Source organism: Lederbergia panacisoli (genome assembly GCF_024626525.1).
GTDB classification, from domain to species: domain Bacteria; phylum Bacillota; class Bacilli; order Bacillales; family Bacillaceae_C; genus Lederbergia; species Lederbergia panacisoli.
Map to the genome: position 1 here is coordinate 57672 of NZ_JANJGU010000006.1, position 57671 is coordinate 115342.

Annotated in this window: 47 protein-coding genes and 1 riboswitch (2 of these 48 cut by a window edge); of the genes, 8 read left to right on the top strand and 39 right to left on the bottom strand. The window is 36.3% G+C overall.

Annotated elements, in window-relative coordinates; all coding sequences use genetic code 11:
* From NQ185_RS10350 to NQ185_RS10390, 9 genes are all read right to left on the bottom strand, one after another.
* On the bottom strand, positions 1-1117 hold the 5' portion of the coding sequence (locus NQ185_RS10350) for a glycosyltransferase family 1 protein (protein WP_257581643.1). 2 nt of this gene lie to the left of the window's left edge; 1117 of the gene's 1119 nt are visible here — the first part of the coding sequence; the start codon lies at positions 1115-1117; only part of the stop codon is in view: it crosses the left edge, with 1 base visible at position 1.
* 9 nt (positions 1118-1126) lie between these two features.
* Entirely contained in the window at positions 1127-2200 is a 1074-nt protein-coding gene (locus tag NQ185_RS10355) for an EpsG family protein (protein WP_257581835.1), read from the bottom strand.
* A 27-nt stretch (positions 2201-2227) separates the two neighbouring features.
* On the bottom strand, positions 2228-3121 hold the full coding sequence (locus NQ185_RS10360) for a glycosyltransferase family 2 protein (RefSeq protein ID WP_257581645.1): 894 nt from the start codon (positions 3119-3121) through the stop codon (positions 2228-2230).
* Between the two features lie 11 nt (positions 3122-3132).
* Positions 3133-4236 (bottom strand): glycosyltransferase family 1 protein, encoded by a 1104-nt coding sequence (locus NQ185_RS10365; RefSeq protein ID WP_257581647.1) that lies wholly within the window; start codon positions 4234-4236, stop codon positions 3133-3135.
* The gene (locus NQ185_RS10370) at positions 4221-5369 is read right to left on the bottom strand and encodes a glycosyltransferase family 4 protein (protein WP_257581649.1); all 1149 of its coding nucleotides are present in this window, start codon (positions 5367-5369) and stop codon (positions 4221-4223) included. Before NQ185_RS10370 ends, NQ185_RS10365 begins: the two co-directional genes overlap by 16 nt.
* A gap of 5 nt (positions 5370-5374) precedes the next feature.
* On the bottom strand, positions 5375-6253 hold the full coding sequence (gene galU, locus NQ185_RS10375; RefSeq protein ID WP_257581650.1) for a UTP--glucose-1-phosphate uridylyltransferase GalU: 879 nt from the start codon (positions 6251-6253) through the stop codon (positions 5375-5377).
* A 14-nt stretch (positions 6254-6267) separates the two neighbouring features.
* On the bottom strand, positions 6268-8100 hold the full coding sequence (locus NQ185_RS10380; RefSeq protein WP_257581651.1) for a polysaccharide biosynthesis protein: 1833 nt from the start codon (positions 8098-8100) through the stop codon (positions 6268-6270).
* Positions 8101-8339: 239 nt separating this feature from the next.
* A complete protein-coding gene (locus tag NQ185_RS10385) occupies positions 8340-9002 on the bottom strand; it encodes a CpsD/CapB family tyrosine-protein kinase (protein ID WP_257581652.1) in 663 nt (220 codons plus the stop codon).
* Positions 8989-9729: a YveK family protein gene (locus tag NQ185_RS10390; protein ID WP_257581653.1), complete on the bottom strand. Its 741-nt coding sequence runs from the start codon at positions 9727-9729 to the stop codon at positions 8989-8991. The genes NQ185_RS10385 and NQ185_RS10390 overlap by 14 nt, the downstream gene beginning before the upstream one ends.
* Before the next feature lie 278 nt (positions 9730-10007).
* On the opposite strand from NQ185_RS10390, the gene NQ185_RS10395 reads away from it, so the two are divergent.
* Both NQ185_RS10395 and NQ185_RS10400 read left to right on the top strand, forming a co-directional pair.
* Positions 10008-10172, top strand: a complete 165-nt coding sequence (locus NQ185_RS10395) for a hypothetical protein (RefSeq protein WP_257581654.1) — start codon at positions 10008-10010, stop codon at positions 10170-10172.
* 196 nt (positions 10173-10368) lie between these two features.
* Positions 10369-13416, top strand: a complete 3048-nt coding sequence (locus NQ185_RS10400) for an efflux RND transporter permease subunit (protein ID WP_257581656.1) — start codon at positions 10369-10371, stop codon at positions 13414-13416.
* 188 nt (positions 13417-13604) lie between these two features.
* Here NQ185_RS10400 and NQ185_RS10405 read toward each other — a convergent pair whose 3' ends face one another.
* The 5 genes from NQ185_RS10405 to NQ185_RS10420 form a co-directional block, all read right to left on the bottom strand.
* Positions 13605-14828 (bottom strand): LysM peptidoglycan-binding domain-containing protein, encoded by a 1224-nt coding sequence (locus NQ185_RS10405; protein WP_257581658.1) that lies wholly within the window; start codon positions 14826-14828, stop codon positions 13605-13607.
* 119 nt (positions 14829-14947) lie between these two features.
* On the bottom strand, positions 14948-15322 hold the full coding sequence (locus tag NQ185_RS10410; protein WP_257581659.1) for a DUF3147 family protein: 375 nt from the start codon (positions 15320-15322) through the stop codon (positions 14948-14950).
* A gap of 19 nt (positions 15323-15341) precedes the next feature.
* Positions 15342-15476, bottom strand: a complete 135-nt coding sequence (locus tag NQ185_RS20155) for a hypothetical protein (RefSeq protein ID WP_307000697.1) — start codon at positions 15474-15476, stop codon at positions 15342-15344.
* Complete coding sequence (locus NQ185_RS20160; protein WP_307000700.1) at positions 15467-15679, bottom strand: DUF3147 family protein; 213 nt, start codon at positions 15677-15679, stop codon at positions 15467-15469. The genes NQ185_RS20155 and NQ185_RS20160 overlap by 10 nt, the downstream gene beginning before the upstream one ends.
* A gap of 189 nt (positions 15680-15868) precedes the next feature.
* Positions 15869-16972, bottom strand: coding sequence for a VanW family protein (locus tag NQ185_RS10420; protein WP_257581661.1), 1104 nt, complete (start codon positions 16970-16972; stop codon positions 15869-15871).
* Between the two features lie 347 nt (positions 16973-17319).
* On the opposite strand from NQ185_RS10420, the gene NQ185_RS10425 reads away from it, so the two are divergent.
* Positions 17320-18177 (top strand): MBL fold metallo-hydrolase, encoded by an 858-nt coding sequence (locus NQ185_RS10425; RefSeq protein ID WP_257581662.1) that lies wholly within the window; start codon positions 17320-17322, stop codon positions 18175-18177.
* A 140-nt stretch (positions 18178-18317) separates the two neighbouring features.
* Positions 18318-19598, top strand: coding sequence for a M20 family metallo-hydrolase (locus tag NQ185_RS10430; RefSeq protein ID WP_257581663.1), 1281 nt, complete (start codon positions 18318-18320; stop codon positions 19596-19598).
* Between the two features lie 107 nt (positions 19599-19705).
* Here NQ185_RS10430 and NQ185_RS10435 read toward each other — a convergent pair whose 3' ends face one another.
* From NQ185_RS10435 to NQ185_RS10510, 16 genes are all read right to left on the bottom strand, one after another.
* Positions 19706-19906, bottom strand: coding sequence for a hypothetical protein (locus tag NQ185_RS10435; RefSeq protein ID WP_257581664.1), 201 nt, complete (start codon positions 19904-19906; stop codon positions 19706-19708).
* A 256-nt stretch (positions 19907-20162) separates the two neighbouring features.
* Positions 20163-24572 carry a coiled-coil domain-containing protein gene (locus NQ185_RS10440; protein ID WP_257581665.1) on the bottom strand — a complete coding sequence of 1470 codons (4410 nt, stop codon included), beginning with the start codon at positions 24570-24572 and terminating at the stop codon, positions 20163-20165.
* Positions 24559-25299 (bottom strand): DUF6063 family protein, encoded by a 741-nt coding sequence (locus NQ185_RS10445; RefSeq protein WP_257581667.1) that lies wholly within the window; start codon positions 25297-25299, stop codon positions 24559-24561. Before NQ185_RS10445 ends, NQ185_RS10440 begins: the two co-directional genes overlap by 14 nt.
* Positions 25289-26800 (bottom strand): replicative DNA helicase, encoded by a 1512-nt coding sequence (locus NQ185_RS10450; protein WP_257581669.1) that lies wholly within the window; start codon positions 26798-26800, stop codon positions 25289-25291. The genes NQ185_RS10445 and NQ185_RS10450 overlap by 11 nt, the downstream gene beginning before the upstream one ends.
* Positions 26791-27804, bottom strand: coding sequence for a Wadjet anti-phage system protein JetD domain-containing protein (locus tag NQ185_RS10455; protein WP_257581670.1), 1014 nt, complete (start codon positions 27802-27804; stop codon positions 26791-26793). The genes NQ185_RS10450 and NQ185_RS10455 overlap by 10 nt, the downstream gene beginning before the upstream one ends.
* Before the next feature lie 193 nt (positions 27805-27997).
* Positions 27998-29545: an FAD-dependent oxidoreductase gene (locus tag NQ185_RS10460; protein ID WP_257581672.1), complete on the bottom strand. Its 1548-nt coding sequence runs from the start codon at positions 29543-29545 to the stop codon at positions 27998-28000.
* Between the two features lie 339 nt (positions 29546-29884).
* Entirely contained in the window at positions 29885-30880 is a 996-nt protein-coding gene (locus tag NQ185_RS10465) for a zinc-dependent alcohol dehydrogenase (protein ID WP_257581678.1), read from the bottom strand.
* 22 nt (positions 30881-30902) lie between these two features.
* Entirely contained in the window at positions 30903-31955 is a 1053-nt protein-coding gene (locus NQ185_RS10470; RefSeq protein WP_257581679.1) for a dihydrodipicolinate synthase family protein, read from the bottom strand.
* Entirely contained in the window at positions 31956-32972 is a 1017-nt protein-coding gene (locus tag NQ185_RS10475) for an NAD-dependent epimerase/dehydratase family protein (protein ID WP_257581680.1), read from the bottom strand.
* On the bottom strand, positions 32969-35239 hold the full coding sequence (locus tag NQ185_RS10480) for a helix-turn-helix domain-containing protein (RefSeq protein WP_257581681.1): 2271 nt from the start codon (positions 35237-35239) through the stop codon (positions 32969-32971). The genes NQ185_RS10475 and NQ185_RS10480 overlap by 4 nt, the downstream gene beginning before the upstream one ends.
* A gap of 66 nt (positions 35240-35305) precedes the next feature.
* Positions 35306-36169, bottom strand: a complete 864-nt coding sequence (locus tag NQ185_RS10485; protein ID WP_257581682.1) for a carbohydrate ABC transporter permease — start codon at positions 36167-36169, stop codon at positions 35306-35308.
* Positions 36163-37128, bottom strand: a complete 966-nt coding sequence (locus tag NQ185_RS10490; RefSeq protein WP_257581684.1) for an ABC transporter permease — start codon at positions 37126-37128, stop codon at positions 36163-36165. The genes NQ185_RS10485 and NQ185_RS10490 overlap by 7 nt, the downstream gene beginning before the upstream one ends.
* Positions 37129-37278: 150 nt before the next feature.
* A complete protein-coding gene (locus NQ185_RS10495; RefSeq protein WP_257581685.1) occupies positions 37279-38901 on the bottom strand; it encodes an extracellular solute-binding protein in 1623 nt (540 codons plus the stop codon).
* A gap of 345 nt (positions 38902-39246) precedes the next feature.
* Positions 39247-39879: a YesL family protein gene (locus NQ185_RS10500; RefSeq protein ID WP_257581686.1), complete on the bottom strand. Its 633-nt coding sequence runs from the start codon at positions 39877-39879 to the stop codon at positions 39247-39249.
* 42 nt (positions 39880-39921) lie between these two features.
* Positions 39922-41529, bottom strand: a complete 1608-nt coding sequence (locus NQ185_RS10505; protein WP_257581687.1) for an FAD-dependent oxidoreductase — start codon at positions 41527-41529, stop codon at positions 39922-39924.
* A gap of 175 nt (positions 41530-41704) precedes the next feature.
* Entirely contained in the window at positions 41705-43000 is a 1296-nt protein-coding gene (locus tag NQ185_RS10510; RefSeq protein WP_257581688.1) for an NCS2 family permease, read from the bottom strand.
* A gap of 77 nt (positions 43001-43077) precedes the next feature.
* Positions 43078-43179, bottom strand: a riboswitch (purine riboswitch).
* Between the two features lie 237 nt (positions 43180-43416).
* On the opposite strand from NQ185_RS10510, the gene NQ185_RS10515 reads away from it, so the two are divergent.
* Positions 43417-44064, top strand: a complete 648-nt coding sequence (locus tag NQ185_RS10515) for a class I SAM-dependent methyltransferase (protein ID WP_257581690.1) — start codon at positions 43417-43419, stop codon at positions 44062-44064.
* A gap of 50 nt (positions 44065-44114) precedes the next feature.
* On the opposite strand, the gene NQ185_RS10520 is transcribed toward NQ185_RS10515, so the two are convergent.
* Positions 44115-44402 (bottom strand): LSm family protein, encoded by a 288-nt coding sequence (locus NQ185_RS10520; RefSeq protein ID WP_257581692.1) that lies wholly within the window; start codon positions 44400-44402, stop codon positions 44115-44117.
* Between the two features lie 253 nt (positions 44403-44655).
* Between NQ185_RS10520 and NQ185_RS10525 the strand changes: the two genes are divergently transcribed.
* The 3 genes from NQ185_RS10525 to NQ185_RS10535 all read left to right on the top strand — a co-directional run bounded on the left by NQ185_RS10525 (position 44656) and on the right by NQ185_RS10535 (position 47510).
* Positions 44656-46086, top strand: a complete 1431-nt coding sequence (locus tag NQ185_RS10525) for a hypothetical protein (protein ID WP_257581694.1) — start codon at positions 44656-44658, stop codon at positions 46084-46086.
* Between the two features lie 141 nt (positions 46087-46227).
* Entirely contained in the window at positions 46228-46704 is a 477-nt protein-coding gene (locus NQ185_RS10530; protein ID WP_257581698.1) for a cupin domain-containing protein, read from the top strand.
* A gap of 260 nt (positions 46705-46964) precedes the next feature.
* Positions 46965-47510 carry an HXXEE domain-containing protein gene (locus tag NQ185_RS10535; protein WP_257581699.1) on the top strand — a complete coding sequence of 182 codons (546 nt, stop codon included), beginning with the start codon at positions 46965-46967 and terminating at the stop codon, positions 47508-47510.
* 155 nt (positions 47511-47665) lie between these two features.
* Here the strand turns inward: NQ185_RS10535 and NQ185_RS10540 are convergent, their stop codons facing one another.
* The 8 genes from NQ185_RS10540 to NQ185_RS10575 form a co-directional block, all read right to left on the bottom strand.
* Entirely contained in the window at positions 47666-49429 is a 1764-nt protein-coding gene (locus NQ185_RS10540) for a Rieske (2Fe-2S) protein (protein WP_257581701.1), read from the bottom strand.
* 168 nt (positions 49430-49597) lie between these two features.
* Positions 49598-50449, bottom strand: coding sequence for a DegV family protein (locus NQ185_RS10545; protein ID WP_257581702.1), 852 nt, complete (start codon positions 50447-50449; stop codon positions 49598-49600).
* 543 nt (positions 50450-50992) lie between these two features.
* A complete protein-coding gene (rlmD, locus tag NQ185_RS10550) occupies positions 50993-52369 on the bottom strand; it encodes a 23S rRNA (uracil(1939)-C(5))-methyltransferase RlmD (RefSeq protein ID WP_257581703.1) in 1377 nt (458 codons plus the stop codon).
* Between the two features lie 9 nt (positions 52370-52378).
* Positions 52379-53269 (bottom strand): DNA-3-methyladenine glycosylase family protein, encoded by an 891-nt coding sequence (locus NQ185_RS10555; RefSeq protein ID WP_257581704.1) that lies wholly within the window; start codon positions 53267-53269, stop codon positions 52379-52381.
* 697 nt (positions 53270-53966) lie between these two features.
* Positions 53967-54764, bottom strand: coding sequence for a delta-lactam-biosynthetic de-N-acetylase (gene pdaA / locus NQ185_RS10560; protein ID WP_257581705.1), 798 nt, complete (start codon positions 54762-54764; stop codon positions 53967-53969).
* A gap of 145 nt (positions 54765-54909) precedes the next feature.
* Positions 54910-55707, bottom strand: coding sequence for a YfkD famly protein (locus NQ185_RS10565; protein WP_257581706.1), 798 nt, complete (start codon positions 55705-55707; stop codon positions 54910-54912).
* A 63-nt stretch (positions 55708-55770) separates the two neighbouring features.
* Positions 55771-56826 carry a calcium/proton exchanger gene (cax, locus tag NQ185_RS10570; RefSeq protein ID WP_257581707.1) on the bottom strand — a complete coding sequence of 352 codons (1056 nt, stop codon included), beginning with the start codon at positions 56824-56826 and terminating at the stop codon, positions 55771-55773.
* A gap of 238 nt (positions 56827-57064) precedes the next feature.
* On the bottom strand, positions 57065-57671 hold the 3' portion of the coding sequence (locus NQ185_RS10575; protein ID WP_257581709.1) for a YihY/virulence factor BrkB family protein. The gene runs 245 nt beyond the window's last position; 607 of the gene's 852 nt are visible here — the last part of the coding sequence; the start codon falls outside the window, past its right edge; the stop codon is at positions 57065-57067.

Genomic DNA, 57671 nt, shown 5'->3' on the forward strand with positions numbered 1-57671 from the left:
ATGTTTGTAACCCATATAATTTTACCCAGTCAAGTACATTATCATGAATGTTAAACCCACGTTTTGAAATGTTTTTCAAAATTGAATGTTGATTTGGCTGCTCAATCGTTAAAGAGCTCTCCAAATGTTGGCACCATTTATCCACTCTTTCTCCAAGTGGTAAATATGTGACGAGTCCTAATCCCATATCGGTACTTTTAGGAACTGTGTCTGCTACGATAGATGGGGTACCGGCACATTGTGCTTCAAGAAGTACAATCCCAAAGCCTTCAAATTTAGATGGAAAAAGAAAGATATCAAATGCTTTCATTAGAATCGGGATATCAGATCTAACTCCTAAAAATCTAACATGATTTTCTAATCCTAATCGCTCAACTTCTAAATCAATCGATTCCCTTAAAGGTCCATCGCCAACTAATAGTGCAACATAACGAGGATCTTTCTGAACCATTTGTTTTAATACTTTTAATAGAAAAAGATGATTTTTAGATTCGGAAAAACGACCGATATGACCGATAATTTTGGAATCTGGCAATAACTGAAATTCCTCTAAAATTTGCTGTCTACTTTTTGTATCAGCTGTTAAAAATTCATGAATGTTAACTCCATTCTTAAGAATATGAACTTGGGTTTTTCCACCAAATAAAAACGTTGCAGCCTCTTCACTGCAGCTGCACAGTTTTGTTGCGGAAATTTTTATTAAAAGTTTTAGAATCTTTAACATTAACAACCCTTTGAACCCATTCTGCAGCCAGTTATTACTATGCGAATGACAGATTCTATATTTGATTTTGCATATTTTTGCAGCGAGTGCAGGGAAACCGCTTTGGAAATCGGTATGTGCGTGGACCGCGATATAATTATTTGTAGACATTACTTTTATCAAAGCTTTTACATAACGATATGGCCCAGTGGTCCCAAGGCTTGGGATCGGGTAAATATGGCCTCCCATCTCTTGAATTTCCTGATCAAAGTCACCAGACTTTTCACTGTGAGTAATAAAGTCAAATTGGATTTTTTCACGATCAATCTGTCTATAAATATTCATAATAAGTGTTTCCACACCACCCCTTTCCATTGAACTGACAACATGCAGCACCCTTTTTGCACTAACCATACCCTTTTCCTAACCTCCAAAGTAATCACTTCTATACACTATACTCAAACTTAAAACACTTTCATAAAAGTAATATAAGAAATAACAGATTAATAATGCATAGTAAATAAACCTTTGATCTTTTTCACTAAATAGTTTTACAATCCAAGAAATCAGAATCAGTTGGTATAACGTAAAGTAAATTCCAAATCTGGCGAAAATCCAATTTTGAGTCGAAATTATCATAAACATGAAACCAACAAGAGCCATATTGACAATATAATCGCTACTTGGAAATATCTTTCTAAGTTTTTCCCTGCCAAGATAGGCTATTAATAAAGGAATCGCATCCACTACAACTCGAAGAATATTAGCCCCACCTTCATCAAAATTAGAATAATGTCCATATTGACTATCTTCGATGGCTGCAAACAATAGCTGTGAAAATTGTTGGTAACCAACCACAATCAATAAGGAAAATCCTAACAATACTAATGTTGCCTTTGACCATGCCTTATATCTTACGAAAAAATAAATAGGAATTAAGATAAACGCACTTTGATGAAATGTGGATGCCAAAATAACAATAAAAAAATATTTAATCCAATTACCATCGATTAAATATTTTGTAGCAGTAAATATAATGGCTGCCGCCAACACCTGTCTGATTCCATTCATGGAAACTAAAAATAAACCACCCGTAATATATACGTAAACGCTTAGTTCAATCATTCGAGAATATTTAAGAAATACAGCAATAATTAGTGCATTAGTAATAACAGCTGTTGTAAAAATCATGATTTGTGGGTCATCTGAAATCTTTTTTAATAGCATTTGGAGTATCCCAAAACCTATATCCTTCTGTGATAGTATAAATTCCCATGTAAAATCATTGATTTCATATATATGTTTATAAAAGAACGTATCCCCTATATTCGCCCTCAGCCCTGAAATGATTGTCAATGAGGCAAGGACACCCGTCATTAATATTTTGTTCGGTTTGATTGGTACTGATGATTCTCCGGCTAATACAGGTGCACTAAAATACCTTGCAAAAAAAGATAAAATAAAAACAATTGCAAGGTTCAAATATAAAAATGTCATCATTCCGTTCCCTTCACAGAATTTCGACTAAGTCACTGCCGTTTTTGTCTTGGACACTATATACAAATATAAAAGGACACCAAAGGGAATAGCGGTAATCGTTAAACCTCTATATGGTGCCTCACTTATAAATCTTTTATTCTTAATAAATAAACTGCTGGAAACATAATGGATTGCCTGCCTAAATTTAAAAGAAAGGCTTGCAAATGGTAGTTTCATTAACTCTTTACGGTAAAAAGCAAATCCTTTTGGATTTTTTCGATATTGATAAAACATATTTAAGGACGAACCATCCGGTAAATATTCTACGTGACATAATACTTCATTCATAAGCAACATTTCGTACTCTTGATCTAACTTAAAATATTTGTATGCCAATCCCACATATTTCTCATTTTCAAAAAGGGGATACGGATATTGTTTTGTTAATTCTGTACGATAAACTAATTTTTTATCTCCTGTTACTCCGTGATGATTGTACAGATTGAACAGTGTTGAGGTTTTAACGATTTCGGGTAATTTTGTTCCGATTATTTCATTATCTGTGTTTGCATCAAGACCGATTATGCCACTGACCCTTTCATTACCATATTTTCCCCAAAAGTTTTTGATTTTTTCAACGGCGTCATCCGGCATATAATCATCAGAATCAATACATACGTTTAATTCTGTATCGATAAGTTCATAGGCGGTATTATGTGCACCATGCATTCCATTATTTTCTTGCCAATGATATTGAATCTGAATTTTATTCTCCTTAATCCATCCTTCAACGAGTTCCTTCGTATTGTCCGTTGACCCATCATCAATAATAAGCCAACAAAAATCATTGCTTGTTTGCTGTAAAAGACTAACATAACAGTTTACCAAGCAATAGGACCGATTATAAGTTGGAGTAAAAACGGTTAGTAATTTTTTCATTTATTTCATCCTCAGCAACTTAAATAAAAATGTTCCATTTTTTTTGCGGTGTCACGAATATCAAAGCCACTATTAATTAATGAATCATACGCCGGCATCCTCGATGTTTTTTGGGATTCTGCTTTTTGGATTTTTTTAATCCACAAATCAATATCCTCGAGCGGAGCGTATTCTATTAGGTCCATTCCAAGATCAACCTCATTAGATATTCGATCAGAGATAATACAAGGCAAACCAGCACCTTGCGCTTCTATCAATGAGACGGGCAACCCTTCATGTAAGGATGGGAATACGAATAGGTCCATCCCCTGAAGAACTCTTTCAATATCTTTGCGAACCCCTAAAAATCTCACACTTTTTTCTAACTTTAAGGTACGAATTTTTTTTTCTATTGCGCTGCGTTCTTCCCCATCCCCTACTAATAATAAAACAGAATCCTTATTTAACTTTTGGAGTTTAGCAAATATATCAATTAGAAATGAATGATTTTTTTGATGGTTAAATCTCCCGACATGACCAAGAACAAAATCTTTTTCTTTTAAGTTCAATTCTAATCTTACTTGCTTTCTAATATCATCTGAATATGTAAACTTGTCATATTCAATGCCATTCTTTAAAATCATCGTCTTATTTGATTTCTTATTAAATAACCATTTTGCTGCGTCATTGGAACATGCGAAAAAAGTTGTAGCACTTGTTGCGATGAAATTTCCGACTAACCATTTATATGTCCTTGCTGCAGCCCCACCTTCACTTTTCGTGTTATGACTATGCGAAACCCGAACTGGGATACCAGCTTTTTTAGCTTCACGCAGGACGATTCCACTCATCTTATCTAAATGGGAATGAATGATCTTATAATGGGAATTAGCAGTAAAAAAACGCCTTAAACCTTGTATATAATTAAAATGTCCTACATCCGAAATATAAGGAATTCGATGGATTTTTCCACCCATCTTCTTAACTTCTTCATCAAAATCTCCCGGCTTACACGTTAAAAAATCAAATTGAATCATTGATCTATCAATATTCCGGTATATATTCATAATTAGGGTTTCGGCTCCACCTCGATTCATATTGACTGCTACATGCAACACCCTTAATGGACCGCCCACTGAACATCCTCCATCTCATCCATCACATTTTTGTAAATAACCTTTTTCTCTTCCAACACTTTATTCAAGCTATACTTTGCTAAAATGATTTTTCGACTTTGTACGCCTAATTGCATACGCATTGGTTTATTTAATGCCATGTAAACAGTCTTATCGGCAATTTGCATTTTATTATTTTCAACAAGCCAACCGTTAACATTATCAGATATGAGTTCCCGATGCCCTCGATTATCAACCGCAATAATTGGTAATCCACAAGCCATTGCCTCCATAATATTTACCGGTAAACCTTCTCTAATACTTGATGCAACTGCAATATCACTCATTTTCAATAATGAATCGATGTCTTCACGTTGTCCTAAGAAGTCAACGAATTGTTCAACTTCTAATCTTTTTGAAAGTTGTTTACAATGTTCTACTAGCGGCCCATCACCAGCAAAAACAAGCTTTATATTAGGAACATGTTTCTTTATTAAAGGTAATGATTCAATTAAAAGCTCTTGGTTTTTATTTTTATTAAACTCAGCTGCGTAAAACATTAAAAAAGCATCATTTTCATAATGATACTGGGCTCTTAATACTTTTTTATGAAATTTTAATATGGGGGCAAACCGCTCCGTATCGACACCAACTCCGTGAATATGAACGATTTGTTTAGCTTTAAATTTACTTTTTGCAAGAGCAAAATCCTCTTCATTTATTGTTAGTAAACAATCTGTCATATACGATAATGTTTTTTCAATCGGATAATAAATGAGCCAATTTATGAAAGGTGCTCCTTTGCAAAAATGAAATCCATGTGCTGTATAGATAACTTTTGTACCTTTTTTCCTTGCTTTTTTAGCAGCCAGCCGTGTTAAAACCCCACCCATTGGCGTGTGACAATGGATAATATCATATTCATTTTGATCAATGATTTCTGTTAACTCATTAAATGCTTTAATATTATTTGTATTGAAAGGTGATCGTTCAATACAAATATGGTATTTCTTATCTACATATGGTATTTTCAAATTCCCTGCCGCGGCAACGTGAACCTCCCATCCTTGTTCCTTAAACCACTTTAAATAAGGAATATGAAAGGAAGTAAAATGCTCATCAATCGTAGCACAAAATAACACCCTTTTATTCATCCGATTCACCCAATTAATTGTCGATCGAGTATAGAGGCTAAGTAATCAAGAAGATCTTTTCTTAACTCTTCTCTTTGTAGAGCAAACTCTATCGTTGTTTGAATGAATCCCATTTTTTCCCCGACATCATACCTAGTTCCTTCAAAATCATAAGCAAAAACAGCTTCATAATGATTTAATTCGGCAATCGCATCCGTCAACTGAATTTCTCCGCCGGCTCCTGGTTTTTGATCAGCTAATATATCAAAAACCCTCGGATTTAGGATATATCTACCCATAATAGCGAGATTTGAAGGCGCTTCTTCCTCTGATGGTTTTTCTATTAAGCTATTAACACTGTAAAAACGGTCCCCAATCATATTTCCATCGACGATTCCATATCTTGAAACTTCGTTTGTAGGAACAGATTGAACTCCAAGGATTGAGGCGTTATACCTTTCGTATTGTTCAATCATTTGTTTAAGACACGGGTTTTCCGCTTGCACAATATCATCGCCAAGTAAGACGGCAAAAGGTTCATTACCAATAAATTTTCGGGCACACCAGATTGCATGACCTAATCCTTTTGGTTCCTTTTGACGAATATAATGAATATCGACTAGTTTGGAAGACTTTTGAACTTCATTTAGTAGATCAAATTTTCCTTTTTCAAATAGGTTTTGTTCAAGTTCAAAGGAGTGATCGAAATGATCCTCAATCGCCCTCTTCCCTTTTCCTGTTACTATGATAATATCCTCAATTCCAGACCCGATCGCTTCTTCAACAATATATTGAATCGTTGGTTTATCAACAATTGGCAGCATTTCCTTTGGCATTGCCTTCGTTGCAGGAAGAAATCGTGTACCTAATCCTGCTGCAGGAATGATCGCTTTCCTTACTTTCATATACTTTATCCTCCTTAACCTGATACTTGCATCATTGGTTGCGGCAACAATCTGACCTTTCTATTCGCTAATCCAATCAATGTTTTCTTTAACATTTCATTGTCTAGTGTAGAATAAGTTTCAATAATTTCTTCAATTTCTTCTAAATAAAGTTTAGCTGCTTTTCCAATATAAATATTTGGATATACTTGTTTCTCAATTACTTCTTCATCTTTTAATAATTCTTCATAAAGCTTTTCACCTGGTCTCATTCCTGTGAACTCGATCCCAATATCCTCAACAGAATGTCCAGATAACTTAATTAAATTTGTGGCTAAGTCAATGATTTTTACTGGTTCACCCATATCCAAAACAAAAACTTCTCCACCCTTGGCTAATGCCCCCGCTTGGATGACGAGCCTCGAAGCCTCAGGAATAGTCATAAAATAGCGGACCATTTCTTTATGGGTTACTGTAATAGGTCCACCTTTTTCTATTTGCTTCTTAAATAATGGGATAACACTCCCCCGACTACCCAATACATTTCCGAACCTGACAGCTACAAATTTCGTATTGCTTTTTCCATTCATATTTTGAATGATCATCTCAGCTAATCGTTTAGTTGCCCCCATAACACTCGTAGGATTTACTGCTTTGTCCGATGAAATCATGACAAAGGTTTTTACTCCATGCCAACTAGCCGCTTCTGCGACATTTCTAGTGCCAATAATATTATTTTTAACAGCTTCTTCAGGATTTCGTTCCATTAAAGGAACATGTTTATGAGCCGCAGCATGGTACACTACATCAGGCTTGTATTTACTCATGACCACCATCATTTTATTGGTATCCTGCAAATCTGCAATCTCGGTTATATATTCAGTAGGCAAATAGCCAAATTTCTCTTTTAACTCCAATTCAATTGAATATATACTATTTTCCCCATGTCCTAATAACACTAATTTTTTTGGGTTAAATTTTGATATTTGCCTACAAATTTCCGAACCTATTGATCCCCCTGCCCCTGTAACAAGAACCACTTTGTCTGTTATATACTCTGAAATACTATCAATATTTAATTCTACTGGCTCTCTTCCCAACAGATCCTCGACTTGGATATCGCGAAACTCATTTACAGCAATTTTCCCTGTAACCAGATCTTCTAACAGAGGAAGAATTTGAGTTTTAGCTTTCGTTTTAGCACATTCTGAAAAGATTGCGTTTAATTTTTTTTTACTTAATGATGGTATAGCAATAATGATATGGTCTATATTTAAGTTTGTAACAGCCTTTTCAATTACGTCTATCCCACCGAATACGGGAATACCTAATATATCTAAACGATGTTTTTTATTGTCATCATCAATAAATGCGATAGGTAAAAGTTCAGTATCCTTGCTTTTTAGTAATTGTCTTGCCACCATCGTTCCAGCTGATCCCGCTCCAATAATTAAAGTTTTTTTTCGATTATCTGCCTTATTTAAATAATGATCACGGTAAATTCTCCAACAAAACCTTGATCCTCCTATAAAAAGCATATGTAAAAGCCATGTGACAACTAATAATCTAAAGTAAACTTCGTTCATAATAAACTTCTGAGCAATCGCTGCAACGAAGATCGTCAAAGTAACGACCTTAAAGATGATGATTAATTCTCCGATACTCGCATATTCCCATGCTTTTTTATAAACTTTAAAGTGAAATGAAAATATATGATGACTTAAGATAATAGACAAACAAATGATTATGACTGGTAACTGGAATACATGAAGACTCGCATTAACTAAAAAACGACCGAAAAAGATAGCTGTTAAAACAATAAATGAATCAACCACAATAAATAAAGATAGTCTTTGTCGATAAGTCATGATATCCTCCCTTTAAAAATTAAAGATCTTAATCATAAGGTCTTCTACAAAACCCTATGATTAAACTCTTTAATAATTAGGGCATCTAACCCCCCCTCACACCACACTAACGACGACTCGCGTCTAAGGTCATGAACCCACAGCATGATCGAGTGCCTCCATTGATATTGGTTAGGAGACATCACCAAAGAACAATTAATTCTTAATAAAGAACAATAATGCAAAAAAATATACCCCTATTACTTTTTATTATTTAGAATGACCCCAACTATTTGGGCCCTTGCATATTCCAATACTTTTTTCGTTTCAATTGCACTCTCAATATTCGTTTTATTTTGCTTGACTACCAATACTACCCCATCACATATATTTGCAATGATTTTTGTATCTGTTACCTCCAGTATCGCTGTTGAATCAATAAGAATAATATCATATAAGGATTTTACCTTTTGCAGTAATTTTTTCATATTTTGAGAAGCTAATAATTCTACTGGGTTATTAGGAATCTTACCACTTGTTAAAATATCTAATCTCTCAATAGAGGAGGTATAAACCGCTTCCTCAAATGGAGTTGATCCTATAAGAACATCCGTTAATCCGAATGCATTCGATGTTTTGAATATGCTATGAATGTAGGGGTTTCTTAAATTTCCATCTATCAATAGTACTTTTTCTTGTTGCTGGGCCATGGATATAGCTAGATTAGCAGCGGTAGTAGATTTGCCTTCCTGTTTACCTGGAGAAGTTACGAGAAGGGTTTTATTTTGCTTATCACTATTAAGGAAATATAAATTCGTTCGGATCGTACGGTATTGTTCGGAAATTATTGAATCCGGATTTGCAAATGTTATTAAATTTCTTTTCTTATTGGCCGTATTTCGTCTTTTCTTATTTAAAACCAACGCTCTCACCTCGGAATCCGGATTCGAATTGCTTGTTCTTTCTTTTTCTTATATTCCTTTTATTCATGGAAGAAATACTGCCCAAAACTTGAATACCCATTATCATTTCTATGTCACTTTCAGATTTAATGGAATCATCCAGTGAATCAATTAAAAAGAGCAACCCAACTCCGATTGCAGCCCCAGCTGCAAATGCTAGTAGTATAATTTTATTTGGACTACTTTCGTTAATTGGATATGGGTTTTCTTTTGCTGCAGATAGAATACGAATATCTTCGAACTTAAGGATATTTGGTATTTTTTTAGAGAATACTTTAGCAGTTGCATTCGCAATCTCAACCGCTCTTTTCGAATCCGTATCCGTAACACTTATTCTTACTACTTGTGAATCATCAATATTAGATACATTGATTTGTCCTGCTAAAGCGGCGGGTGTCTTTTCCAATCCAAGGTCAGCGATAACGCTTTCCAACACAATTGTGTCTTTAATAATGACTTGTAGGGTTTTCCTATATTCTGAATCCGCCTCGATAATGACATTAGTTGAAGCTTCATATAAAGGAACTGCCTTATTCAGACTACTGTAATACCAACCTGCTATTGTCGTTAAAAAGGTTAACACTAATACAATCCAAAATCTTTTTACGATAACTCTGTATAAATCCTTTAAATTAATTTCTTTTGCTATTCCTTTTCCTTCAATAAACGGTTGATTTAAACGATTCATATACCCACCTTAATAGATATGACGTTTTTATTCTTAATAAAGAACATACTATTTGAAAATTAAACCAAAGTATTTTCAAATTTGGTTTTTTAAAAAAATATTACTCATTTGAATTTATAATAGTTCTTTATAAAGAACAAGTCAATACCTTTTTTATTTTTTGTTCTTTCTTATAAAATTGTTGTGACAAACCGTTAAGTATAAGAACTTAATTTCCGCAAAAACTATCCAAGATTCATATTATGCCTTTGCATAAACAAAAAGAACGGAGTTGTATTATGAGTAAAAAGAAAACCCCGATCATCAACGAAGAACAAATCACCATCACATCAAACTTAAACAATCTAAAGGCCGGCGACTCAGTCAATGAACATCGCATGTTCGAAAGAGGAAATTTGATACATGCTGAAGACGAAATAAAACAACAAAATAATAACTTATGATGTAATAGCCCCCAATATTTATGTAGGGGGCTATTTTTCATTTCTCCGCCTCGAGACCGAGAAGAAAATATGTCTCCAGCTGGTTATCCTGTTTTCCAAAGGCGGCTATGATTGAAATTAATGTTTCAGTGTATTGCCAACTTTACCTAATTCTTCCTCCGCATTGAAATATAAAAAAATTACAAGGGGTATGAAAATGAAACCGATTATTTTTATTGTGAAACGAAAGATTTTAGTAGGATTAATGGCTGTACTAATTATTTTGTTAGGCTGCTATTCCGTTTTCAAGCTAGACAAGGAGCTGCTTCCAAGCATAAAAATGGACGGAGCATATGTGGAAATCAGTGCTGGCGAAATGGCTGCAATTGAAGTGGAACGAACGATTACGAATCCGCTTGAACATAAGCTTAAGGGCTTGAATGGAGTTGAAGATATTCAGTCCACTTCATCCATTGGCCGGAGCTCTATTGCAATCAATTTTAAACATGGTAAAGGCGATGAGTTGTATAAGGAAGTTGAATCTATGGCGAATTCTTTAAAAGGATCCGTCTCTGGTGTTACTGAAGTCGAATCAGGACAATACGGAACTAGTCAGAACTATGAATTTTTCATGGATATATCCAATGGGAATATGGAGGAAATGACCGATTTCGCCAAAAATGTTTTAAAGCCTAGGCTTGAATCTTTAACAGAAGTAAGGGATGTTGCTCTCGTAGGAACGGTAGAGCATGAGGTTTCTATTGAAATGGATCGCGGAAAAATGGCTAAACACCTCGTTGATACAAGCCAAGTCTTAGGTGCAATTCAAAACGTTAATAATGAGGCTACTTTGGGGGAGTTAGACAGTTCTTCCATTCGTTGGAATACTAAATTAGAGAACGAAAATGACGTAAAAAATATAAAGATCCCAACTCCTAATGGCAACATTTCACTAAAAGACATTGCAAAAGTATCTTTTCAACCTCTAGATAATTCCTCTTATGTTTGGAAAAACGGTACGAAAGACTTTATATTAATCCAAGTTGGCAGGACTTCTGAAGTTACCCAAATTGAAATGGCAGATGCGGTGAGAGCCGAAATTGAAAACATTCGCAAAGAAAATTTAGTCAACGGATTTGAATTAAATGAAATGGTTGCACAGGCGGATTATGTGAAAGAATCGATTGATGGAGTAACAGATAACATATTAATCGGAGGAATAATCGCCATTGCTGTACTGCTCATTTTCCTGCGTAACTTAAGGGCTACCTTTATAATTGGAATATCGATTCCCACTTCAGTTTTGCTTACTTTTGCGACAATATGGTTATTTGATTATAGCTTTAATATTATTACTTTAATCGGCCTCGGTTTAGGGATTGGGATGATGGTTGATTCCTCTATCGTTATTCTCGAATCAATTTATAAAAAAAGAGAACAAGGGTTAAGCAAATTTGATGCCGTTATAGAAGGCACGAAAGAAGTTTCGTCTGCCGTTATCGCATCAATGTTAACGACGATTGTTGTGTTTTTGCCAATTGGCTTGATTCAAGGGGAAATGGCCCAATTCATGGTAATTCTTTCAACTGTCGTTGCGGTTACCCTAATTAGTTCAGTAATCTTTGCATTTACAATCATTCCCGCACTTTCTGAAAAACTATTAAAACATAGACAGCCGAAGAAAAGAGTTAAAGAGGGAGTTTTTCTCCGCAGCTATAATACCATCGTGGCATGGACCATTAGGAAAAAACGTCGCAGCTTTGCGGTTATTACTACTTTTATTTTAATGTTAGTCGGATCATTTTTCCTCGTGAACAAAATACCGATGACTATTATGCCTGATATGTATAACCGTTATAATGAATTAATGATCAATTTGGAACCTGGACTTTCCATTCAGGGAAAAGAAGATATTGTCGATAAAATTAACTCTAAACTTCAATCAATTGAGGATGTAGAAACAAATTATGTCATGGATAATGGCGGAATGTTTTACGCTATTATTAATATGACTAAGGGGGATGATATTGTTTTACCTCAAAAAGAAGTGAATGAGCAAATCTTAAAATCTTTACGCGAACTAAGTAAAACAACCCCAATTGAAAATGTACAAAGTGCGATGGACGGAGGCGGGGGCTCTCCTGTTCAAGTAAATATTAAGGGAGAAAACATAGAACAATTACAAAAGCTATCAACTGATTTTATGAATGAACTCGGGTCTATTGATGGTATTGTCGGCGCAACAAGTTCCATGAAACGCACTTCACAAGAACAAGTAATCCAATTAAAGGACAAAGAAATTGAAAAAGCTGGCTTATCACCTATTCAAATCAGACAATTCATTGAACAAGCATTTTTACAAATGCCAGTTGGCGAAATCACGATGAATGAAGAGAACATTCCATTAAACGTAAAATGGGATGAAAAAACTAATACGAAGAATGATCTATTGGATTTGAAAATCCCGCTCCAAGATGGGGAAAGAAAGTTGTCATCCTTTATAGAATTAAAAACGGTTGAAACTCCTAATGAAATTAGTCATATCGATGGAGAGCGCTTTATGTCCATTACAGCCGATATTGAAGGAAAAGATTTGGGAGCGGTGAATCGTGATGTTCAACAAGTGATAAAGGATTTTGAAACACCGGATGGTTATAGTGTTTCTGTTGCAGGGGATCTTGAGGAACAACAAGCATTAATGAAAGATATGCTATTTGTTTTTGCCATCGCATTATTCCTTGTATATCTTGTAATGGCAGTCCAATTTAATCACTTAGGTCATCCCCTTATCGTAATGTCAGTTATTCCAATGACAATTGTCGGTGTCATTCTTGGGTTATTTTTAACGCAAATGGAACTAAATCTAATGTCAGGGATTGGGATCGTCATGCTTATCGGAATTGTATTAAACAATGCAATCCTTCTTATTGACAGAACGAATCAACTTCGAAAAGAAGGTTATCCTATTGAAGATGCACTCGTTACAGCGGGGAAAGATCGAATTCGACCGATATTTATGACTACTTTAACGACAGCAGGTGGAATGCTTCCATTAGCACTCGCATCTGGCACGTCTGGTAATTATCAAGCACCTATGGCGACAGCTATTATTTCAGGCTTGATGTTTGCAACCTTTATCACATTATTACTCGTACCAGCAACATATCGATTATTTTCCTTTTCACGTGTTAAAGTTGAGCGCGTGAAAGTGAAGGAAAAAAAGAAAAAACTTCGAGTTTCTGTAAACCCGGATAATGTAGGCTAATGATTAAATGGCTTGGAATAATTTCCGAGCCATTTTTTATTGTAGTTGCCTTTAAGTTAAATTAACGAGCAACCCAGTAAAATAATGAGCATAGTCACAAAATCTACCATTACCGACCTTCCCTACATTTTTTTCATATAAAAAACTTGTTGAGAAGACGACTCTCTCTCAACAAGTTTTCATTCCTTTTATTTATCTAATGCTTCCCAATATTTTAAATGATTAAAAGGATTCATTGCGGCCCAATTTTTATCATACATGCCAAAATGTAAATGTGTGTCAAATTTCCCACTCGTTCCGCTCGGTCCATATCCTGTGTTTCCGACGTATCCGATTAATTGTCCTTTTTTAACGGTAACACCTTTCGCCATTTTTGGCGCATATTTGCTCATATGAGCATAATAGAGATAATAACCTTCGGAAGTTGCAATACTTACTCTCCAACCACCTAACTCATTCCAACCAAAGTTGGTTATTACACCATTTGTAACTGAATAAATAGGTGTGCCCATCGGAGCCATGATGTCGATTCCCTCATGGACACGGTCACCTCCATAAGTACGGGATGCATTCCATGAATCACCGAAAGGGAAATACTTCCCCTTCTCCAAAGGAAACTTGCCATCTTTTAAAAAGGCAGGTGCCGCGGGCGGTTTTATTATTCCTTCAGTCACTTTTAGTTTTTGTCCAACATAAATCATATCAGAAGTTAAACCATTTAATCTCTTAATCTCAGAAACAGAGGTTCCATATTTTAAGGCGATTAAATAAAGATACTCTCCAGATTGTACAGTATGGATAGTCGCATATTGCGATTTGTTTTCAACTGCTTTTTTCTCTTGATCTTTTTGATTTGATTCTATTTTACTTGCATTATTGTTTACTACTTTTGTATTTATATTGCTTTCAGTTTTATTGTTAGTTGAAGCAACGGGTTTTACAGCAGTCTTACTGCTATTAGATTTGGTTGAAGCAACAGGTTTTACAGCAGCCTTACTACTCGTTGTTTTTTTAGGTATACTTAGTAGTTGACCAATCTTAATCATGTCATTTTTTAGTTTATTTGCTGCCTTTATTTCCTTTACGGTTGTATTATATTGTTTAGCAATTTTTGAAAGGGTATCTCCCTTTTTAACTTTGTATTTACTAGTTTTTACATTTGTCGATGTTTTTTTCGCACTAGTATTTGGCTTTGCTATGTATAAATTTTGCCCCACTCGTATCACATTAGATTTTAACTTGTTCCACTCTTTCAATTTCGAAACACTTACATGATTAGCGACTGAAATTTTCCATAGCGAGTCACCTTTTTTTACTTTATACTGCACACTTGCTGCATCTACTGAACCCGAAAAAGTAGATAATGCTAATGTCGCTGCTAGGCATATGGATACTAGTTGTTTTTTCTTCATGATGTTTGCCCCCTTTTATAGTAAAAATTAGCAATGACTTCATTATCACCCAGAATATAGCAATTTTACAAGCGGGTAAAATTTCCAATTTAGTACTTTTATAGAAAAGGGGGATAAGGTCAGCTTTTTTCTCTGATCCCTATCCCCTTTATTCGATCTCTCAAATTTGACACCAACAATGAGCTTCCTAACCAACAGACTAGCCCTAACATAACACTAAAAAACCAATTATTACTCACCATTAATCCTAGCCAAACAGTCGTTACGCAAATGACTCCACCAATCATTCCGAAAACTGATCCTTTAGCAATTTTGGCGGCGTTCTTTGAGCCCGATGCGACCCCGACCATTAATATAGCTGTAATCATAACGGCTGGAAAAGCGGCAAAGATTCCCGATAGTATCTTCCATGGAGAAATAATCGTTACAATATAACTCAACATTACTGCAGTTCCACCTAATGTAAAGCGTATAAGCAAGTCTTTTATATTCAAGGTAAAACACCTCTGTTTGTTATTTTGCAGAAAAAATAACAACAACCATTGATACGATAAACCAGTAGCCCATTGCATGTATTAGTCCAAGTTTCCATCCTTGTTTTGGCAGTAAATATCCCGCAATAATTGCAATTAAAATATTTATCGCCATTCCGTAAATAGCCCCTTTGGATAAAAGAATTGACTAAAATCCAAATTGATCGTTAGAAGCGCGGCTAAATAAACGGCTGGAAAAGCGGCAAAGATCCCCCCTGCTTTCTCTCCTAATTTATTTGCCACTAGTGAAGAAGCCACAACAGCTAGTCCACCTAATAAAAATCGAATCAATAATGCAAGGAAACTAATTTGGATCATTTCATTCCACCTCGATTGAGAGAGCATATCCAAATGGCCAATTATCGAGAAACCTTAATATTGTGAAGTTATTCACATTTATAAGTATACATGATATTGTTCTTAATTTCTAGTTGACTCACAAGTAAATTACTAGAAAAAGCCTAAAAAAATTAGGTTTTACCGAAAATCTCGATAAAACCTAACTCATTAAGCATTCCCCTTCTTGATTAAGCTGGAATTTTCCTTTGATGTTCTTAATTCAACGGTCAATACTCCACTCTTTGCAGTTGCTTTAATCAAAAAAGGTACTCCGGCTGTATTCTGGAACCTAAAATCCTTTCCCCCATATGATACTGTTGCATCCCGCCCTTTTGATATATACCCGACATTTACTGAATGATGGTGTAATTCCACATATGAAACCGCAAGCTTATCAACTGCATTATATAAAGTCGTGGATGTCTGGCAAATGCCGCCTCCAATTCCTTCAACGAGCTTGCCATTTAAGGCTTCCATCGCTTTTTGATATCCGTGTTCCGCGTCGCTCGGCCCAACCGTTGTATTAAAAGAAAAATAATCGTCTATCCCAACAATCACGTTATTAATTGCATCTGTAGAAAGTTCGATATTTTTATTTCGGCCATCTGGGCTACCACCAAAGTATGTCGTGAACGAAGCAACCACCACTTCATCTAGCTTAGATGCTTCATCCTCTTTATAACCACTTTCAGTAGCATATAAAGGTAGTTCAACCGTTCCGCCTTCAGCAAAGGCAGCTACCACTTTATCAAATAGTTCCGCTTCTTCCAAAATGACTCTTGGATTTCCTTTTATGATTTTTCCATCTTTCCCCAATTGATCGGGTATCATTCTTTGATCGTAGCCTTCTGTTGTATCCGTTCCTCTAGCCAATTCTTTTATCCAATTTTGAATCTCTTGCTCATACGTTTCTTCATTTTCCTTCAAATCTTTACGTATATAATTAAATGTTTTGATAACCTCATTTGTATTTGGATCTAGGATTTCAATATCAATTGGCTTTAGTTCTTCAGCTAGCCTTCTTTCTTCCTCTTTGCGTCTTTCCTCTTCTTTAAGCCTTTCCTCTTCCAACTTTTTTTGTTCTTTCTCATATAATTCTTTTTGTTTATCCAATTCAGCAATTTTTTCATCAAGCTCTTTTTGTTTCGCAGCTTGGGCTGAACATCCGGCCAAACCTAATAAACTACCTACCAAAATAACAGTAAGCACCCCTCTATATATCCCCATTTTTCCATCCCAACTTTTCTTTATATTTATAATCGTTTTACTCACATTCTCCACTGTATTCAATAGGGCTTATGTATATTCCCTTGTCTTTTGATTTGGATTTAATATATCTATTTCTCTAATGATTATGATTCGATATGTGTGCTAAAGATTCCTTGAATAATATATGCATAAACTACATAATTCGTTCGACGGTTTTTTTCGATATTTGTCGCTTATAAATTATTTCATTGTTGATATTTTAGTATCTGAATTTTCTTTAACAACATTTCCTCTATATTATTGACGTAAAAAAACAGTTTTGATTCAATTTCTTGTGAATTTCACATAAATTTTTTAGGCCGAGAAACAATAGAATGAAGCATAATTTATGAAGGTAAAGGAGTTTTTAAATGGATAAGAATCTTTCATATGGAGATGATTATAAGTTTATTCCGGCAACATCCATCGGAAGCGGTATAGGAGTAGAGGTTTTGCCTGATTTGTATTGTCATACAATCCAAATTGTTAATATTATAATGGTCGGTAAACCTGGGAATAATGAATTTGTTTTAGTCGATACAGGAATGCCTTTTTCGGCAGACGAAATCATCTCAGTTGTAAATAATCGATTTGGAGAAAATAGTCAACCTAAAGCAATCATCTTAACTCATGGCCATTTCGATCATGTTGGTGCAATTATAGATCTAGTTGAACGTTGGAAAGTTCCAGTATATGCCCACGAATTAGAATTGCCTTTTCTGACAGGAAAAAAGAGCTACCCTGAACCAGACCCGACAGTTGAAGGTGGAATGGTGGCAAAAATGTCACCAATGTTTCCAAACGAACCTATAAATTTAGGCACTCATGTAGAAAAATTGCCTTCGGATGGCAGCGTCCCTCATATGCCTGATTTCCGCTGGATTCATACACCAGGGCATGCTCCGGGGCATGTATCATTTTTCAGGGAAGTGGATCGGGCATTAATTGCGGGCGATGCATTCATTACGGTTAAACAAGATGCACTTTATAAAGTGATTACACAAGATCAGGAAATAAATGGACCTCCAAGATATTTAACGACTGATTGGCATGCTGCTTGGGAATCTGTAAGAAGGTTAGAAGAATTAAAACCAACTGTTGCCATTACAGGACACGGTGTACCGATGTCAGATGAATTGTTAACTACCAGTCTAGAAAGACTAGTTCGTGAATTTGACCAAATTGCAATTCCGGATTACGGAAAATATGTAGATAAGCGTACACATTAGGATAAAAACAACGGCTTCCCACATGAATGGAGAAGCCGTTGTTTTATTATATAATTTATAGTAGGTGAATTTTCACATTATGAAAAATTAATATAAAATATGATTAAATAAAACAATGGAAAAATGGGGTTGAAAGACGTATGGAGTATGTGTATGAAAAGCTCATCATAGATTATGATAAGAACTTAGATCATCACGGTGTCAATGGAGTGCGTTTGGCTAACAGACTTTCCGCATTATCTAAAATTGGTCGTACTGTAGATGGTGGTTCTAATCGAATTGGTTTTTCTGAAGAAGAGAAGAAAGCTAAATATTTAATAAAAAAATGGATGGATGATGCAGGATTAATAGTTTCTGTTGATGGTGCCGGTAATGTAATTGGAAGACTAGAAGGAAAAAATCCTAATCTACCAGCCATTTTTTCTGGTTCCCATGTTGACAGTGTTCCTAATGGTGGGCATTTTGACGGACCCCTTGGCGTTCTAGCAGCACTTGAAGTGGTTGAAGCATGGAAAGAAACGGGATACATACCCGAAAGGTCTTTTGAAATTATTGTTTTCACTGATGAGGAAGGCACTCGATTTAATGGTGGATTAATTGGAAGTATGTCGATGGTTGGAGAAGTGAAAAAAGAGGTTCTTCAAGATCAGGTCGATATTTACGGTGTAACGTTTGAAGAAGTGTTAGGTAATATTGGGCTTTCAATGGATTCACTTTTATCCGCAAAAAGGGATTTGTCTAATATTGCGGCTTTTGTTGAGGTTCATATTGAACAAGGGAAGCGACTCGAAAAAGCAGGCATTCCTGTTGGGATTGTCACTGGTATTGCAGGACCTTCTTGGTTAGAGATGAATTTTACCGGAATTGCTGGCCATGCTGGAAATACTCCGATGGATGATAGAAAAGATGCACTTGTTGCTGCGAGCCAATTTATTGCTGAATTAACATCCTTACCCAAGCAAGTAAGCCAAACCGCAGTTGCTACAGTCGGGAAACTTTATGTTCATCCAAATGGCGTTAATGTCATACCAGGACAAGTGAAATTAACGGTAGATATTCGCGATATTCATGAAAAATCAAGAAATGAATTGGTCAACTTAATTATCGAAAAAGCAACTTCCATTTGTATGAACAATCATATCAAACTTGAATGGAAAGAAACACTAAGGGTAGATCCCGTACCCATTAAGGAAGTGATGCAGGATAGGTTACTTAAAGCCATTCTAGCCAATCAAATCGAACCATTTTATCTACCGAGTGGCGCTGGCCATGATGCCATGATTATGGGCCGCCACATACCAGCTGCAATGCTTTTTGTGCAAAGTAAAGACGGTATTAGCCACAATCCTTTAGAATGGTCATCTTTAAATGATTGTATACAAGCAGTTCATGTTTTGAAACATTTTGTTGAGTCATATTAGAGCGACAAAAAAGCAGGGTGAAATACCCTGTTTTTGCTTTATCATTCTGTCTTTCGCAAAATGCAAGGATCTTTTATTTTCAACCTCGGATGACGCAAAACTTTTGATTAACTTTTCCTCCAGATTTTACGAAACATTTTCCCATAGGTTAGTAAAAGAATTGATTGCACTATGAGCAATAATGATGAAGTCAATAATTTTACATTGTGGTCAAAAATGCTTAATATTCCCATTATCAAGCCATCTAAGATAAAAAGTCCGGCTATGAAAGGCGAAATTTTCATTAGTCCTTCCAATCTTTTATTCATATGGCCATCTCCTTCCTATAATAAATGTTATAAATAACGGATTATATATAACACTCGTTGCAAGTACCTACTAAAACGAATTATATCAAAAAAATAAATTTATATTTGGATACAAAAAAGCATGGGAATTTCATTTAGAAATCCATGCTTTTTCACTTTTCATTTTACATTTTTTTCTTTTTGCACCTCAAAAGAATAAGTTATTATGAAATGAGAACTTTCAATATTTGCGTAAATTAGACAACATAATATTTCCCTAAAACAGCGCCATTTGCTCCACTTCCCCAAGTCTTTCGAGTGCCTGTGGTTCATGATCTTGGAAATAGGCTTGGTGTAGTTGTTTTACTGTAGTCATAATTTGTTTGTTAGAATTTGCGGCTTTTCTTAATCGACAGCTATAAATGACTGGGAAGTAATCCCGCAGGAATTTCCCTTCCGCGTGTGCAGTGAGAGCAATTATTTGGAAACCTAGTTGTTCTGCAATGAAAAACACAGGATTTAATACATGATCACTCGATGCTTTTCCAAACGGGTTATCCATGATGACGACTCGATGGCGTTTCATGTTGGGTTCAATATGCTTCTGTTTTTCCGCTACATAATTGAGAATCCCTAGAAACAGTGTCATGTTTTTACTCCATTTTTCACCGCCGGACCAAACATTTGATTGTTCCCATGAGTATGACCGTGTTGTGATTTGGTTATCATTAGTCACCTTACGGCAGGAGACTTTCATCATTTCGTTATTCATTACGACACGCAGTAGCTGCTTCGATTGAAGCCATGTTTCAATCTCTCTTCGAACTTTGCCATAATCCTCTGTGCCTTCTGCAGTTAAATATTTTTTCGATTCTAGTTGTTCTAAAATCCAATCAATATGGTTGCGAATTCGACTTTTCCCATCTTCTTGTGTCCATTCCGGAATAGAAAATTTATAGATTTCTTTCCAGTTATCCTCTATCTTCACTTTTGTCTTTTTCGGTATGAGCTCTAGCTCACCAGCAAGTGTATACAAATGGCTATTGATATGAGTAACAAACTGCTCTAATTGTTTATCGTGATTGATAATACTTGCTTCATTATACTTAATGGCCGTTTGAATTCTTTTTTGCATATGTGTCTGGAATTCAACTACCTTTTTGTATGTCTGTTTGTTGTCGATCCCTTGTCGTGCCATTTCCCTCATTTTTACATTTGTAATTTTGTTTTTACAGAATGACTTGAATGACTCTTTTGCTCGCCCCACTTTTTCCCATTCCTTTGAAACCTTGGCTTTACCTTGTTTCAACTGATCGGTCACATTTTGAACGAAAGCTACGCGCTCATATGTGAAGTCTTGAATTTCACCTTCAGATAAAACTCCCGCAGTAACAGAAGGTCCTTTAAAATGATGGGCCTCTTCAAATCGATCCAGTTCATGAAATGCTGTTTTAATAGAATCATATTCTACATTGACCCGCTTCTGTTCCCGCTCGAGATAATCATGGTTCTCCCGAAGACGTTTCTTTTCATCCTTTAATATTTTTTGTACTTCAGACAATGGTTCTGCAAATGTTTCAGGTTCATCATTAGCAAAAGTTTCATTAAATTTACTAGAAGCAATTTCTAAAGCCTCTTCTTGCCTGATTTTCTTCTCATTTCTCCTCGCAAACTGCTCGCTTGCTTCATCAACAGCCTTCTCTAATTCTTTCATTTTTCTGCGGTAATAAACAATTTGTTCCTTCCCATTTGAAGAAAACACCATTTCTTCATCTAATGGTCCATGATCTGCAAGCATTTCTTGTATTTCAACTGAAATCCGGTTTGAATTTTCATGGGCATGATCAAGCTTTATCTGAATTTCGTTTCTAGTACTCGATAATCTACGCAGGGACAATTTAAGTTCCTCACGTTCATGTTTTAAAATATTGATTGCTTTATCTGTATATTTAGGACGGAAGGTGTTAACCTCGAGATACAGCTCATTCGAAATTAATATATGATAACGATGATTTTCATCTCTTTCCTCATCTTCCAAACGTCGCTTTTCTTCTTCAAACCTTTTAATTTGCTCAGCGATTCTATTTACGGACTGTTTATAATCATTGATTTGTCTCGCAAGCTTCTCTTGGACCTTTACTAATTCTACTTTATCTTTCTCTAAACGAAGATATTCATAGGCAGCTTCTATTTTGCCTTGTAAGCCATTGTATTCTTGTTCATACGCATTAATTCTCTCCTGCCCGGTAGAAAGTCTTTCCTCGCCTTCGGTTATTTTTGTTTCGTTTTCTATTTGTCGTGTATGTAAATCTTGCATTTGATTTACAAGGTCAGACAAGTGTTCCTTTCTTTCTTGGTATTCTGAATATGGATGTGCACGTAAAAAGTTTGCCATATTTTCGGCACCGCGCTTCCATACATTGATCTTTGCTTCTATCGCATTTCGTGCTTCTGTTGCTGCTACAGCACGATCGTTCATGGTTTGTTTCCATTCTTGGAACAAAGAAAGATGCCAATTCTCCCTCCAATGATTTGGAACAATCGGATAAGCTTCTACATTTTCCTCCTGGACAAGGGCACGAGCCTTATCGATAGTTATCACTTCAATTGGAAATTGAAGCTCTTTATCTATCCGTTTTATTTTCAGTTCCAATTCTTCTTGCTCATCTTCTGTTGTAATTAATGTAGTCGGCCAAAGTGGATAATTCTTCACTTTATCCGCAGCGGAGTCATCCAATGACTGGATAAATTGTACGCCTGTTTCTAGTAGATTGAATTGGTTGCTCCATTGCTTTAATTGTTTCTCAATATACGGGTCGGCAAAAAATAAATCTTGGGTTCCGTAGTCGTCCTTAAACCGATGGGCCAATCGTTCCTTATATAAACAGTTATCCCGTTCTTTGTTCAAACGAAGGAGGTCATCATCTATTTGTTTTTTTAGTGAATCTTGTTTTAAATAAATTGAATCCAAAGTCATCCATTGTTTGCGTAAAGAAGCTAGTTCCTCCTTTACTTTTGCATGCTCGTTTTCTATCTGCTCAATTTCTAATGCCTCTTTAATACGTGCATTTTCTTTTTCCTCTTTTTGTTTTGCGATCGTTTCTTTTAGTTCTTTTCTTTCCTTAATCATTTTAACTAACTGCTTATGATCATTTTTTAATTGAACGATTTGTTCATCTAAATGGGCAAAGTTTTTCTCCCATTCTAAGACATTCTCTTTCACAGACTCTTGTTCCGGATTTGAAAGAATTCGGTTATGAATTCGAATCATTTGCTGATCCAAAGCTTCCATTTTCCCATCCATTTTGTCGTAATCACTTTTGGCTTGCGCCAGTTGACCACCTTGTGAGTTATTCTGAATTTTTAATTGTTCAATATGTTCCTCTATTGGTTGTTTTTCTATTTGCAATCCATGCTTACGTTTATCGCTTTCCTCTAGCTCATGAAGAAAATACCCTAATAACTCCTGACTATTTTCATCTAACTTTTCCTTTATTTCATGAATTTCCTCGTCCTTCTCAAGCGTTTCAAGCTGGTTTTTTAAAGCTTGAATACGATCTTGCTCTTCTTTAAGGTCTTGTTTCAGTTCGGCATACTTCAAAGAATAAAAGGTATTGATTGCCTGGGATAGTTCCTCTTTATTGGTACCTAGTTTTTGTTCATACTCTTTGAGTTCATTTTTTAATGTTTCTAGAACTGACTGCTCTTTATGAATATCTAAAGATAGCAATTTCTTAAGCTGATTTTTTTCTTCAATCTCCAATTCCTCAATTTTCAATTGTATCGTCTCTAGTGCTGCCTGATGCTCCTGCTCCTGTCTATGAATGAGATTTAGTACTGCTTTGGCATGCTGTTTCTTTTGCTCGTATGCCTGTTGTTGTTCGTGTAATCCCCCATAGGTTAATACATAACGATTTAATTCTTCCTCGATCGCTTTATTTTCTTCAATTTGTCCTTTCAATTCTTTATATAATTTGAAGCTTGAGCGATGTTTTTCAAATGTATCGACAAAAGTGTTTTGATCATGACCCGCAATCGCGCCTTCTACTGTCGGAATTAGGAGGCGATCAAATAGCTGATTCGTTTGTTTGCACTCATCAAAAAAAGCCTCAACTCCACCTTCTGTACTATTAATTTTCACAATGCTTTCCCATTCATTTGTGATAATATGATACTGGTCTTGAATATGCTGTTGAAACTCCTTAATAGTTGGGAAAGTGTGTGCATTCATGAACTGTTGTGTCATTTGCTGATAATAATCTGATATTTCCCCTCGATCCGCGGGGCGGTTTGAATCCTTTCGTACAAAAGGAATATTTTCAATGCCGTGTTGATCGCCTCCCATATATGGATACACATAGCGATACGACCCTAGTCCGTCCTTTGTTAAAAACAAACTTACGCATGTGACCAAATAACGACGAGGTTTTTCGGACAAGATCCATTCAATCGCTATATGGGCCGGATAATTATCTAGTTGAAGTGTCTGCTTAATTTTTCGATCAGAGAGATTTGTATGGGGAATAATGGCTTGCAGGACGGTTTGAATAAAAACCGTTTTCCCGCCACCATTCTCTAGTAGAATAGCCCCGTTATAGCCGTCAAATTTAAATATCTCATCATTATAGCGTTTCAATCCGTCTTCATATACAACATTCGTAAAACGAATTTTACTAATTGATGGCATGCTTGTCCGCCTCCTCCCATTGATAAATAAACTCTAGGATCCCTTTGTTATACTCTACTTCCATAAAGAAGCGCTGTACAATTGTTTTGGCTTTTTCAGTTAATATTACTTCATTATTTCCGATCTCTTCGATAAGCTCTTGATCAATAAGGAATCTTTTAGCTGTATCCATAAAACTTAGACGGCTAATCGTATTCCCACTTTGTCTTTTGGCTGTTTCTTTAATATCATTCATATCTTCCCATTTTTCGATAATCTGCTTCCAATTGTAAGAAAACTCCTTCTCCAACGAACGCAGCTTTTCTTCATCATGTTCCATTAATACACTAATCCGTTCATTCACCATTCTTGCCCAGTCATCAATCCCTATAAAGTCTCTCGTAGGTTCCAACGTTTGATAGCTATCATAAAACGCTCCAAAAAGAATGATGGTCGTGAAATAGAGTAAATAAATATCCGCATTCGTCGCCCCTGATTTTAAATACGTTCTTTTTATGTAATCATTGTTTACATGAAAAGGCGATAGTTTTGTTTTTGGAATCATGTAAATTTTGTCCCCTGCAAGGATAATGACACAATCGACATGATGGGCAAAACTATCTACTAATCCACGAATCGAATCATCTGCCATATACAAAGACATCGACTCCAGACCAGCCTGGCCATCACGTGCTAGAAAAGTATAAAGTTCAAAGGCTTGCAAGACTTTACTCTCACTATAATTCATTTGCTATGCCCCCTTCTATGTAAATGTCCATATTTTGAATCGAGAACCTTTCAGTTACATTCAATATTTCTTTTCGTTCATTTATGCGTAAAGTTCGATTACCTAACTGAGCCAAGGCATCATCCATACTGTGGTTTTGTTCGCCATCTTCTGTTTCAATCTTTCCCGATACAATCGGTGAGCGTTGATGAAGAATAATCCAAAAATCATAGAAAAAACGCTGATGGATAAGGCCTTCATCTTTTTCACCTAAATAATCTATTAAACCTTCAAGCTCTAAACACCCATCTTCAATTGCCATTAAGGACATTTTCATGACATAGCCGTAATTTTTTTGCAAACGTTCTTGATAATCATTTTCGGTTTCATTACCAAGTTCCATAAAACCGTAATCCACCTTTTCTTCTCGGTCTTCACGGATATTTTGTTCTGCAAAAATCGTAAACGGGGACCAACTTTGTTCCTGATGTACATGTAAAAATGGATGAAGCACCCCCTTCATAGCCTCTAAAGGAAGTGGTGTGCCGACTACTCTAGCATTAATGTCTTGATCAAAGTTAAAAGCATCGATCCCAGTATAATATAAAGACTCTTGGGCAGCCTTTAGTGTATGATTTTTCAGCTCAATTCCTTGCTCAAGAAGCTTTGAGTGTTCATAATGAACCTCTTCCAGCTGATTGGTAATTTCAAGAACATAAGCGTAAGTCTTTTTTTCCTTCTGATGGTAATCCTTCTCATATAATCGATCCTTCGTTTCCTTCACAAATTGCCTTAACTCCGAAAATTCTTCATTTTCTTTTTCTAATCTGGCATGGATATCTTCTAACAGCTGCTTATACCTATCGAACGTTTCCTCGGAAACAATGCTACGTTGAATTTCATGACGAAGCTTAATCATTCTTTCGTTGAGAGTTTCCACATCTATACGCATTTCATTAATTTGTCTTAGTGCCCCTCGAAATTCACCTTTTTCCAGCTGTTTCCTAAGCATTAACTGATTAATGGAAAGTTGGAATTCACTGTAAAATTCCTTCGTAGCAAACACCAGCTCAAGCCCATCTTCATCTAATGTGTAAAATTGAGTATTCGTTTTAGAATCAAAAGTCTTTGCTTTCAGCAATGAATATTCCAGATTGTCTTCTTTAAATGTCTCCCAATTGTAAAAGGCGTAGGAACGCTTTTTTCCATGAGTCGGACGAAATGTTTCAATAATAGTAGAGGCAATCTCTTCAAATGCGTTCCCGTCTAAAATGTATAGACGACCTGTTAACTTTTGTAAAAAGCTAGCTAAATTCTTTTTTCCTACCTTATGATTACGCATAATCTTTTGTTCAAAAAAGAATAGGAGTGCAAGTAAACCAAGCCCCTTCATATCAATTGATTGCCCTTGTTGATCTTTTACCTTTTTACGATCGAGCTCATGTATTGGATCAAATAGGGCGAGGCGGCGCATACGCTCTCGATATCCTACTGTTATATCAGAAAACTCATTTAGTTCCATGATGCGTGCCTCCATATATGTTGTAGCTCACTAGTTTTTAAAACCTCTTGCGGATAATAGTGACCACGATCTAAAATAGACTGTAGCTGTTCTTTTTCTTGCTTTGTAAAGAACCGTAAGAACTCTTCAACGGCTAATTGATCGATACGTTGGTTCGTTTTCCCTTTCAATGAAGGCTTTTCTATACATGCTTGGTAGAAAGGCATAGCAAGCTGTACGTTGACTTTTTCTTTCAATCGATGCCAAATAAAAATTCCCGAATGATCAATATCACCAAAATAATAAAATGTATGTTCTGCATGCGGAAGCATAAGTTGACGATGGAATTGCTCAATACTTTTAATAATTTTATTTCCACTGCCATATATAACAGTTGAAAATTCCACCTCTGACAGTACCTCTACTAATGCTTGAAAAGTCGTTTTGTTTTCAACAATCAGATGCTTTTGTGCCTTTTCGGCAAGGACAGTTGGATTAATAGCAAACATTAAGGGATCAGAGACAGGAATTATCTTCATCGCAGTCCATAATCCGATTCGTTCCAAAAGCTCTTTTCCTTGCTTTTCTGTTATCCACTTTTCATCACTAACAAGCTCTACACTTCGCTCTGGAGCGGGGACCTCATAGTTGGGAAAACCAGATGATTCAAGATAATGATGGATTAATAATAAATAAGGAAGATCTTTTTTCCATTGTCCGGGGTCTAATCCAAAATAAGGATCCAAATGAATCGAAGGATGTAAGCGAAGACGGTATGTTTTTAGTTCTTCATGAAACTCTTTCTTTAATAATTGTTTATGAATCCGATATGTATAGGCTAACGAAGGAGTGCGGGAGTTTCTTCCTTTCGATTTTACCATCTCCAAAACACCCTCATCTTCAAAAGAAAGAATGAGCGCGGCAAACTGTTCATACGAAATTTTAGGTATCCATGTTTCTAGTTCTTCGACAGCAATCGTTTTTTTATGATTTTTTACAAGCCCTTGACTTACTATATCTCTCATTTCTTCCCTCCTCGTAATTTGACAATCTACCACCTTTATTCTACTAGATTCACTCGTGTTCGTCAGTAGGAATAGATTATATCCCTTACTGTCGAAAAATACTTCTAAATAAGCGCGACCAAAAGGCTTGCAGTACGATTCTCTGCAAGCCATTTTAATATTATCGTTTCTCAGAAGAATATTGCCGCCTACTTTAATAAAATTCCTTCGGCCATTCTAATTCAAAGCCATCTTTTCTTAAACAAGCTTGAAATGCCGCCAATAAATCCTCATTTTCTCTAACTGTTTTTGGTTTGGTATTTTGTTTTATGCAAAATGCAATTAATGCACCACATGCTTCACCTATATTCCATTCAGTTGGATGCAATCGATAACAGCCGTTAGTGATATGGGTTGTTCCTATATTTTTACATCCAGCTAAAACGTTATCCAGCTTTTTGGGTAACAAGGCCCCCAAAGGAATATGATAGGGCAATGCTTTAATATCAAGATAGTTTCTCCCAGCCTTACTAGGATGTAAATCAATACTATAAGAACCGATTCCTACGCGATCATGATATTTTTTTCCGGTTTTGCCATTGTCAAAGTCTGGAGACACGTCCTGCTCTACAATTGTATACTCTGCTTTAATTCGTCTGGATTCTCGAATATATGGAGATTTAGCAAGCCCATCCTTTGTAGAAAAGATATCTTTTCTAAGCTTTAACCCAGGGTAGCCTTTTCCGCCATCTGCGCGCGGTGCTTCAGTTTGCAGCCAATAAAGAAGGGAAAGACTTAGCTGTTTGGCCAGATTTATATGCTTCTCTTTATCTTCTTCTGAAACATCATAAATATTTCCTAAAAAGTAATCATTTTGCGGCCAATTCATCAGAGTAATATCTCCGGCGTGATATAGCGAATCGAACTGTTCTTTGGCAAAAATTCGGCGGTATTCCCAAAGCGGGAAACCATCTTCCTCTCGAAATAAGGTATACTTTCTTTTTTCTTTCGTAATCGGATGTGGTGCAAAAAAACTTAAATATTTATTCGGCCAAATATCTGGATGAAATTCTCTCCAAAACTCGTACATATCGGGTTCTGGAATAATATGATTTTCACCCTCTCGATATTCCATAGCCAACACGTACGTGAATGCTTGGATATCCAAAGGATTATATTTTTCTAGCGCATGAGGTTCACCTGTTTCAGCTTGAGACTCTGCCCCAGTCACATATTCAATATCTGCCAATGGGAGAACATCGCCTGATTCTGTTGCATCAATAAAATATGGAGCAGTCACATGAACCTTTTCAGAGGTAACAGTATTTTCAAATGTCATTTCATGAATTGTTTTTTCTAATTTTTGAACAGAGATTATTTGTGTATTTAAGCTAATTTGTAATTGATTAGTCAAAATGTAAGGCATCAGCATTTCATTTAAAACATGCAATGAAATCCTAGGATCATGACAAATATTACTTACAAGACCATTACCGGGATTAAAATTGGAACTGGATTTTCTCACATTCAACGTTTTATGATATGTATCTCTTATCTTATTCCGATAAGTCCGATATCTCATTGTACAGCCAAATTGTTCAATCCATTTGTGTTCATCTGGAGGTACACCTTGGGAAGTAGCTTGGCCGCCAATCCAATCTGTTTCTTCTGTCATGTATACACGAAGACCACTTGCACAAGCCGAAAGGGCCGCAGCACACCCACCCAACCCTCCACCTACAATCACCAAATCTACTTTCATAGCATTCTCCTCCAAATAAATTATTTCATTTTTATAGGCTCTGTTATTATTTAATGTTGATTTTCGTATAGGTATGAGAATAAATAGGCGGAGAATTTCCGGTTAATGTGTATAAAGCTGCTTAAGAATCAGAAATAAGCGGAGATATTCCGGTTAACTGCTCTAAATATGACAAAATCCAATGATTTGGACCATATAACAGGAAAATCTCCACTTATTTTTAAGGAAATATGTGTATTTCCCAAAATAAACGGAATTTCTCCGCTTATTTTTCAAACTCTTGAAATCAACATTCAGTTATAACGGAGACTTTTTATAAAAAAACATCGTACAAAACCATCAGTTGGAATAGTCAATCAGTTTAGTTAAAGTGGTGGTCTTCTTATTCATTAAGCTCACGAAAACACCGGGAGCATCACTTAAAGATACTTTTTCCTTAATAAACGGTTGGACATATATTCGTTTTTCATCCACTAATCTTAAATATTCACCTATATTCCTACCTTCTGTCCAACGGATGAATCCATAAGGGTAGTCAATAGCTTGTTGTTCGTAAATTTTGTCATATCGACCGGGTCCACCTGCTCGTGAAATGAGAATTTGTGCTTCTTTTCCAAACATAAGAGCCCTCGGAAAATCAGGTTCAATATCACCTACAATGACAACTTTTCCTTTATTTCGAATCCACCCGAGACTTTGCTTTGTTAAAATTGATCGTTTCCCCCCAGCACATAATAAAACTGCATCCGCGCCATGATTATTAGTAGATTGATCTATTGCTAATTCCATATCATCCACCTTGGAAAAAGATTTAATATTTTCCAGCATATTTGTCCGTTCTTCAGAAATATCGTACGCGAGCACGTTTATAGCCGCCGCATCTGCTATTTTGGCAATAAGTTGACCAAGTACTCCCAAGCCAGCGACAACAACCGTTTCTCCAAATTGCAAATTAGCTATTCTAAGCGCATGAATCGCAATGGCTCCTAATCCACAAAGGGAAGCTTCTTCGGCTGTAACTTTTTGGGGTACTTTTGCGCATAAGGTTTTCGGAACTAGTAGATATTCAGAATGATGGACATAAGGAGCACCATAGCACGCTACGATATCTCCTTTTTGAATTTCCTCAACATTATCGCCACATTCAATTGCCGTTCCGACTGCACTATAGCCAATCGCATATTCCTTTCCACCACTGTTTTCTATCATGCCTATTTCCGTACCTGGTGAAATAGCTGAATATAATGTTTTTATTAATATATATGAAGGTTTGATTTCAGGGATCTCTTTTTCAATGATTTTTACCTTTGTATTGCTTGCAACGATCGATTTCAATGTTAGACCTCCTTCATTTTACTTAAGCGAACCACTTTTCGATGTTGCTTTTTACAAATTCGTCATCGTGAAGATGGGGATATTGTTCGTAAACACGATCAATTTCTTCCATTTGATTTGGACTAAGTTTTTCTTTTTCAAGCAGGCACCAATTTCCTTTCAATAAACCTTGTCTTGCCAAAACTTCATTTATGCCTGCAATACTCCCTTTAAAATCATGACTTGGATCAAAAAAGGCAGCATTTGCATCGGTTATTTGCTGCCCCAGTGTTAGTAAATCGGATGGTATAAATTCTTTATTTTGACCTGCTTTAATTTCTTTGAATATGTCAACTACTCTTTTTGTCCAGACGGACCAATGTCCCAATAATCCACCGACTATTTTCTTATTAATCTTTTTATCTCCTACAGATATTTGATAAGTTGTTAAAAGATCGCTGACAATATTATCATCATTTCCAGTATATAAGGCAATTTCTTCATTCCTATTTGAATGACAAACCGCACGTACTACATCAAATGCTTGATAGCGATTAAAAGGGGCTATTTTAACTGCATAAACATTTTGTATGTCAGCAAACGTTTTCCAAAACTCATAACTTAAAACTCTTCCCCCAACCAATGGTTGTAGGTAAAAACCGAAAACTGGAATGATGTCTGCAATCCTTTTAATGTGAGTTAGTAATTGTTCTTCTGTTAAATCGTTCAACCCACCTAAACTTACCAGCCCAAGGTCATATCCCGTTTCTATTGCATATTCTGCTTCTCTTTTAGCTTGTTCGGTTCGCCCGCATATTCCGGCTATCTTTATAAATGTATCTGCTATATTGGCTTTTTCGACTTCTTCCATTGCCAGAGATAAAACTTTTTCATATAAATTAAAATTAGGATCTCGAATTTCAAATTGAGTAGTGTGCACCCCAACAGCTATTCCACCTACACCTGCGTCAATATAATAGCGAGTCAATGCTCTTTGACTCGCCTCATCCAGTTGTCTATTTTCAGTTAATGCCAGTGGATGCGCAGGTATTACAGTACCATTTAACAATTCTTTTTTTACGTCTAAACTTAGCATTTAAAATACTCCTTCCCGTTCTTGGAAATGAGTTGGCTTATTTAATGTTTCGCCGTCCGCCCTTACCCAGTCAGCAACTAATTCAATCATTTCGTTAAGCGTTACCTTTGGATACCCAAATAACTTATGGGCTTTTGAAGCATTATTTAATAGTGCAGTTGGTTGTTCTTCATTGATAAATCGAGGATTATTATTGAAATGTGTTCCAAATTCATTAGCCAACCAACGGACTGATATCGTTTCAGGTCCTGTAATGTTTAAAGTTTTCGGTGGGGATTCGCAATGCAGCAATGAACGAAGGGCATAATCATTAGCATCACCTTGCCAAATGACATTAACACTTCCCATTGTAAGATCAATTGGGTTGCCCTCATGCACATGTTTGGCAATTTCTAGTAATACGCCATACCTTAGATCTATAGCATAATTCAATCTATATATAAGAATTGGCGTTTCGTTTTTGTAGGAAAAATATGTAAACACTCGCTCTCTGGCAAGACATGATTGAGCATACTCGCCAATTGGCTTAGGTGCTGTTTCTTCGGAACAATTCGTACTCCCAACTTTTGTTAATGGATACACATTTCCCGATGAAAATACAACAATGCGTGAATCTTTAAACTTTTCAGCAACTCTTCCAGGTAAATACGCATTCATTGCCCATGTAAGATGCTCATTGCCGTGAGTTCCAAATTTATTTCCGGCCATATAAATAATATTTTTTACATTTGGCAGTGCATCAATCGCTCCTTCATCTAATAAATCCATAGTAATCGTCTCTATTCCAAAATCTTCAAGTTCTTGTTTTAAAAATCCTGTGGAAAACCGAGATACACCTATGACTCTTTTTTCTACTCCTGCAGAATCAATAGCTCTTTTAGCCATCTTTGCAAGAGTCGGCCCCATTTTTCCCCCTACACCCAAAATTAAAATATCTCCTTCTAATGCTCCTATTTGTTCAATCAGTTCGAGTGACGGTTTTGACAAATATTCTTCTAGTTCTGCAATTGTTTTCATTTTGTCTCTCCTGTCCTTTTAATCTGTATACTATTATGCTTGTAGTTAAAATCTTGATTTATTATTTTCTCTCGGTATTTAGTAGGTGAAAGACCTGTATATTTTTTAAAGGTACTTGCGAATGTAGTCGCATTCAAATAACCAACTTTTTCTCCGATTTCGGCAATCGTTGTATTTTCATTTTTTAAGTGCTCTTTTGCATAATTAATCCTTACACGATGTAAATATTCTACAAAATTTACACCAAAGGCATTTTTAAAATACTTGGAGAAGTATTTTGAAGACGTCTCTGTAATCTTTGCCATATGTTCGAGATATAAATTATCCATGTAATGCAGTTCGATGTATTGGGCAATAAAAACTGGATTTAATTTGCTTTCTTGTTTTTTTGTTTGCGTTCCTTTTTCTATAACAAATTTAACTATTTTCATAAAAGACAGTTTCAATTCTTCAAGATTTTGGGATTCCCTCATATTGCTGTCGAAATTCATTTCAAGTGTATACAGCTGGTGTTGATCATCTTTATTTAATTGAAGATGCCTTTTCATATATAATAATAAACTTTGTAATATCGCTAAAAATTGATGACGCTGAATATTCATATCAACATTTTCTTTAATAATGTCATTGATAATGTGAATGGCGTCATTCTCTTTTCCGCTTACGATTAAATTAGGTAATTTTTCGATTTTTTCCACTGGAAAATATATCTGGATAGTATGTTGAATAGTTTCTGCATCGTAGAGCATAGAGTCAATGCCGACATTTCGATAGAGGGATGTATAAGTAATATCTTGAAAGGCTGTTCGCAAATGATCTATCCTTGAATCATAAGGCTTGCTAATAATGGCATAAATGTCACCTTTCATTGATATTTGGGCGCGCTCCATTAATTTTTGAATGGACTGAATCACATATTTTCGTTCGGATGCTTGGTCGATTCCAATTAAAATTAAAAATTCTATGTCATTTCTAAGGAATACAGTTCTGTAATGCAGTTCCTCTTTTAATCCACGCTCAATAAATTCTTTACAATCTTCAACATCATTAGTACTTTTTCTATCAAACCCAAATTTCAAAAGAATAAACTGGCGGTCTTTGAGAATATTAGAGAAATACCCTTTTAATGGCAAGTAATTTTCATTCTTACTATTTCCTTCACTCATGGCCTTAATAAAAATATGTCTATTTAACTCTGATTGCAATGTTTTTTCTATATTTTTATATTTTATAATATCTTGTTTTAAATGTAAGATTGATCGGTAAATACTTTTCCAATTCGGTTCTCCACCAATGATGCTGCTTACCTTTTTCATTGGACGAAACAAATATAAACTGAGAACAAACAAAAGCAAAAGTGTAATAATTCCGCTAATAAGTATGATGGTTTGTTGATCATCTGTAATTGAGGCAACCGTCGTATACTGAATAGGGATTCGATTGATATAGGTAAATCCGTTATAGTCAGATTTATAAACAACATATTCATATATTTGATTTTTTAATATGGTTTGTTCACCTTCATCTACATATAAGCCTCGAACAACTTCTCCTAAATTAATTTTTTCTTCTGTAGTTAATACGATATTATTGTTTTGGTCTAATATGAGAAATGAAGTTTCATCCATCATTGTTTTCTGATCAATAATTTCCAACATAGCATCGACGTCTAAAAAAACAATAATGTTTTTGGAGGAAAATTGAGTGTTTCCTGCGATGGTTATCAAATTTTTGGATCTGTAGTTATCCCCGCTTACCTTTTTCATATATGTCTTTGCCGGGAAAATTTCCAATGGTTTTTCATCACTAAAAAAAGAGGTCCAGAACATCGCATTATTTCGCTTATTTTTATATTGTTCATTGAAAAATTCATTTAAATCAATGGTTCCCTTTGATGTAATGGCAAGATCAGATTGATCAAAAAACACAACAACTTCCTCTATATAATCATGCGAGGATGAAAGTGTGATCAGTTTATGCATATCCTTATATAACAAATAATTAGTATAATCTACTTCTTGGTTATCACTGGGATTATACGGAAGAGTATCAATTGAATAGATTAAATTATTTATATCTTTAAAAGTATCATCAATCGATTGAATAATTCCGCTAACAATTAGACGGTTGTTTTCCTTCATTTGCTCATAGAGTCTCTGTGTGGAGTTTTTCATAAGGAGATAATTGGTAACAAACATAATTAATACAATTAAGAGCAGGACGGAAAAAATGCGCATAAAACCTTTTACTGTGATGAGCTTATCCATTTGCCACACCCCATCAAAAAGGATAGTCGAACATAGAATATTACCCACATTCGACATGTCATATTATTATCCCTTCTCCGAACCTAACATTACTCCTTTTGCAAAGAACTTTTGAGCAAATGGATAAATAATTAAAACAGGAATCATACTTATGAAAATGGTGGCATTTTTTAATGCTTCTGGGGCCATAGCCGCTTTATCAATTAAACTTTCATTTTCATTATTGGCAAAGATGAGCATATCCCGCAAAATGACTTGAAGCGGGTATTTGGCTGAATCGTTCAAGTAAATCATAGGAAGGAAGTAACTATTCCAGTGTCCCATGAAATAGAATAGTCCAATAGATGCCAGCGCCGGTTTAGATAACGGGATCATGATGTTAAACAAAATTCTAAACTCCGATGCTCCATCAATGATAGCTGACTCGCGGAGTGATTCTGGCATACTTTCAAAAAAACTTTTCAGAATAAGCAATTCAATGGTCCAAATAGCGTTGGGAATCACGATTGCCCATATCGTATCAATCATGCCTAGACTTTTAACTAGAACATATGTCGGGATCATGCCGCCATTAAAGAACATCGTCAAAACGATGGCAAGCATAAAAAATCTTCTTCCGAAAAATGTAGCCCTTGATAATGGATATGCTGCAACGGCGGTCATAAATAAATTAATTATTGTTCCAAGTCCCGTATAAATAAGGGTGTTTAAATAGGCCTTTGGGATTTTATTTTGACTTAATATTTCTTTATAGGCATCCAAAGTAAATCCTTTTGGCAACAGCCAAACGTTGCCTTGGACCACCTGACTCGTTTCACTAAAAGATACCGCAACGATATAAAAGATTGGATAAAGAATTGCTATTCCTATAGAGATTAGAATGATCGTATTGAAAACCGTAAAGAATGTAAATCGCTTTTCGCCTACCATAAACTCCTACCCCCAAGCCTTCTACTTAAAAGATTAGCGATTAACAGCATGATTAATGCTATGATCCCTTCAAACAAACCGACAGCGGCAGCGTAGCTATAATTTGCTTGAAGCAATCCCTGCCGATAAACATAAGTAGAGAAGACGTCGGCAACCTCGTAGGTCATTGGATTATAGATTAATAATATTTTTTCAAATCCTATTCTGAACATATTTCCTGCCTTGATAATAAATAAAATTAAAATTGTCGGCATTAATCCTGGCAAGGTAATGTAGAGTATTCGATTCCATCTTGTCGCACCATCTACTTTTGCTGCTTCATAAAGTGACGGGCTGATACCTGCAATTGCTGCTAAGTAAAGGATGGATTCATAACCCATTTGCTGCCAAATATCTGAGCCGATATAGATGGTGCGAAACCAGCCTGGTTCCACGAGAAAATAAATTTTTTCAAAACCAAGCGCAGCGATAATATCGTTGATAATCCCATTTCCGGGAGATAGAAAGTCAATTAACATACTGCTTACAATAACAATGGATAAAAAGGAGGGTAGAAAACTGACTGTTTGAATCGACTTTTTAAACCAAAACAAGCGCACTTCATTTAATAGAATGGCAAAGATAATAGGAAATGGAAATCCAATCAGTAAGCTATAAAAGCCTAATAGAATTGTATTTTTAAATAGTTTAAAGAAATCTGGGCTTGAGAAAAAATTCCGAAAATGCTCTAACCCCACCCACTCGCTTCCTATAATACCTGACCAAACATCGTAATCCTTAAAGGCGATAATGAGCCCATACATTGGACCATAGCGAAAAATGGCAAAAAAGACTATGCAAGGAATAAATAGCAGCAATAATTGTCGATCTCGTTTAATATGTCTAAAAGCAGAGACCCATCGTGATGGTGCTGGCTGTTTAAGTTGTGTGTTATGCGTCTCTGATAGTGGTTTTTGCAAACTGTTCTCCTCCCAATTAAACATGGAGTTTGTTTCGCCCTATATTTTGGAAAAGGGCTGGGACCTGAGCATGCTCCACTTTATTTTTAATGGGAGCGACAGAATCCCTGCCCTTACTTCAGGGCAAACCTCTAAATTCGGGTCACTGCCTTATTCACTGTCAAAACGCTTCTGAGCATCATTATAAACTTGAATGAAGTCGTCTACCTTTAAGCGTTTTGCTTCCTCAACCCATGCATCCCATTCTTTATCGCCATGGGATTTGGTCATTACATACTTCGTGCTGAATTCAATACCCGCGGTTAATAAGTTCGGCTGCAATTTTGCAATGGTGTCATTTTCTTTGTCGTTAAACTTCAAAATAGGATCGAGTGGCTGCATTTTTCCTTGCATCATGTCCTGAGCTTCCTGTTCTTTTTCGGTATAGTTGAAATAGACACTGCGCTCATCCGCACGGAGATACATTCCTTCTAACCACATGCCGTATTGGTTTTCCAAATCCTTAATGCCAACTACATCAAGATTTAAGTCAGGATAAGTGATTTTCCCATCTCCGTCCTCTTTGTAGATTTCATCTTTAACACCAACCATAATTAGCTCAGCCCCTGATGGACTAGATAAGTAGTCGAGTAGTTTTAAGGCGATTTCACTCTTATCATTTTTCGTAACCGTGTGTCCCCAGTTAGCGATTTTATCTAAGCTGCGGATTGTATTTTCCGGTCCTACTGGATTGCCATAACGTAAATCATATTCTGGATTTTCAGCTTTTACTTGTTCGTAGAACATATCGAGCCTTCCAATCCAGTCAAAAGTTACGAAAGATTTTCCGGTTGTCATCTTTGTTGTCCAAGAAGCTTCCGTATCTGTGATAAACTCCTTATCTAGTAATCCTTCGTTATATAGTTTCTTCATAAAGTCCAACATATCTTTATGTTTTGGATCCGTAAATTGGAATTTCCAAGTTGCATCAGATTCATCATAGTAAGCTGGATATTGAGCACCGGTGATTCCCCAACCAAATCCCCAATCTCTGAAAATGAATTCTGCTGTTTTAGAGGAGTAAGGAACTGAGTCTGGGTATTCTTCTTTTAATTTTTTCAACGCTTCATAAAATTCATCAGTATTATTCCATAGTTCGATGCCGCTTTTTTCAAATATATCTTTGCGGTACAAGAATCCATGGTTTACATCACGGTTGACACCGTAAATGGGCCATGTATACATATTGCCTTTATCATCAGAAAAAGATTTCATTACCCAGTCGTTTTCTTCAGCGTACAATTTCTTATAGTTTGGCAACTCGTCTAAGTACTCATTAATGGCGACGACCGCTCCCTTTTGACCAAGCTCATTTACTTTTGCAACAGATAAACCGTGCCAAATGTCAGGAAGCTGACCGGAAGCAACAACAGTATTTAACTTTTCTCCATATGTTCCAGAGGAGTACTCTTGAATGTTCAGTTTAATGCCTGTTCTTTTTTCAATTTCTTTAATGATTGCTTTGTCTTTCAAGTTGCTTACTTCACTTACAAGCATCCATGTGATTTCTACTGGTTTATCAACGATAGGTAATGTGATTCCTCCAGTATCACCATAATCTTCGGTCGGTTCATTTACTTCTTCCCCAGAATCATTATTTTCCCCAGAATTGTTTGCGCTTTCATTTTGATTATCAGTTTCACCAGCGGTTTTTTCTCCAGAATTACTGCAGCCTGCAATAATACCGATGACAAGAAGTGCAACAAATAACAATTTAGATAGTCGACCCAGCATTTACTTTTCCTCCCCTTCTTTTTTATTGAATTTTTTCTTTGCCGTATTAATTAGAGGAAATAATCAAGATCATTTACAATAATCCTCTCTCTAGTAGGCACCTCAACTATAGAATTATTAGTAATAATTGTAAACAAATGATTTTCAATCACCCTGCACGAAAAAATAAGAAACGTCTTTAGTATGAGAAGAATCCAGGTATATCAAGGGTTTAGGATGAGGTGGAAATTTATAAACAGGTTGAAATATATAAAGTCGAACGGCAAATGAAATAAAAATAAGATCATCTAAAAAAACTGATGATCTTACGATATAATATTCATCTTTCAAAAATAGATGTATTTTTTAGATTGGAATTCGTTGTACTTTATGTTTCACTTTTCCAAAAGCCCGATTTGCGGAAGCCATGATGACAAATACAGGTGCACTTGCACCAAAAAATACAATAAGACCCGGCACCATGATTTCCAAAATAGCAGTAAAGAAAAGACCGATAATCATTATTAACGTAGAAAGCGGGCTTGCAAAAGCAATTAAAAAGCTATATTTAAAATACTGAAACAACTTCATATCATAGCTTACGAATACGGGAAAAATATAAAGACACATAAAGCTAAATAAAAGTAAAACGGGGATAAGTATGAGCGCCATTATTTGAAATGATGTACCTTCAAAAAATAATATGACTTTATAGTCAATATAAAAGATAAGCAGCAGTACGCCTAACAAAATGCCAATTTTATTAGATTGAGCAAATTCTTGTTTAAAAGCTTGCAAGTAAGTTTTAAAAATGGGGAGATCTTCTTCTCCTTTCATCCATTTGCGCATGATTGAAAACAAGGCTGCTGTAGAGGGCATAATTCCTAAGGCAATTGCACCGACTAAAATAAATAAAAACCAAAGTATATTTACATAGACAAGGCGAATAATCCAGTCCCCTATTTTATATAAGCCTCCAATGAAGCCATTCATTTCCATCGCAAAATCCTCCCAAAAGACTGCGAAAGTATCGTTCAAATATTAACCTTTTTCACTACTCATTCCAAACGTCTCGATCATTCTGTTGATTGGATCATCTTTAATCATGGAATCCCATTCAAGAACTTGCCCTACTTTAAGTAATGCCTTTTTTAATTCTCTGTATTCAATACTTTGAACAGCTATGTTACCTTTATATGCTAAACTTGCTGCAACTCCAACCGATTGTCCTAGAATCATAAACACAGGCTCCATTCTAATTGATCCAAATGCAATATGGGACGCCGATAAACAAGTGGGAACTAGTATATTTGTACACTCTTCCTCCCGAGGTCTTACTGATCGATAAGAAATGGGATACGGTGAAATTGGAATCTCAACATCTCCTTCATTCACACACAGTCCATCAATAACAACCCTTCTACAATGATGCGAATCCATTTGATAAGAAGCTAGACCAATAGAATCATCAATAACTGTTTGGCCTAAACAATTACGATCAGTCATCACATAGTCAGAAATCATCCTCCTACTTTCCCGAATATATAATTGCGGCGGCCAGTGACCAGTATTAATGAATTCATCTTTCGGCAAACCCCATTTTGACACTTCATTCCGAACTGACAATGGCACTTGTGAATCATTTGCCAAAAAATATAGCATTCCTAAATTATAATTAAAATGCTCTTGAAAAATCTTTTCACGTGTTTCATAACTTCCCTCTGGCCATTCGTAATTCATCCCAATATAATCTGTTGAGACACCGCCGTAATTATTCAAATCTGTTTTTCCATTGGGAAGTAATATATGTAAATTCATGGCATCCCAAACGCCAGCATTGATATATCTTAGTAAAATTGTGTAAAGATTAGGATCGTAACTTGGCGGCTTTGGAAAAGGTATAAGATTTTCTTCATCTTGTGTTAAACATATTCTAAAATTATATGCTTGAATCCGTTTATCTCCTTGCCCTTGAACCTCGATTTCTTGTAATTCTAGTTCTGCAATTCCAGGCAATAAACCGCTTTCATTTTTCCCTTCGATTACAAATGGATCAACAGGAACTTCAAACTTATGATGAGGATAACCAAATTGGACGCCGTTGTACGTCTCATTATATGTAGCATTCGATTCTCGTCCGACAAAATAGCTAATACCTGCTTTAGCCATTAAGTCTCCCTCATAACTAGCATCAATAAAAATTGTTCCGATAAAACTATTCCCATTCTCCATGTTGATTCTCTTAATCTTGCTATCTTCCATCTCTACTTCTTTTAAATGTTGTAGAAAAAAGACAGGGATATCATTTTCTTCTAACCATTTGTTAAAAATCAACTTAGCAGCCTTCGGTTCGAACGTCCATTGTTCTTCTTTTCCATAATATTCGCCAATCCGCTTATAAAATTCCCTTGATAATCCACCCACTGCTTCTTTTGCACCAAAGTCCGTAGCACCTAATCCACTAGCAGTCATCCCACCAATATAATTACTAAATTCAGCAATTACAACATTTAATCCCATTTGTTTTGCTTGAATGGCAGCCGTAATACCCGCAGGTGTACCACCATATACGACTAAATCACTCGAAATTTCTTTTGGTCCAATACTAGAGTTTGACGGAATATAATACTTAAGATTGTTAAAGCACATCTAATCGCCTCCTTTAACATCATCTTCTACGTCAAGTATAGCAATAATGGCAATAACTTACATTACCTCTATAGTCTTATTTTCCCTGGGTATTTCCAAGATCATTTTTTTCAAAAAAAAAAGAAAGTCCCCCATATTATCCAATGCGAGACTTTCCTTTTTCATACATATCTCATCAAACAACATAAACAAAATAGCCTATGAAAATAACACAAAGAACATACATAATTGGATGAACTTCCTTTGCCTTTTTCGTTGCGATCATACTAATTGGATAAAGTATAAAACCGAGTGCGATTCCAGTTGCTACGCTGAAGGATAATGGCATCATAATGACGATTATAAAACTTGGAATTGCTACTGTTAGATTGCCCCAATTAATTTTGCCGATTTCTGTTGCCATCAAGGACCCGACAATAATAAGTGCCGGAGCTGTAATTTCCGGTGTGATTATAGACAAAACAGGTGAGAAAAATAATGAGACGACAAAGCAAGCTGAAATCACTATCGATGTAAAGCCTGTCCTGCCTCCAACTGCAATTCCTGCGGTAGACTCTACAAATGATGCTGTAGTGGAGGTACCTAAAACAGATCCTGCTATAGTGGACATGGAGTCAGCCAAAAGAGCTTTCCCCGCATTTGGTATTTCATTATTTTTCATTAGACCCGCTTGGCTGGCGATAGCAATTAACGCACCGGCAGTATCAAAAAAAGCAACAAATAAAAAGGTGAAAATAACGGCAAGCACTTTCGGAGAAAAAATATCATCCAAATGGCTGAAAACGACCCCGAAGGTTGGTTCGAGACTTGGAATCTTTCCAACAATAGCTTGAGGAGGTTTTATCACTCCAAATACCATTCCAATGATAGTGGAGAGCACCATTCCGTAAAAAATACCGCCTTTTATTCCTCTATTTAATAAAATAATCGTAATGATGAAACCAGTAACAGCAAGTAAAGTGGCAGCAGAACTAAGATTTCCGATTGCTACAAAGGTGGCGTCATTTGCTGTAACAATTCCAGCATTTTTCAAGCCCATAAAGGCAACAAAAAAGCCAATCCCTCCCCCTATCGCATGCTTTAAATCTTGGGGAATGACATTAATAATTTTTTCGCGAATTTTTAACAAACTTAAAATCATAAACAAGATACCAGCGATAAAAACGCCTGTTAAGGCAGTTTCCCAGGGGATGTTCATCCCAATACAAACTGTAAACGTAAAAAAGGCATTAATTCCCATGCTAGGTGCAATACCGATTGGATAATTTGACATTAATCCGATTAATAATGAACCAATTATGGCGGACAATGCGGTTGCCGTAAATAAAGCTCCTTTATCCATGCCAGTTTGGCTTAAAATAACAGGATTGACAACCAAAATATATGCCATTGATAAAAATGTTGTAATTCCCGCTGCACTTTCCTGTTTATAAGAAGTGCCTCGTTCGGAAAATTGAAAGTAGTTTCTCATGATTGTCCTCCGAATCTTAAAAATCCCCGGTCAAGCTGCCGGAGAGAAATTCTACATAGGACAAGAAAAAAGTAATATAGATTTTTCATTGTCCTTGTAGACAGGCTATTTACGGCAGCCAGGTAGAAACATTCAAGCCCTATTCTTGAACTTATACAAGGTAGATTTTAGAATTAATAAAAGAATGTTAACAGGGGCAAAGTGATGAGTCAATATCAACAGCCTTTTTCAGCCAATTAAGTTAATTCACCACATTCTTGGAGCTCATATTCATACAAGACTATTAACTGGAACCCATCCTGTATTATTTTCATATCATGCAAAAAAGATATATAAAGAAGGTGGTTCCTATTGGACAGTCAATTTATTTAGACTTTTTGTCCAAATTTGGTGTTAGTGGTGCACACCCCGGAGGCATGGACTTAACAAAAGAAATATTGTTAAAAGAAAAAATTGATCACACTTCTCATATTTTAGATGTCGGTTGTGGAACCGGGCAAACCGCGGCATATTTAGCTACACATTACGGAGCAAACGTAACAGGGATGGATATTAACCCAATCATGGTGGAAAAAGCTAAAATTAGAATGGCACAATTACAATTACCCGTGGAGATAATTCAAGGATCCATTGAGGATTGCTTTTTAGAGGATCATACATTTGATTTTATTATTTCAGAATCCGTCCTTGCTTTTGCAAATACACCTAAGTCACTAAAAGAAATTTTACGATTATTAAAGAATGGGGGCCGATTCGTAGCAAATGAACTTACTATGAATCAACAGTTGGCGGCACCTCTCAAGGAAGAAGTGAAACAATTTTACGGATTTGATTCTCTCCTTATGGAGAATGATTGGATTAATTTATTGAAAAATACTGGATTTCAAAATATACAAGTCCATAGGCCACAATATTCCCTCTTAGAGAATCACACAATACCCGAATTTCATTACTCGGAAAATATTGAGCCTGAACTGTTCATGGTTATGATGGAGCATTTTAATAATATGTATAAATATGAAGGCATCATGGATTATAGAATTATATCAGGTGCAAAAATGTAAAATAAAAACGGCTTGCAGTTATCTGAACTGCAAGCCTTATTTCTGTAGTTTTAGATAAAGAATGGGAAAAATGGTCCAAATGCTCTCATTCCAAAGAACGGAAAGCCGTATAATCCAAACGGACCAAAGAAGGGGAATAAGCGACTGCTACTCTCGTCTTCCATATGTTGATGCATTTTAGGCATAATAAGATATAATTTTTCCCGATCATGGCTGTGTAAAATACCTTGATATACGGAGCCATCGTTTAATTCGACCTGCACAAATTGATACAAATGATGCTTACACTTATCATGCAAATGCTTAATATCCCTTTCCGAATGCACAGTATGTTCCATTATATTTACCTCCTCTATTTTCTACATTCAAAATATTCTTATGAGTGGGTTTGTGTTCCGGATTTTCACGCGGTTAACTAGAAGGTAAAAAAGAAAAACACCTACCAAGTTTTATGTAGATGCTAATATTTATAAATTTATCTGCCATCCCACTGTATTATTAATCTCCGCGTTTTCACCAATGCCCAACCTCGCGCATAAGCTAGTTTACGAGTAGTAGCTTTATATTTCTTATTAAAGGGGGCTTATATATATGGAACTAACAGCTGCTCACTGGATGTATTTGGCTGGAACAGTGATTATTATTTTAACAATGCTGTTTCGCCAAAATGTCGTTGTACCTTCGATTCTAGTGACATTTTTGGTTGGTTGGATTTTTACTGGGTCCTTCACAGCTGGTTTACAAACCATTTTCAATGCTAGTTTAATTGCCGCTGGAGAGTTATTTAATATCTTTCTTATCATCGCAATTATGACTGCCTTATTATACTCGTTAAAAGAATTAGGTTCAGACGAACAGATGATCACACCCTTTCAGCGGGTTATGAAGAATGGCCATATATCCTTCTGGGTGATTATTTTTGTCACATATGCCATTTCCCTCTTTTTTTGGCCAACGCCAGCAGTTCCATTAGTCGGCGCATTGCTTATCCCTGTTGCTATTCGCGCTGGCCTTCCGCCAATTGGAGCTGCGATTGCAATTTCATTAGCTGGTCAAGGGATGGCATTATCTTCTGATTATGTCATTCAAATTGCCCCAACTCTAACTGCAACTGCGGCTTCGGTCGACGTAGGTCCCATTGCGGATCGTGCCTTTATACTGTCTTTAATCACGGGAATTACAGCCATTGTAATTGCTTATCTCTCTCTTAGAAAAAATATTTTACAACCTTCTAGCCAACATCTTCAGACATGGGAAAATAGTATTCAAAAGACGGAATATAACGAACATTCTTCTGAAATAGGGCAACGTCCAAAAAGTAAATATAGTCTTTTCTTTGCGATACTCATACCTGTCACATTTTTGGCGATCATTATTTATATGGTTTTAGCGAAATTCTCCGATGTACTTCCTTCAATAGAAGGTGGGACTGGAGCAGCATTAATTGGCGGCGCTTCTTTCATTCTCCTCATTACAGCTTCTTCCTTTAACAATATCCGGACCTCACTAAATACTGTAAGCGATAATATCGTAAAAGGATTTGTATTCGCCTTCAAAGCAATGGGGCCAGTCATTCCAATAGCTGGATTCTTTTTTATCGGGAGTGGTGAATTAGCAGCGAAAATATTTAGCTTGAATGTAGAAGAAACCCCATCTTTCTTATTTGACCTAGTTGTCGCAGGACAGCATTTCATACCTGAAAGCAGCTTTATTGCAGGCTTCGGCATCCTTTTAATTGGTATGATAACTGGTTTGGATGGTTCTGGGTTTTCAGGTCTTCCTTTAGTTGGCTCATTATCAAGTGCATTAGGGGATAGTGTAGGAGTTGATGTCGCGACGCTTGGCGCAATTGGCCAAATGGGTGCCATATGGGTAGGTGGCGGAACATTAATTGCTTGGTCTTCACTTGTAGCAGTCGCCGGTTTTGCAAAGGTTCCCGTTATGGAACTTGTGCGGAAAAGCATTTTTCCAGTTTTCATAGGTTTGATTATCTCAACAATAATAGGATTATTAATTTTCTAGAGAATCGAGGATATTTTTCCTCGATTCTTCTTTTATTATAATTGCGTGTACCAGTTGTTGAAGGAAATTTAACATGGATCTATACATTCTTTAATACAATGATTATAGTGAATAAATTTTATCAGAGAAATGGGGAATTTTATGCTTCATTTACCTTTTGCCAGAGAAGCATCCGAAGATAACACATTATTATTTTTAGGTGGAGTAAAGGCATCTTTTTTAGTTGACGGAGATGATACTCAAGGTCGATATTCTGTAATTCAAATGGTTGAACGAAAAGGGTTAGAACCACCTCCCCACATTCATGATAACGAGGATGAAACTTTTTATGTATTAGAAGGTGAGGTAACATACTTCGTAGAAGATAAAGCAATTCACGCAACACCAGGAACATACGTTTATGCTCCCCGCGGCATCAGACATACGTATGCATTAAAAACAGAAGAAGCAAAAGTATTAGATACTACTTATCCTTCTGGTTTCGAAAATTTTGTTAAGGAACTAAGTGTTCCCGTTCCAGAAATATTACCGCCCATTCCTGATGGGCCTCCAAGTCAGGAAGAGGTTGAAAAACTTGTTTCCATCGCTGCTAAATATGGGATTAATATTTTACTTTAGTCAACCCAGATGCTAATTAATTACAAAGTTCACTTTTTAATATAGCAAGTTCTCGTTGTTTTTTTATAATATGGGAACTAGCAGTTTAAAAGTGGAAGCCCCTTGCTCAACACCCTTTTTGAGTGTTTGAAGAATGGGCTTCTTGTTTTATCATAATATAAAAAACCGGCATGTTATTTCCTTGTCCGTATATGATTATTAAAGAAAGAGGCACAAACCCCTTCCTGAAAATTCAGTTGCCCCAATTGAAGGAGGTAAATATGCTAGAAGCATTTAGTGAATTTTTCTATATTTATTCAGTTATTTGGTTGTTCCCCATTATTTTTATGTTCCACGACTTAGAAGAGATCATAACAGTAGAAAGTTTTATGAGCAAGTATAAGAACGGGGTTCATAAAACAATTCTTGCTAGATTTGTGTTAATTGTTAAAAATAAATTAGGTTCGAAATCCAGCCAACTTTCTATTACTCTTGCATGGATTTTACTTATCATCTCATTTATCACATTTATGACAGTCTATCATCTTCCAAGCGATGGAAACTTTCTTTTATTTACTGCAACATTAAATGTATTTTTTCTACAAACATTTTTGCATATTGGTCAAACTGTTATTTTCCGCTCTTATACGCCTGGTGTCATAACGGCATTATTCATTGTCATTCCTTACTCTCTTCTTACTTATTACTTCTTGTTTGATTTTGGGCTCATCGACAGTCATTTACTAATCGAGAGTATTCCTTTCAGCATTTTACTTATACCTATTTTTCTTATAGGAAATTTTTTAGGAAAGCGATTAATTCATTAATCAGTTGTGTTATTTCTTATTATAGTGAATATATTCATCCCAGATTGTATAGGTAGTTTTTTTAAAAGATTGTCATCAATAATGCATTTCATATTATCAAGTCAATTCTTCTTTAAATTCATCAAGATCTCACATACATTTTTCTTTTTTCACAATCAATCATCTTCAAATAACTTTTCTCCGCGGTGGAGACACATTGCAATCCGTGCTGTATTTGGCATTTCTCTAGCTGTTGGGGCATGACCTGCCAAATAACGAGTTACTGCTATGATCAACGTTTCCTGCGCATAACGTGCAAGCTCGGAATCCTCATTTTCCCAAAGGTCATGCTCTACCATCGAAGCTTCAAACATTTGAAACGAATGGAACTCTGCATCCTCCCTTAGCAAAGCATGCCCAAGTGTATTAAAAAGTTCACTTTTATTACCGCCGCGTGCCAAGTAATTCACTACCCAACGTGCGGATTCTGCAACTTGTTGTTGTTGATTCATGATATCCAATAATTCAGAAGAACTTCGCGGTTCAGCTTCTACATTCTTGGGTTCGGGTCTTCGTGCCGATGGTGTGTTGAGGAAACGATCAAGATAGACACTCATTGCCCCATGAAAAACAGCTCGCGTCAATTCTGGTGTCGTAGAACGACGTAACGATACATGTACCGCATGTGCATGTGTAAAAGTATGAAGTGCGGTAATCCAGTCATTGAATTCATTTTGGACATGGAAACGGGAAATCCGTTCTGCCGCTGCCAAAGCTACGAGCTGGGCCAAACGTGCAGGGGAGATTCCGCTTTTAAGTGCATCCAACATCATACTTACCGTTTTTAAGGCATTATCTGATAAAATTTGTTCAACCAATGCTGCTTCATCTACATCAGTTTCTCCTTGAGCTGAGGCTTTAGCAAGAATATCAGGCAATTCCTGAAATGCCTCTTTCAAAGGCTTGACCAAGTTCACAGGTGATTGCCAGTTATGGGATTCTTCACTGCGGGATAAATTACCGATACCGGGTAACAAGGATGATAATACATATGGTCTGTGCTCAAAACCAATCTTACCCAGAATCTCAAACGCTTTATTATGAAAATCGAGCGTATGACCTGTATTCACATAAAAGTGATCCGTTACCGCAGTCATCATCATGTCAGCAAGCTGCTCATTCGAAAAGCCTAATTCAATCGCGGTCAAAAGGACTCGTTCAGCTCCTTGAGAATCACGAACTTCCACACTTTGACTATACCATTCTGATAGTTGTTCGAATGATTGGGCATTCATTTTATCCAAGACGGGAAGTGCCCCGAGTAAAAAGCGTGTTCCCCTTCCAGAACTTTCCCTTGCAACGTGAACGAGTCCTTGGAATAATGCTAAAATCTGACCGGTTTTATCCAATATAGGCAATACATTCGTCATAGCTGTTAATATCGTTAATCCGGATCGCCAGCCATCTTGACGATGGGTCGTTCCAAATTCAACTCCGACCTGCGCAATCTCAGTCGCTGGAAAACCAGCTTCCATCAATCCAACAACTGATTTTGCAATGACAAGACTTAAATTTTGCTCAAGACCTTCACGTAATCGCTGTTTTAATTTTTCGATTGTTACCTTATTATAAGGAACAGGGTGGACCCAAACGTCATCTTCTTTAATTTCGACTGGATATGCAGCGACATCATCTGCCCATGGATCCAAGGTTCCGCCACTTTTTATATCAAAGCGAGCATGATGCCAGTGACATGTTAAAATCCCATTACATAAGCTCCCCGTATGAAGAGGAAAGCCCATATGCGGACAACGGTTATCCACCGCATAGACTTGTTTTTCATGAACAAATACTGCAATTGCATGGCTACCACCTTTTATTACTTTTGCACCTTCATCTTCTAGTGTCTTTAATGATCCTGCATAAATCAATTCTGACATTGGTATCACTCTCCAGGAAAATGAAATTCAATGATCCCTCTAAGCGAAGTTAGAGGACATACAAAATAGTTATCTACTATCTTATATTAAAGATGGTATGCAGTAATCCTTCTTAAGTTGTGATTTCTCTCATCAAAAAGTTGGTCAGGGATACTTTCTAAACAGTTCCTATAATTCTAATCCGGCTATCCCGAATCCTCCAGGTCCAGCATGAGTAGAAATCATAGCACCGGCTTGGATCCATTTTACATTTTTGAAACCAGTATTTTTTGCTATTTCATCCATCCGTTGTTTGATACTTTCATCTAATCCAATAGAATACAGTAAATAAAGTTGTTCTCTATCAATGTTGTATTGATTTAAATAATCATGCATAAGTTTTTCTGCTACTGCACTCATTTTCCCACGGTATTTTTTGGTTGATACAAGTTTTCCTTCCATTAATTCAATGCATGGCTTTATTTTTAACAAAGCCCCTCCGAGATAAGCAATGTTACTTACCCTTCCGCCTGCTCTTAAAAACTCTAAACTGCCGGGAGTGAAGGCAAGCCTTGATTTGGGAACAATTGATTCTATTTTTTCTATTAAGGAAACGGGATCAATCGAAGGTTCTTTCTCTAACATATTAACAGCATACATTACTATTGCAGCTAATCCACCAGTAACGTTCAAAGCGTCAATTAGATAAAGATTTTCAAACTTTTCCGCGGCGATTAGCGCATTTTGAAAGGACGAAGATGCCTTTGACGTATAACCAATATGAATAATGATGCAATTAGGAAAATCAACTTTTATTTTCGAAAAAAATTCATGATACTCATGGGGATTAGTAGCTGTTGTATAGGGTATTTTCTTTGTGCGCTCATAATAGTCATAAATGTCTTTTACGGGTAAAGAACCATCTAAATAATCCTGTTCATCCATGATTATGTGCATTGGGACCACTTGAACAGCATGTTTGTCAGCTAAATCCTTCGGTAAATCCGCTCCACTCTCTGTCGATAAAATAATCCTTCTCATAGTATGTCCCCTTTCATCTAACACCGTCATTACATTTCGTGCTTCATTATTATGACTTACTCCAACTATACATGAAAAGGGAAAGTAAAGGGATGGAATTATAATTAGGATTTAACTAGAATCAAATTGTATGATATTGCGTCCCCTTTCACGCCCCGAAGAATGCAATTTTTTGTGATGAGAAACTTTATAAAAATACAAGCCTAGTCAGAGACTAGGCAAATTATTACACTATTTTTGTATAACCAAATTAAACCCTTCCCCCCCCCTCAAACCCGCATTCTACCGTTCGAGTTAAAATAAAGATTTCCGACTGAACTCCCATTTTGGACGTTTTTTAATTCAACACATGCCGTTTTTTACCTGTTTTTCCGCATTTTTTTCACATTTTTTCGGGAGTTAAAATAGAGGTTACCGATAATAGACGGAAGAAAAATCGGGAAGAGACAGACAGGGCAAGGGATAATAGAAAAAGGACCCAGAAAATCGAAAATGTTTATTTTCACGAAATCGGGGTCGGAATGAGAAATGTTTATTATTTTTTTACAATTTTAAAATGAGAAGTGCGATACACTCCACGTGCGCTGTCTGCGGAAACATATCTACAGGTTGAATATACTGCACTTCATACATCTGGCTGATTGCTTGCAGATCCTTGGCTAATGTAGATGGATTACAGGAAACATAAATAAACTTTTTCGGTTTTATTTTTAATAGTGTTTGTAAAAATTTCGGATCGCAGCCTGTACGTGGAGGATCGACAATGACTACGTCTGGATGCCAGCCTTGTTTCAACCATTTCGGTAAAATATCTTCCGCTTTTCCTGTTTCATATTTTGCCTTCTTAACACCATGCTTCGAGGCATTTTTCTTGGCATCTTCTATCGATTCAGGAATTACGTCCATCCCCCGGATTTCTAAGGCACCTTCCGCAAGCCATAATCCGATTGTTCCCGATCCGCAATAGGCGTCTACAATTTTTTCTTTTCCATTAAGAGCGGCGGCCTTTTTGACTTCATTATATAGTTTTACTGTCTGTTCGGGATTTAATTGAAAAAATGCTCGTGCCGAGAGCTCGTATGTAAATTCATTCATTTTCTCATCAATAAATTCCTTGCCAGTAATATTGAGCGTTTTATCACCGAAAACAAGTGATGTTTGCTTCGGGTTAATATTTTGCATAACTGATACAACTTCAGGAAGCCGATTTTTGATTTCAGCAGCAATCATTTCCTTACGAGGTAGCTTTTCGCCTGCCGTTACGATGACAACCTGAACTTGGCCGGTTTGCACTCCTACTCTTGTGACAATTGTTTTGACGATACCCTTTTTCGTTTTTTCATTATAAATAGGCACTTTAAAGTCTTCGAATATTTGCTTTATAGCATTGTTTACTTTATTGGTTGCTGGATGTTGTACAATACACTCCGGGACACTAATGAGTCGATGCGAATTCATACTGTAAAGGCCAGCAACAACTCTTCCGTTCATTTCCCGCAATTGAAATTGACTTTTATTTCGATATTTCCACGGATCTTCCATACCAATCGTTTCTCTTATATCTAAATCCTCAATCGAAATTTTCGTATGTCTTTCCAGCGCTTGTATTAAAATATCCCGTTTTTCTTTTAATTGTTGATCATAACGCAAATGCTGAAGCTGACAACCCCCGCATTGTTCGTATACAGGACACGGAGCTTTTACTCTATAAGGGGATCGTTTTCGTACCTTTTTAACGATTGCTTCCGAAAATTTCGGATGAACTTTAACCACTTCTACAACGACTTCTTCATCCGGAAGTGCGCCGGGGACAAAAACGACCTTCTTTTTAAAATAGCCGACACCTTCCCCGTTGATACCGAGACGTTTTATTGTGAGTGGAAATTGTTGTTTTATTTTGATCAATGTTTCATTTTTCATATAAATCACTCATTCTACAATTAATTCTTTAATAGGCGGTTCGATGCTTCTCCATAAATACAATGAAGCATAGCTTAGATAAGGCTGCCATTCTCCGCTATATTCCAACATCTCTTCTTTCGTTGGTTTGCGATCAAGTCCATGAAGATCTTTAATCGCATTTTGCAACCCAATATCTGCAAGGGGGAACAGATTCGGTCTACCGAGTCCAAAAAGAAGATAGCATTGAACAGTCCATGGGCCAATTCCACGTACTTTTACTAATTCTTTCATAATCTCTTCATCTGAAAGCTTTGACAATAACTCTAAATTTATTGCACCATTTACTATTTCTTTTGCAAGCCCTATGACATACTCTGCTTTTCGCTGACTAAATTTTAATGCCCTCAACGTCTCCGGTTCTATATTTGCAATGGTCTCAGGAGATGGATAAAAATAGACCCCACTGATTTCATAGCCGAATGTTTTGACAAACTGCTCGGTTAGGGAAATCGCAAATTTCATATTTACTTGCTGGTGTATAATTGATTTTACTAATGTCGTAAATGGTGAAAAATCTAATACAATCGGCGTTCCTCGGTGATTTTGGAAAATTTTATTTAGGGATGTAGTTAGAAAATGAGTTTGAATTTCAGCTAATGATGTTTTCCATTGGAAAACGGCAGATATTCTTTCAATGACCTTTGATTTTGTAGCACTATTTTCACCGCTTACTAAAAATACTGGCTCGTCCGTAGTTCCAGTTGCCTGAACTGTCGCTACTTCAGGTGCTAAATCATAAATCGGAACCTTTATGGAACGTTCTTTCTGATTAATGATATTTAGCGGATCCATTGCGAGCCTACTTAAAGCTAAGTCAAAATCGTACGGTCCGACAAATTTTATTTCTTCTTGCCACAATTACATCTCCCCCGAACGTATAAATATTTATTTATTATACCATTAGGGGCGATGTTTTTTCACCTGAGGAAGTAGAGGGAAACTCAAAGCTCAATCAGCTTTTTGATTGTTGAAAGTTTTTTGGTTAAGTCCTTTTAGAAAATGTCATAGTTGTTTGATAAAACTATGTCAAAGTAATCCTAAGCATGGGAAGAAAATTATTCTTGTCCGATTGAAGTGGTCATTGTGACCTTGAGGCTGATTATTTGGCATTCAAGGGCACGATGAAACGGTCATTGTGACCATGAAGCCGAATATTTCACATGCAAGGGCACGATGAAACGGTCATTGTGACCTTGAGGCTGAATATTTCACATGCAAGGGCACGATGAAACGGTCATTGTGACCTTAAGGCTGATTATTTCGCATTCAAGGGCACGATGAAAAGGTCAATGTGACCTTGAGGCTAAATATTTCACATGCAAGGGCACGATGAAACGGTCATTGTGACCTTGAGCCTGATTATTTCACATTCAAGGGCACGATGAAACGGTCATTGTGACCTTGAGCCTGAATATTTCACATTCAAGGGCACGATGAAACGGTCATTGTGACCTTGAAGCTAATTATTCCCGTTCATGGTCACAATGAATCATTTTTTATTATGCCAACCTGGTCAAATCCGCAATGGCGCCTTCAACAAGATGGTCAAACCTCTTCATTGACCTATAATCGGATTTTTCACTTTTTCTTTCATCATATAGTCGTCTAGGCTTTTAAATACGTATCCACGTTTTTTCAAATCTTGAATGACTTTTTCGAGTGCGTCTGCATTATCTTTTGATACGGTGTGCAATAGCATGACTGCTCCAGGATGGACCTGTGCCATAATATTATCATAAGCATACTTCCACCCTTTTTGTTGATTAATTTGCCAGTCTTTAAAAGCTAATGACCATAAGACATGAACATAGCCGGCATCTTGCGCCACTTTCAAAGTACGTTCGCTTAATATTCCTCGCGGTGGCCGTAAATACTGCATATTGGCTTGCCCTGTAATTTTTTCGGTCGCCTCTTTCACTTTAGCAAGCTCCGCTCTAATTTTTTCATCGCTGATTTGTGTCATGTCAGGATGGCTCCATGAATGATTTCCGATAATATGTCCTTCGTCTGCCATCCGTTTCGCCAAGTCAGAGGCGCTGTCTAAGTAGTGACCTGTAACAAAAAACGCAGCAGGAACTTTTTCTTTTTTTAAAACATCGAGAATTTTAGCCGTGTAACCATTTTCGTAACCATTATCAAACGTTAAATATAATATTTTTTCATCGGAGCTGCCTTTATAAAAGGCTCCATATTTTTCAAGAAGGCTATCATATCGTGCACCAGCATCTGCTTGCTTTTCATTGGAACCTTTTTTAAATCCCCAGTGGATAGGCTGGTTGGAGATGGCATGAGTTGTTGCTGCATGAAAAACCATAAGAAACAGAATCGGAAAAATAAGTATCCCTTTTTTCATTTCGTTTCCGCCTTTCTCTCTTTTTCTATAGATTTTTCCATAGCATAAAAATCATGCCTGACAATAAAAGGGACAGGATCAAATGAATATACTCATTTGATCCTGTCCCTTTTGAACGTGTCCCTATGGGGACTGTCCCCCATCTTCAATTTGCAGTAAAAGAAAAAGATAGATGGTCTTGAATTGGGAGCCAAGCCCCGATTTTTTGGGAAGTTACGTTTTTGACAACTATTTTTCGTTTTGTCCCTCTTATGACTAAGTACACTTCCCCGTAAGTCACCTCTCCTTTTTCAATCAAGGCAGGGACATAGGCATGTAAATATCCAATTCGCTTTGGATGGACATTATATATTTGCGAATGTTTTGTACCAGCGCCAATTACTGTTTCTGTAGCAACAGGAAGATTTGTTTTCTCCATCGCTTTAATAAGAATCATCTTTTGAACATCTTCAGGATGGGGTACTCTACCTGTTAAACCACCCTTAATCCTCTTTTGCGCTTGCTGCACATAATTGATTTGGTGGTTTATTTTTCCGACTGTATTATCATAAACATTCGTATTGATTTTTTGATATTGCCAATTGGGAAGCGTTTCATGTGATTTGTAATTTAATGGCCACTCCCCCATGAAAATAGTCGCGCGTACTCCAATTGAAAGAGGCGACTTGTTAATAGAAGACTCATTTAAGATTCGAATCAAATTGGGGTTCTCGATTGCTTCGTTTGATGACTTAAACAATTCTTTCGTAAAAGTGCTTGGCTTCAAATAGATTAAGTCTTCCATTTCATTTGGAATCGTATTATCCTTTGCTATATTTACCACAGATGATGGCAGTTGAATGGACCCTTTTGATTGCCCTTTAGCTGATATAAAATCGGTAGGTCCTGTTACAATTAAAAGTAAAATGATCATTAACTGCAATCCATAGCGATAACGTTTCATAAAGGCAAACTCCTTTCATCATTTACCTTTATGTTTTTCCGAAAGCAATCTGTTTATCCAATATTAAAGCAAATAAAAACCTATTCCCATAATAAAATATGCTGCAAGTAAGGTTGCTCCCTCAAACCAGTTTGATTCCCCATCATTTACAATCACAATGGTTAATAGAACGGCAGTTACCATCGCCACTATTTCAGGTATAGTGAAAACGAGTGGCATTGAAACGGGAAAAAACAAGGATGCCAGCACAAGTATAGGAGCAACAAACATGGCAATTTGGAGAGTAGATCCAACTGCAATCTCCACAGCAACATCCATTTTATTTTTGAAAGCCATTAAAATTGCCGATGCGTGTTCTGCCGCATTTCCTACAATTGCTACAATGATTACACCAATAAATAACTCACTCCAACCAAATTTTGCTCCTACTTCATGAAACGTATGAACAAGTTTTTCAGACGTATAAGCTACCGCTAATGTGGCCAAGCCCAAAATAATAGTAGCTTTGCCTTTTCCCCATTCTGGTTCCTCGTGTTCTATATTTCCTTCAGATTCCCTCGTATTATAGACGCCTCTATGAGTGACTAGTTTGAAATATAAGGCAGCTATATAAAGAATCATCATAATAATGGATACACCGATACTCAGTGAAATTGTTTTTGTTTCGTCCATCCCTCTTGTAAACATTTCCGGAATAATAAATGCAACAATAACTGCAAACATAAGCAATCCCGAATTATGTCTTGCATCGAAAACATTAAAGTTCTGTCGTTTGAATTTCAAGCCACCTACAAAAAATGACAGCCCTGCTACAAGTAATAGGTTTCCAATGACGGAACCTGTTAATGAAGCAAGTACAATGCTGATAAGCCCTGCCTTTAAAGCAAAAATTGAAATAATTAACTCGACGGCATTTCCAAATGTGGCGTTCAATAATCCGCCAATCCGTGGACCAGCAACTATCGTCAAGCTTTCCGTCGCTCTACCCATGACACTAGCAAGGCCGATTATGGTTAGACAAGATATAATGAACATGAGAACACCTGGAAAATGTAATAATGATCCGATAACAATCAGGGGAAAGCCTATTACAATGATGATCATAAATATTTTATTCATTCACTCAAATCCTCTCCACATCTTGCCCACTATTATTGCCTACTTTAACAGGAATTTTGCATAAAAATCTTTTCTCAAACATTGTTGCTGTATTATACAGGTTTTAATAATTCGTTATTTTTATGAGGAAAGAGCTGCTAATTTTATTGGAAGCGCAACTTTCATAATAGGTATAAAAAACCGGCTTATTTGGCTTTTTCAAGAAAAACAATTTCAGCCTTGCGAAGATTTTTTATAATTAACACTCATTTTTTTTAGGCAATAGCGCATTAATTTCCCCGCCTACCATAATGATGATGGCAGTGATATAAAACCAAAGCATTAGTACAATGATTCCTCCAATGCTTCCATACGTGGAAGTGTAGTTTCCGAAATTAGAGACATAAAAAGAAAAACCTAATGAGACAATAATCCAACCGATACTTGAAAAAATAGCTCCTGGAACGGCTGTAATACATTTTATTTTTATGCTAGGGGCTAAATAGTAAATAGCTAAAAATACGATAAATAATATTACAGGGCTTAGTGCCCATCGGATAACACCCCAAATGTTTAAAAACACATCCGAATAACCAAAAGTAGAAAAAAGGAATATTCCTATTTGTTTACCAAAAACAGGAAGCAATAATGCAAGAATAAACACAAAAATCATTGCGAAGGTAAAAACAATTGCAAGTGATCTCGCAACTAGGAATGGGCGTTTTTCCTTTACTTCATATGCCCTATTCAAAGATTTCATTAATGCATTCATACCATTTGAGGCAGACCATAAAGTACCGATGATACCAACAGTCAAGAGTCCTCCGCTCCGATTTTGCATTACTTCATTTAGTGTTCTTTCTATC

Coding starts and splice junctions, on each gene's coding strand:
- NQ185_RS10355 (WP_257581835.1), bottom strand. CDS start 2,200: ATGACATTTTTATATTTGAACCTTGCAATTGTTTTTATTTTATCTTTT.
- NQ185_RS10485 (WP_257581682.1), bottom strand. CDS start 36,169: ATGGTAGGCGAAAAGCGATTTACATTCTTTACGGTTTTCAATACGATC.
- NQ185_RS10505 (WP_257581687.1), bottom strand. CDS start 41,529: ATGTGCTTTAACAATCTTAAGTATTATATTCCGTCAAACTCTAGTATT.
- NQ185_RS10515 (WP_257581690.1), top strand. CDS start 43,417: ATGGACTTAACAAAAGAAATATTGTTAAAAGAAAAAATTGATCACACT.
- NQ185_RS10460 (WP_257581672.1), bottom strand. CDS start 29,545: ATGAAAGTAGATTTGGTGATTGTAGGTGGAGGGTTGGGTGGGTGTGCT.
- NQ185_RS10510 (WP_257581688.1), bottom strand. CDS start 43,000: ATGAGAAACTACTTTCAATTTTCCGAACGAGGCACTTCTTATAAACAG.
- NQ185_RS10430 (WP_257581663.1), top strand. CDS start 18,318: ATGGAGTATGTGTATGAAAAGCTCATCATAGATTATGATAAGAACTTA.
- NQ185_RS10405 (WP_257581658.1), bottom strand. CDS start 14,828: ATGAAGAAAAAACAACTAGTATCCATATGCCTAGCAGCGACATTAGCA.
- NQ185_RS10360 (WP_257581645.1), bottom strand. CDS start 3,121: ATGAAAAAATTACTAACCGTTTTTACTCCAACTTATAATCGGTCCTAT.
- NQ185_RS10495 (WP_257581685.1), bottom strand. CDS start 38,901: ATGCTGGGTCGACTATCTAAATTGTTATTTGTTGCACTTCTTGTCATC.
- NQ185_RS10520 (WP_257581692.1), bottom strand. CDS start 44,402: ATGGAACATACTGTGCATTCGGAAAGGGATATTAAGCATTTGCATGAT.
- NQ185_RS10450 (WP_257581669.1), bottom strand. CDS start 26,800: ATGGAACTAAATGAGTTTTCTGATATAACAGTAGGATATCGAGAGCGT.
- NQ185_RS20155 (WP_307000697.1), bottom strand. CDS start 15,476: ATGGCGATAAATATTTTAATTGCAATTATTGCGGGATATTTACTGCCA.
- rlmD (WP_257581703.1), bottom strand. CDS start 52,369: ATGAAAAATGAAACATTGATCAAAATAAAACAACAATTTCCACTCACA.
- NQ185_RS10535 (WP_257581699.1), top strand. CDS start 46,965: ATGCTAGAAGCATTTAGTGAATTTTTCTATATTTATTCAGTTATTTGG.
- NQ185_RS10470 (WP_257581679.1), bottom strand. CDS start 31,955: ATGCTAAGTTTAGACGTAAAAAAAGAATTGTTAAATGGTACTGTAATA.
- NQ185_RS10370 (WP_257581649.1), bottom strand. CDS start 5,369: ATGAATAAAAGGGTGTTATTTTGTGCTACGATTGATGAGCATTTTACT.
- NQ185_RS10530 (WP_257581698.1), top strand. CDS start 46,228: ATGCTTCATTTACCTTTTGCCAGAGAAGCATCCGAAGATAACACATTA.
- NQ185_RS10545 (WP_257581702.1), bottom strand. CDS start 50,449: ATGAGAAGGATTATTTTATCGACAGAGAGTGGAGCGGATTTACCGAAG.
- NQ185_RS10500 (WP_257581686.1), bottom strand. CDS start 39,879: ATGGAAATGAATGGCTTCATTGGAGGCTTATATAAAATAGGGGACTGG.
- pdaA (WP_257581705.1), bottom strand. CDS start 54,764: ATGAAAAAAGGGATACTTATTTTTCCGATTCTGTTTCTTATGGTTTTT.
- NQ185_RS10390 (WP_257581653.1), bottom strand. CDS start 9,729: ATGAATCGTTTAAATCAACCGTTTATTGAAGGAAAAGGAATAGCAAAA.
- NQ185_RS10440 (WP_257581665.1), bottom strand. CDS start 24,572: ATGCCATCAATTAGTAAAATTCGTTTTACGAATGTTGTATATGAAGAC.
- NQ185_RS10480 (WP_257581681.1), bottom strand. CDS start 35,239: ATGGATAAGCTCATCACAGTAAAAGGTTTTATGCGCATTTTTTCCGTC.
- NQ185_RS10380 (WP_257581651.1), bottom strand. CDS start 8,100: ATGACTTATCGACAAAGACTATCTTTATTTATTGTGGTTGATTCATTT.
- NQ185_RS10540 (WP_257581701.1), bottom strand. CDS start 49,429: ATGTCAGAATTGATTTATGCAGGATCATTAAAGACACTAGAAGATGAA.
- NQ185_RS10525 (WP_257581694.1), top strand. CDS start 44,656: ATGGAACTAACAGCTGCTCACTGGATGTATTTGGCTGGAACAGTGATT.
- NQ185_RS10400 (WP_257581656.1), top strand. CDS start 10,369: ATGAAACCGATTATTTTTATTGTGAAACGAAAGATTTTAGTAGGATTA.
- NQ185_RS10455 (WP_257581670.1), bottom strand. CDS start 27,804: ATGAGAGATATAGTAAGTCAAGGGCTTGTAAAAAATCATAAAAAAACG.
- NQ185_RS10425 (WP_257581662.1), top strand. CDS start 17,320: ATGGATAAGAATCTTTCATATGGAGATGATTATAAGTTTATTCCGGCA.
- galU (WP_257581650.1), bottom strand. CDS start 6,253: ATGAAAGTAAGGAAAGCGATCATTCCTGCAGCAGGATTAGGTACACGA.
- NQ185_RS10565 (WP_257581706.1), bottom strand. CDS start 55,707: ATGAAACGTTATCGCTATGGATTGCAGTTAATGATCATTTTACTTTTA.
- NQ185_RS10475 (WP_257581680.1), bottom strand. CDS start 32,972: ATGAAAACAATTGCAGAACTAGAAGAATATTTGTCAAAACCGTCACTC.
- cax (WP_257581707.1), bottom strand. CDS start 56,826: ATGAATAAAATATTTATGATCATCATTGTAATAGGCTTTCCCCTGATT.
- NQ185_RS10445 (WP_257581667.1), bottom strand. CDS start 25,299: ATGAATTATAGTGAGAGTAAAGTCTTGCAAGCCTTTGAACTTTATACT.
- NQ185_RS10395 (WP_257581654.1), top strand. CDS start 10,008: ATGAGTAAAAAGAAAACCCCGATCATCAACGAAGAACAAATCACCATC.
- NQ185_RS20160 (WP_307000700.1), bottom strand. CDS start 15,679: ATGATCCAAATTAGTTTCCTTGCATTATTGATTCGATTTTTATTAGGT.
- NQ185_RS10435 (WP_257581664.1), bottom strand. CDS start 19,906: ATGAATAAAAGATTGGAAGGACTAATGAAAATTTCGCCTTTCATAGCC.